At 71.7% G+C, this 56,951-nt stretch carries 53 protein-coding genes and 1 pseudogene (2 of these 54 running past the window's edge); 20 read left to right on the top strand and 34 right to left on the bottom strand.

The genetic code is table 11. From position 1 onward, the window contains the following. Positions 1-157, top strand: the final stretch of a protein-coding gene (gene nhaA / locus ITJ60_RS17535) for a Na+/H+ antiporter NhaA (protein ID WP_194648860.1). It extends 1,022 nt beyond the left edge of the window; only the last 157 of its 1,179 coding nucleotides appear in the window; the start codon falls outside the window, past its left edge; its stop codon occupies positions 155-157. A gap of 88 nt (positions 158-245) precedes the next feature. Here nhaA and mfd read toward each other — a convergent pair whose 3' ends face one another. The 13 genes from mfd to ITJ60_RS17470 all read right to left on the bottom strand — a co-directional run bounded on the left by mfd (position 246) and on the right by ITJ60_RS17470 (position 17,039). Beyond that, positions 246-3,854 (bottom strand): transcription-repair coupling factor, encoded by a 3,609-nt coding sequence (gene mfd / locus ITJ60_RS17530; RefSeq protein WP_194648859.1) that lies wholly within the window; start codon positions 3,852-3,854, stop codon positions 246-248. A gap of 70 nt (positions 3,855-3,924) precedes the next feature. Next, positions 3,925-4,509, bottom strand: coding sequence for an aminoacyl-tRNA hydrolase (pth, locus tag ITJ60_RS17525; RefSeq protein ID WP_123939048.1), 585 nt, complete (start codon positions 4,507-4,509; stop codon positions 3,925-3,927). Between the two features lie 30 nt (positions 4,510-4,539). Beyond that, positions 4,540-5,172 (bottom strand): 50S ribosomal protein L25/general stress protein Ctc, encoded by a 633-nt coding sequence (locus ITJ60_RS17520; protein WP_123294728.1) that lies wholly within the window; start codon positions 5,170-5,172, stop codon positions 4,540-4,542. A 199-nt stretch (positions 5,173-5,371) separates the two neighbouring features. Next, on the bottom strand, positions 5,372-6,739 hold the full coding sequence (locus ITJ60_RS17515) for an RbtT/DalT/CsbX family MFS transporter (protein WP_194648858.1): 1,368 nt from the start codon (positions 6,737-6,739) through the stop codon (positions 5,372-5,374). 401 nt (positions 6,740-7,140) lie between these two features. Beyond that, positions 7,141-8,052, bottom strand: coding sequence for a hypothetical protein (locus ITJ60_RS17510; protein ID WP_194648857.1), 912 nt, complete (start codon positions 8,050-8,052; stop codon positions 7,141-7,143). A 16-nt stretch (positions 8,053-8,068) separates the two neighbouring features. Beyond that, positions 8,069-9,421, bottom strand: coding sequence for a D-mannonate dehydratase ManD (gene manD, locus ITJ60_RS17505; protein WP_228510607.1), 1,353 nt, complete (start codon positions 9,419-9,421; stop codon positions 8,069-8,071). After that, on the bottom strand, positions 9,418-10,707 hold the full coding sequence (locus tag ITJ60_RS17500; RefSeq protein WP_194648856.1) for a mannitol dehydrogenase family protein: 1,290 nt from the start codon (positions 10,705-10,707) through the stop codon (positions 9,418-9,420). The genes manD and ITJ60_RS17500 overlap by 4 nt, the downstream gene beginning before the upstream one ends. After that, positions 10,704-11,591: a sugar phosphate isomerase/epimerase family protein gene (locus ITJ60_RS17495; protein WP_194648855.1), complete on the bottom strand. Its 888-nt coding sequence runs from the start codon at positions 11,589-11,591 to the stop codon at positions 10,704-10,706. The genes ITJ60_RS17500 and ITJ60_RS17495 overlap by 4 nt, the downstream gene beginning before the upstream one ends. Then, on the bottom strand, positions 11,588-12,790 hold the full coding sequence (locus tag ITJ60_RS17490; protein ID WP_194648854.1) for a Gfo/Idh/MocA family oxidoreductase: 1,203 nt from the start codon (positions 12,788-12,790) through the stop codon (positions 11,588-11,590). The genes ITJ60_RS17495 and ITJ60_RS17490 overlap by 4 nt, the downstream gene beginning before the upstream one ends. Then, entirely contained in the window at positions 12,787-13,626 is an 840-nt protein-coding gene (locus ITJ60_RS17485; protein WP_194648853.1) for a sugar phosphate isomerase/epimerase family protein, read from the bottom strand. The genes ITJ60_RS17490 and ITJ60_RS17485 overlap by 4 nt, the downstream gene beginning before the upstream one ends. A gap of 85 nt (positions 13,627-13,711) precedes the next feature. Continuing rightward, on the bottom strand, positions 13,712-14,671 hold the full coding sequence (locus tag ITJ60_RS17480; protein WP_165901164.1) for a carbohydrate ABC transporter permease: 960 nt from the start codon (positions 14,669-14,671) through the stop codon (positions 13,712-13,714). Then, positions 14,668-15,684 (bottom strand): carbohydrate ABC transporter permease, encoded by a 1,017-nt coding sequence (locus ITJ60_RS17475; protein WP_123340631.1) that lies wholly within the window; start codon positions 15,682-15,684, stop codon positions 14,668-14,670. The genes ITJ60_RS17480 and ITJ60_RS17475 overlap by 4 nt, the downstream gene beginning before the upstream one ends. Further along, positions 15,684-17,039 carry an ABC transporter substrate-binding protein gene (locus ITJ60_RS17470; protein ID WP_194648852.1) on the bottom strand — a complete coding sequence of 452 codons (1,356 nt, stop codon included), beginning with the start codon at positions 17,037-17,039 and terminating at the stop codon, positions 15,684-15,686. Before ITJ60_RS17470 ends, ITJ60_RS17475 begins: the two co-directional genes overlap by 1 nt. Before the next feature lie 122 nt (positions 17,040-17,161). Here ITJ60_RS17470 and ITJ60_RS17465 point away from each other — a divergent pair, with 122 nt between their 5' ends. After that, a complete protein-coding gene (locus ITJ60_RS17465; RefSeq protein ID WP_416371919.1) occupies positions 17,162-18,226 on the top strand; it encodes a LacI family DNA-binding transcriptional regulator in 1,065 nt (354 codons plus the stop codon). Between the two features lie 74 nt (positions 18,227-18,300). Continuing rightward, on the top strand, positions 18,301-19,740 hold the full coding sequence (uxaC, locus tag ITJ60_RS17460) for a glucuronate isomerase (RefSeq protein ID WP_194648851.1): 1,440 nt from the start codon (positions 18,301-18,303) through the stop codon (positions 19,738-19,740). A 198-nt stretch (positions 19,741-19,938) separates the two neighbouring features. Here the strand turns inward: uxaC and ITJ60_RS19470 are convergent. Continuing rightward, positions 19,939-20,532 (bottom strand): annotated as a pseudogene (locus tag ITJ60_RS19470) (sugar phosphate isomerase/epimerase family protein); the annotation flags it as partial. Between the two features lie 77 nt (positions 20,533-20,609). Between ITJ60_RS19470 and ITJ60_RS17450 the strand changes: the two are divergent. After that, positions 20,610-21,206 (top strand): class I SAM-dependent methyltransferase, encoded by a 597-nt coding sequence (locus tag ITJ60_RS17450; RefSeq protein WP_194648850.1) that lies wholly within the window; start codon positions 20,610-20,612, stop codon positions 21,204-21,206. Between the two features lie 6 nt (positions 21,207-21,212). On the opposite strand, the gene ITJ60_RS17445 is transcribed toward ITJ60_RS17450, so the two are convergent. Continuing rightward, positions 21,213-21,752, bottom strand: coding sequence for a gluconokinase (locus ITJ60_RS17445; RefSeq protein WP_123340625.1), 540 nt, complete (start codon positions 21,750-21,752; stop codon positions 21,213-21,215). A 109-nt stretch (positions 21,753-21,861) separates the two neighbouring features. Here ITJ60_RS17445 and gndA point away from each other — a divergent pair, with 109 nt between their 5' ends. Beyond that, positions 21,862-23,319 (top strand): NADP-dependent phosphogluconate dehydrogenase, encoded by a 1,458-nt coding sequence (gene gndA, locus ITJ60_RS17440; RefSeq protein WP_123672992.1) that lies wholly within the window; start codon positions 21,862-21,864, stop codon positions 23,317-23,319. A 117-nt stretch (positions 23,320-23,436) separates the two neighbouring features. Here the strand turns inward: gndA and ITJ60_RS17435 are convergent, their stop codons facing one another. Beyond that, a complete protein-coding gene (locus tag ITJ60_RS17435; RefSeq protein WP_194648849.1) occupies positions 23,437-24,081 on the bottom strand; it encodes a hypothetical protein in 645 nt (214 codons plus the stop codon). A gap of 170 nt (positions 24,082-24,251) precedes the next feature. Here ITJ60_RS17435 and ITJ60_RS17430 point away from each other — a divergent pair, with 170 nt between their 5' ends. Then, the gene (locus ITJ60_RS17430) at positions 24,252-25,877 is read left to right on the top strand and encodes a molybdopterin-dependent oxidoreductase (RefSeq protein WP_194648848.1); all 1,626 of its coding nucleotides are present in this window, start codon (positions 24,252-24,254) and stop codon (positions 25,875-25,877) included. Positions 25,878-26,102: 225 nt separating this feature from the next. On the opposite strand, the gene ITJ60_RS17425 is transcribed toward ITJ60_RS17430, so the two are convergent. The 10 genes from ITJ60_RS17425 to ITJ60_RS17380 form a co-directional block, all read right to left on the bottom strand. Beyond that, on the bottom strand, positions 26,103-26,882 hold the full coding sequence (locus ITJ60_RS17425; protein ID WP_323749211.1) for a putative protein N(5)-glutamine methyltransferase: 780 nt from the start codon (positions 26,880-26,882) through the stop codon (positions 26,103-26,105). A 74-nt stretch (positions 26,883-26,956) separates the two neighbouring features. Beyond that, on the bottom strand, positions 26,957-27,934 hold the full coding sequence (locus tag ITJ60_RS17420; protein ID WP_111084848.1) for a ribose-phosphate diphosphokinase: 978 nt from the start codon (positions 27,932-27,934) through the stop codon (positions 26,957-26,959). Between the two features lie 61 nt (positions 27,935-27,995). Continuing rightward, a complete protein-coding gene (gene glmU, locus ITJ60_RS17415; protein WP_194648846.1) occupies positions 27,996-29,423 on the bottom strand; it encodes a bifunctional UDP-N-acetylglucosamine diphosphorylase/glucosamine-1-phosphate N-acetyltransferase GlmU in 1,428 nt (475 codons plus the stop codon). A gap of 197 nt (positions 29,424-29,620) precedes the next feature. Beyond that, on the bottom strand, positions 29,621-31,003 hold the full coding sequence (locus ITJ60_RS17410) for an MFS transporter (protein WP_194648845.1): 1,383 nt from the start codon (positions 31,001-31,003) through the stop codon (positions 29,621-29,623). Between the two features lie 145 nt (positions 31,004-31,148). Beyond that, a complete protein-coding gene (locus ITJ60_RS17405) occupies positions 31,149-32,186 on the bottom strand; it encodes an NAD(P)-dependent alcohol dehydrogenase (protein WP_194648844.1) in 1,038 nt (345 codons plus the stop codon). Continuing rightward, positions 32,183-33,472, bottom strand: coding sequence for an ROK family transcriptional regulator (locus ITJ60_RS17400; protein WP_194648843.1), 1,290 nt, complete (start codon positions 33,470-33,472; stop codon positions 32,183-32,185). The genes ITJ60_RS17405 and ITJ60_RS17400 overlap by 4 nt, the downstream gene beginning before the upstream one ends. A gap of 129 nt (positions 33,473-33,601) precedes the next feature. Beyond that, a complete protein-coding gene (locus ITJ60_RS17395) occupies positions 33,602-34,654 on the bottom strand; it encodes a sugar phosphate isomerase/epimerase family protein (RefSeq protein ID WP_194648842.1) in 1,053 nt (350 codons plus the stop codon). Positions 34,655-34,724: 70 nt separating this feature from the next. Further along, positions 34,725-35,825, bottom strand: coding sequence for a Gfo/Idh/MocA family protein (locus ITJ60_RS17390; RefSeq protein WP_194648841.1), 1,101 nt, complete (start codon positions 35,823-35,825; stop codon positions 34,725-34,727). Then, entirely contained in the window at positions 35,822-36,529 is a 708-nt protein-coding gene (locus ITJ60_RS17385; protein ID WP_194648840.1) for a ThuA domain-containing protein, read from the bottom strand. Before ITJ60_RS17385 ends, ITJ60_RS17390 begins: the two co-directional genes overlap by 4 nt. Further along, on the bottom strand, positions 36,526-37,722 hold the full coding sequence (locus ITJ60_RS17380) for a Gfo/Idh/MocA family protein (protein WP_228510606.1): 1,197 nt from the start codon (positions 37,720-37,722) through the stop codon (positions 36,526-36,528). Before ITJ60_RS17380 ends, ITJ60_RS17385 begins: the two co-directional genes overlap by 4 nt. Positions 37,723-37,819: 97 nt before the next feature. On the opposite strand from ITJ60_RS17380, the gene xylA reads away from it, so the two are divergent. The 3 genes from xylA to ITJ60_RS17365 are packed head-to-tail and all read left to right on the top strand — an operon-like array spanning position 37,820 to position 41,533. Next, positions 37,820-39,010, top strand: coding sequence for a xylose isomerase (gene xylA / locus ITJ60_RS17375; protein ID WP_123672973.1), 1,191 nt, complete (start codon positions 37,820-37,822; stop codon positions 39,008-39,010). Between the two features lie 12 nt (positions 39,011-39,022). After that, on the top strand, positions 39,023-40,492 hold the full coding sequence (locus ITJ60_RS17370; RefSeq protein ID WP_194648839.1) for a xylulokinase: 1,470 nt from the start codon (positions 39,023-39,025) through the stop codon (positions 40,490-40,492). A gap of 12 nt (positions 40,493-40,504) precedes the next feature. Then, positions 40,505-41,533 (top strand): acetylxylan esterase, encoded by a 1,029-nt coding sequence (locus ITJ60_RS17365; protein ID WP_194648838.1) that lies wholly within the window; start codon positions 40,505-40,507, stop codon positions 41,531-41,533. Positions 41,534-41,582: 49 nt separating this feature from the next. Here ITJ60_RS17365 and ITJ60_RS17360 read toward each other — a convergent pair whose 3' ends face one another. Both ITJ60_RS17360 and ITJ60_RS17355 read right to left on the bottom strand, forming a co-directional pair. After that, entirely contained in the window at positions 41,583-42,557 is a 975-nt protein-coding gene (locus tag ITJ60_RS17360; protein ID WP_194648837.1) for an endonuclease/exonuclease/phosphatase family protein, read from the bottom strand. An 89-nt stretch (positions 42,558-42,646) separates the two neighbouring features. Beyond that, complete coding sequence (locus ITJ60_RS17355) at positions 42,647-43,597, bottom strand: AraC family transcriptional regulator (RefSeq protein WP_194648836.1); 951 nt, start codon at positions 43,595-43,597, stop codon at positions 42,647-42,649. Between the two features lie 254 nt (positions 43,598-43,851). Between ITJ60_RS17355 and ITJ60_RS17350 the strand changes: the two genes are divergently transcribed. The 9 genes from ITJ60_RS17350 to ITJ60_RS17310 all read left to right on the top strand — a co-directional run bounded on the left by ITJ60_RS17350 (position 43,852) and on the right by ITJ60_RS17310 (position 50,574). Then, positions 43,852-44,073, top strand: a complete 222-nt coding sequence (locus tag ITJ60_RS17350) for a hypothetical protein (protein WP_123672963.1) — start codon at positions 43,852-43,854, stop codon at positions 44,071-44,073. 81 nt (positions 44,074-44,154) lie between these two features. Further along, entirely contained in the window at positions 44,155-44,316 is a 162-nt protein-coding gene (locus tag ITJ60_RS17345) for a hypothetical protein (protein ID WP_194648835.1), read from the top strand. A 47-nt stretch (positions 44,317-44,363) separates the two neighbouring features. Further along, the gene (locus tag ITJ60_RS17340) at positions 44,364-44,960 is read left to right on the top strand and encodes a TetR/AcrR family transcriptional regulator (RefSeq protein ID WP_194648834.1); all 597 of its coding nucleotides are present in this window, start codon (positions 44,364-44,366) and stop codon (positions 44,958-44,960) included. Between the two features lie 49 nt (positions 44,961-45,009). Further along, on the top strand, positions 45,010-46,659 hold the full coding sequence (locus ITJ60_RS17335) for a long-chain-fatty-acid--CoA ligase (protein WP_194648833.1): 1,650 nt from the start codon (positions 45,010-45,012) through the stop codon (positions 46,657-46,659). 12 nt (positions 46,660-46,671) lie between these two features. After that, positions 46,672-47,712 (top strand): glycosyl hydrolase family 18 protein, encoded by a 1,041-nt coding sequence (locus ITJ60_RS17330; protein WP_323749210.1) that lies wholly within the window; start codon positions 46,672-46,674, stop codon positions 47,710-47,712. Positions 47,713-47,848: 136 nt separating this feature from the next. After that, the gene (locus ITJ60_RS17325; protein ID WP_228510605.1) at positions 47,849-48,712 is read left to right on the top strand and encodes an alpha/beta fold hydrolase; all 864 of its coding nucleotides are present in this window, start codon (positions 47,849-47,851) and stop codon (positions 48,710-48,712) included. Further along, the gene (locus ITJ60_RS17320) at positions 48,705-49,304 is read left to right on the top strand and encodes a TetR/AcrR family transcriptional regulator (RefSeq protein ID WP_194648832.1); all 600 of its coding nucleotides are present in this window, start codon (positions 48,705-48,707) and stop codon (positions 49,302-49,304) included. Before ITJ60_RS17325 ends, ITJ60_RS17320 begins: the two co-directional genes overlap by 8 nt. Before the next feature lie 38 nt (positions 49,305-49,342). Continuing rightward, positions 49,343-50,278: a TolB family protein gene (locus ITJ60_RS17315; protein ID WP_194648831.1), complete on the top strand. Its 936-nt coding sequence runs from the start codon at positions 49,343-49,345 to the stop codon at positions 50,276-50,278. Further along, positions 50,275-50,574, top strand: coding sequence for a Dabb family protein (locus ITJ60_RS17310; protein WP_123294686.1), 300 nt, complete (start codon positions 50,275-50,277; stop codon positions 50,572-50,574). The genes ITJ60_RS17315 and ITJ60_RS17310 overlap by 4 nt, the downstream gene beginning before the upstream one ends. 317 nt (positions 50,575-50,891) lie before the next feature. Here the strand turns inward: ITJ60_RS17310 and ITJ60_RS17305 are convergent, their stop codons facing one another. From ITJ60_RS17305 to ITJ60_RS17285, 5 genes are all read right to left on the bottom strand, one after another. Then, a complete protein-coding gene (locus ITJ60_RS17305) occupies positions 50,892-51,356 on the bottom strand; it encodes a heme-degrading domain-containing protein (protein ID WP_194648830.1) in 465 nt (154 codons plus the stop codon). A 13-nt stretch (positions 51,357-51,369) separates the two neighbouring features. Next, positions 51,370-52,329, bottom strand: a complete 960-nt coding sequence (locus ITJ60_RS17300; RefSeq protein ID WP_323749213.1) for a Gfo/Idh/MocA family oxidoreductase — start codon at positions 52,327-52,329, stop codon at positions 51,370-51,372. A 163-nt stretch (positions 52,330-52,492) separates the two neighbouring features. Then, on the bottom strand, positions 52,493-53,533 hold the full coding sequence (locus tag ITJ60_RS17295) for a LacI family DNA-binding transcriptional regulator (protein WP_323749209.1): 1,041 nt from the start codon (positions 53,531-53,533) through the stop codon (positions 52,493-52,495). A 52-nt stretch (positions 53,534-53,585) separates the two neighbouring features. Continuing rightward, positions 53,586-54,263, bottom strand: a complete 678-nt coding sequence (locus tag ITJ60_RS17290) for a flavodoxin (protein WP_194648829.1) — start codon at positions 54,261-54,263, stop codon at positions 53,586-53,588. Between the two features lie 5 nt (positions 54,264-54,268). Continuing rightward, positions 54,269-55,126: an aldo/keto reductase gene (locus ITJ60_RS17285; protein WP_194648828.1), complete on the bottom strand. Its 858-nt coding sequence runs from the start codon at positions 55,124-55,126 to the stop codon at positions 54,269-54,271. A 102-nt stretch (positions 55,127-55,228) separates the two neighbouring features. Between ITJ60_RS17285 and ITJ60_RS17280 the strand changes: the two genes are divergently transcribed. Together ITJ60_RS17280 and ITJ60_RS17275 are read left to right on the top strand one after the other, a co-directional pair. Then, on the top strand, positions 55,229-56,083 hold the full coding sequence (locus tag ITJ60_RS17280) for a helix-turn-helix transcriptional regulator (RefSeq protein ID WP_194648827.1): 855 nt from the start codon (positions 55,229-55,231) through the stop codon (positions 56,081-56,083). Between the two features lie 19 nt (positions 56,084-56,102). Then, the gene (locus ITJ60_RS17275; RefSeq protein ID WP_194648826.1) at positions 56,103-56,489 is read left to right on the top strand and encodes a VOC family protein; all 387 of its coding nucleotides are present in this window, start codon (positions 56,103-56,105) and stop codon (positions 56,487-56,489) included. A 27-nt stretch (positions 56,490-56,516) separates the two neighbouring features. Here the strand turns inward: ITJ60_RS17275 and ITJ60_RS17270 are convergent, their stop codons facing one another. Beyond that, a protein-coding gene (locus ITJ60_RS17270) for a MarR family winged helix-turn-helix transcriptional regulator (protein WP_194648825.1) crosses the window boundary here: on the bottom strand, positions 56,517-56,951 show its 3' portion. 57 nt of this gene lie beyond the right edge of the window; only the last 435 of its 492 coding nucleotides appear in the window; its start codon lies off the right edge, out of view; its stop codon occupies positions 56,517-56,519.

The following is a 56,951-nucleotide window of genomic DNA, read 5'->3' as shown; positions in this document are numbered from 1 at the left end:
CGCGTTCGCCCGGAACGAGGAGATCCTCGACGAGGGTGTGCTCGCCGTGCTCGTCGGCTCGGGCATCGCCATCGTCGCGTCGGCGGTCGTGGTCACGCTGCGGGCCCGGGCGTACCGCGCGCGGCGCGAGCTGTCCGAGTCCGAGGCGACCGAGTAGCGGGGCTCGGGCGCGGTCCGACTCGGAACGACGTTCTCGTTGTCGTACGACATCGAGAACGTCGTTCCGAGTCGAAGTTCGGCGCCCCCTACGCGGCCGGGGCCTCCGCCGGCGTCGTCGCGCCGTACACGGCGGTGAGGATGCTCTCCACCCACTGGATCAGGGCGTCGTCCGGCAGCGCCTGGTCGTGCGGCCGCGGCATCGGGATGCTCGCCGCGTTCTGCTGCGGGAACCACTTCGCGCCCGGGAACATCCGCTTGAGCCGCACCTGCGACGAGTCGGCGAGCTCCTTGCCCGCCACGCGCAGGTTCGAGCCCATGACCACCACGTCGGACAGCCCGACCTGCTGCGCCATCCGACGCAGGCGCGAGACCTCGACCAGCGTCTGCACGGCCTGCGGTGGCTGCCCGTACCGGTCGGTGAGCTCGTCGAGCACCATGTCGATGGCGTCCTGCTGCGCCGTCGGGGCCGAGGCCGCTGACAGCTTCTGGTAGGCCTCGAGCCGGAGCCGCTCCGACTCGACGTAGTCCTCGGGGATGTGCGCATCGACCGGGATCTCGAGTCGGAGCTCGGTCTGCCCCTCGGCCACGTCACCGCGGAACTGCGAGACGGCCTCGCCGATCATCCGGAGGTACAGGTCGAACCCGACGCCCGCGATGTGCCCGGACTGCTCGCCGCCGAGCAGGTTGCCGGCGCCGCGGATCTCGAGGTCCTTCATGGCGACCTGCATGCCCGCGCCGAGCTCGTTGTTCGCCGCGATGGTCTCGAGGCGGTCCTGTGCGGTCTCGGACAGGGGCTTCTCGGAGTCGTACAGGAAGTACGCGTACCCGCGCTCGCGCCCTCGGCCGACACGACCGCGCAGCTGGTGGAGCTGCGACAGCCCGTACTTGTCGGCCTTGTCGATGATGAGCGTGTTCGCGTTCGCGATGTCGAGGCCGGTCTCGATGATCGTCGTCGACACGAGGACGTCGAACCGGCGCTCCCAGAAGTCGACCATGACCTGCTCGAGGGTGCTCTCGGACATCTGCCCGTGTGCCACGGCGATGCGTGCGTCTGGAACGATCTCGGCCAGGTGCGCGGCGACGCCTTGGATGTCCCGCACACGGTTGTGCACGTAGAACACCTGGCCCTCGCGCAGCAGCTCGCGGCGGATCGCGGCGGCCACCTGCAGGTCGGACTGCGGCCCCACGAAGGTCAGGATGGGGTGGCGGTCCTCGGGTGGGGTGGCGAGGGTCGACATCTCGCGGATCCCGGTGACCGCCATCTCGAGCGAGCGTGGGATCGGGGTCGCCGACATCGCCAGGACATCGACGTTCGTCTTGAACTTCTTCAGCTGGTCCTTGTGCTCGACACCGAACCGCTGCTCCTCGTCGATGATGACGAGCCCGACGTCCTTGAAGGTGATGCCCTGCGACAGGATCCGGTGGGTCGCGATGACGATGTCGACGGTGCCGTCGGCGAGCCCGGCGATGGTCTCCTTCGACTCCTTCTCGGACTGGAACCGGCTCAGGGCGCGCAGGTGCACGGGGAACCCGGCGAAGCGCTCCTGGAACGTCTCCATGTGCTGGCGGACGAGCAGGGTCGTCGGCACGAGCATGACGACCTGCTTGCCGTCCTGCACCGCCTTGAACGCGGCACGGATCGCGACCTCGGTCTTGCCGTACCCGACGTCGCCCGACAGCAGGCGGTCCATCGGGATCGGCCGCTCCATGTCGCGCTTGATCTCGTCGATGGTGGTGAGCTGGTCGGCGGTCTCGGCGAACGGGAACGCCTCTTCCAGCTCGCGCTGCCACGGGGTGTCCGGGCCGAACGCGTGCCCCTTCGACGCCATCCGTGCCGAGTACAGCTTCACCAGGTCGACGGCGATGTCGCGGACGGCCTTGCGGGCCTTCGACTTGGCGGCGGACCAGTCCGAACCGCCCATCTTCGACAGGGTCGGGGACTCGCCACCGACGTACCGCGAGAGCTGGTCGAGCTGGTCGGTCGGGACGAAGAGCTTGTCGCCGGGGTAGTTCCGCTTCGACGGCGCGTACTCGAGCACGAGGTACTCGCGCTGCGTCTTCACCGCGTTGCGGCCGCCGGAGCTGACCTCGCGGCTCACCAGTTCCACGAACTTGCCGATGCCGTGGGTCGCGTGCACGACGACGTCGCCCGGCTTGAGCTGCAGTGGGTCGACCACGTTCTTGCGACGGCTCGCGAGCTTCTTGACGGTGCGCGCGCCCTGCTGGACGCTCCGGCCGTAGAACTCCGCTTCACTGAGGACGACGATGCGCGGATCCGGGATGGCGAAGCCGTGCTCGACGGTGGCGGTCGTGACGATGGCGACACCCGGTTCGGGAGGCGCGGGCAGGGCTTCGGCACGGGCTGCGACCCCGGCGTCGGCGAGGACCTGCACCGCCCGCTCGACCAGCCCCTGGCCCTGGGCGGTCACCACGACCGCCCACCCGTCGTCGGTGAGCGCCTTGACGTGCGCGATCGCGCCGTCGGCGCTGCCCGCGAAGCTCGGCACCGCCTCGGCGCGGACACGGATGTACTCCCCCGCCTCGGCTGCCGCCTCGGCGTCGGTGAGCACGCGCGCGGTGTCGCCTTCGTCGAGACCGGAGTCGAACGGCGACACCGTCCACCAGGTGCGCTGCCCACGGGTGTTCTTCAGCTGCTGCACCGTCAGGAAGTTGCCGGCGTCGAGGTCGATCGGCGCCTGGGCCCCGGCGACCGCGGCGCTCCACGCGGCCTGCAGGAACTCGGTGTTCGTCTCGGCCAGGCTGTTCGCGCGACCGTTCACCCGCTCGGGCGAGAACACCGCGATGGTGGCGTCCTCGGGCAGGTACGAGGTCATCGGCACGAGGTCCTGCACGAGCGCGGGGGCCAGGGACTCCATGCCCTCGACCGGGATCCCCTCGGCGATCTTCGCGAGCATCTGGGACAGGTTCGGGAACTCGTGGAGCATCTCGCGCGCCCGCTGCCGGACGTCGTCGCTGAGCAGGAGTTCGCGCGAGGCCGTGAGTTCGACCGAGCCGAGGTCGTCCTCGGTCGTGCGCTGGTCGGCGACCGAGAACGCCTTGACGGCCTCGATCTCGTCGCCGAAGAAGTCGACGCGGACGGGGTGGTCCGCGGTGGGCGGGAAGACGTCGAGGATGCCGCCGCGCACCGCGAACTCACCGCGCCGCGTGACGAGGTCGACGCGGGCGTAGGCCATGTCGACGAGCTTCGCGGCGATGGCGGCCAGGTCGTTGCCGCGCGAGTCGGTGCGCAGCACGACGGGCGCGAGCGAGGTCAGGTTGGCGGCGATCGGCTGCAGCGCTGCGCGGACGCTCGCCACGACGATGGTGGTGCGGCGATCGGTGGCGTCGGCAGCGGACCACGACGCGAGCCTGCGGAGCGTCGCGATGCGGGTGCCGACGGTCTGGGCACTCGGGCTGAGCCGCTCGTGCGGCAGGGTCTCCCACGCCGGGAACTCGAGGACGTCGGCGTCGGGGACGTAGCTGCCGAGGGCGTCGCGGACCGCTTCGGCTTCACGCCCCGTCGCCGTGATGACGAGCACGCACTGCGGCCCGTTCCGCTCGGCGAGCAGCGCCCCGAGCAGCGGGACCCGCAGGCCGTCGACGACCGAGAAGTCGGCGTCACGAGGCGCGGCGCGGAGCACGCGATCGAACGCGGAGGCGCGCGAGAGCGCAGGGATGATGCCCGAGATCGTCACTCAGGAGATGGTACCGGCCCCCACCGACACCGCCCGCGTGGTGCGCGACGGGCGAACACGGCCGGCGCGGTCAGGACGGTGCGTGCACCCGCTGCTGCGCGGCGACGAGTCCGACCTCGGCGATCGCCTCGACCGCGTCCGCGGCGTCGGCCAGCAGGATGGGCAGCGACTTCTTCTCGGCTGCGGAGAAGTCACGCAGCACGTAGTCGGCGGGGTCCTGACGACCGGGCGGACGACCGATGCCGACCCGCACGCGCGAGAACTCGTTCGTGCCGGTGGCCTTGATGATGTCGCGCAGGCCGTTGTGCCCGCCGTGACCCCCGCTGCCCTTCAGGCGGACGGTGTCGAACGGCAGGTCGAGCTCGTCGTGCACGACGACGAGGTCGGCCGGGGTGGCGCTGTAGAACCCGAGGACCGACGAGACCGGTCCACCCGAGGTGTTCATGAACGAGCCGGGCTTCGCGAGCACCAGGCGCGGACCGCCGGGCACCAGGCGCCCCTCGGCGACCTGGTTCGGCGTCTTGTGCTTCTTGAACCGCGCACCCATGCGGGACGCGAGTTCGTCGAGGACCATCTGGCCGACGTTGTGACGGTTGCCGGCGTAGTCGGGCCCGGGGTTCCCGAGTCCGACCACGACCAGCGTTCGATCCGCCACAGCGTCGACCAGATGCCTTCGAAGGGGGTGTTACTCGGAGTCGACCGGCTCGGAGCCGCCCTCAGCACCGGCTTCGGCACCGGCCTCGGCCGAGGCCTCGTCCGCAGCGTCGTCGTCAGCGGTGCCACGCGGGGTGACGATCTGCACGACGAGCGCCTCGCCGTCGGTCTCGAGCTCGGCGCCCTCGGGGAGGGTGAGCTCGGCGGCCGTGATCTGCTTGCCGTCCTCGAGGCCCTCGACGTCGACGACGACGTGCTCCGGGATGTCGGTCGCGAGGACCAGCAGGGAGACGGTGTTCAGGTCCTGCACGTGGATCGTGCCGGAGAAGGACTCGCCCTCGATGACGACGGGCACGTCGACCGTGACCTTCTCGCCGCGGCGCAGGACCACGAGGTCGATGTGCTCGATGATCTGGCGCACCGGGTCACGCTGGACGTCCTTGACGAGGGCGAGCTGGGCAGCACCCTCGATGTCGAGGTCGACGACCGCGTTGGCGGTACGGACGAGCAGCATGGTCTCGTGACCGGGCAGCGAGATGTGCTTCGGCTCGGTGCCGTGGCCGTAGACCACTGCCGGGATCTTGTCGGCGGCGCGGAGCTTGCGCGCTGCACCCTTGCCGAACTTGGTGCGGACGTCCGCTGCGAGCTTCGTGTAGTCGGCCATGGTGCCTCCTGGTCTCGGGGGTCGACACCGGCGGTCCGGCATCGTGGGGGTCTGTGGTGTTGCAACTCGAACGCGTGCACGCGTGAGGAACGTTCCCTGGGCTGGGCCGGGTCTCCCACCGCGTCGATCACGGCCGCTGTCGCGGCCCTCGCCGAAGTCAATCACCGACTCTACCAGCACCCGCCGGGCGTGTCGTGCCTCAGTGCCCCGCGGCCACCGCCTCCTTCGGCACCTTGAGGAACGACAGCACCACGAAGGCGAGGACGTAGAGGCCGACGAACGTCCAGACCACGCCACCGGGCCCACCCCACGGCAGGACGGCGCTGACCACGGCGTTGCCGAGGAAGGTCGCACCACCGGCCGCCGTGGCGTACATGGCCATCGCGGCACCCCGACGCTCCTCGCCGGCGAAGGCGGGGACGATCGCGCCCATGGGTGTGAACCCGGCGAGCATGATGCCGAACACCGTCCCCGCGGCGGTGGCGAGCCAGAAGCCCCACTCGGAACCGGCCGGCACCAGGTGCGGGACGTACCACCAGGCCAGCAGCCCGATCGCCGAGGCGCCGATGCCGAACCACTTGACGGTGCGGATCCAGCCGATGCGGTCGCCGAGGGCGCCGAAGAAGGCGTTGAACAGGATGTTGCCGGCGTAGACGATCACGGTCATCGTGAGCCACTTCGACTGGCCCCACCCGAGCTCGGTGCCGATGATCGCCGGCATGATCACGAACATGCCGAACTCGGGCGCCGTGTTGACGAGCCGGATCAGGACGGCGAGCAGGACCTTGGGGCGCGTGATGCAGACCTCGATGCCGCTGGCGATGACCCGTGCAGCGGAGTGCGCGCGCGGGGCGATGCGGCCGAGGCCGGTCTGCTCGTGCACGCCGAACCGGACGATCACCCAGCCGGCCACGACGAGGACGAGCGACAGGGCCATCGACCACGTCTCCCCCGTGTGACCGCCGCCGAACGCGGGGATGCTGCCGATCGCGATGAGCGAGCCGAGCGTCGGCAGGCCACCGGTGAAGACGACGTAGAACCAGCCGACGGCCGTGGCGTTCCGGTCGCGCGCCACGGTGTGGTTCACCCAGCAGAGGAACGAGAAGGCGAACAGCGGGAACCCGAGTCCGCGCAGGAAGTACGTCAGGGCGATCAGCCCGACCGACCCGGTGGGCAGCGCCGCGAGGAACGCGACCTGGAACACCACCCACAGGACGGCGCCGATCGTCATGACGCGGCGCGGACCCCACAACTCGGAGAGCACGCCGGCGAAGTAGGACGCCACCAGGACGGCGACGCCGTAGATGCCGATGACCATCGCGGCGCTGTCCGTGCCGCCCGAGCCGAGGGCCGCGGCGATGTGCGGAGCGATGAAGTTCGACTCGATGCCGTCGCCCGTCATGAAGACGAGGACACCGAGGAAGCCCCAGCGCAGCGGGTGCGGGATGCCGAGGCGGGCGATGAAGCCCTCGCGCCCGGCGGCCGGCGGAGCGGTGGCAGGTGGCGCGGTCGTCACGCCGTTCGGCGGGGTCAGGGTCGTGGTGCGGTTGGTGCGGGGTTCCGACATGTGTCGTCTCTCCTGGAGGGGCCCGGAGTGCTCGACCCGGCATCGCGGCATGTCTCCGGGGTGCGCCGCGCGCCACGCACCCGACCGCCCGCGCAGTGGCTGCGGGCGGTCGGGGCGTCGGCGATGATGCGAGTCCTGTACCCGGGGCGCCCCGTGCTGATGCGGAGACGGATCCCGGCGGACCATCGCCGGCCCGAAGCATGGTATCCGACGTTAGACCGCTCCAACACCGCTCGTCAAGAACGACAACTGTTGTGTAACGATCGACGGTCGTGCCGCGCGGAGGTGGTCGTTCCGGGCGTAGTGGGTCGTTCCGGGCGGAGGTGGTCGTTCCTTTCGGCCGAGGACGCCCGATTCGACCTTCCATCGCGCGCGTGATGGGACCGAACGCTCCGCGAGGATCAGCGACCGAGGTTGCGCCGGTGCTCCTGCGCCGCCGCCAGCAGCTCGCGGGCGTCGTTGCTCGTGGCCTCGGCGGCGTCGCGCGCCTGTTCCGACCGCGCGACCTCGGCGTCGGCCTGCTCGAGCTCCCGCTGCAGCTGGCTTCGGCGCACCTCGGCCCGCTCGAGGTCCGCCTCCGCGGCGTCGAGTGCGGCATCGGCGTCCCGCGACTCGCTCCGGGCGGCGGTCTCCGCCTGGCGTGCGGCCTTCCGCTCAGCGGCCGGGTCACGCTTCGGCTCAGGCTGGGCGTCCGGCTCCGGCCCGTCCTGGGGTTCCGTCTCCGTCGACCGGGAGGCACGGCTCGCCTTCCGCGCGCCCCTCGCCTGGGTGATCGGGATGGGTGGGGCATCGCTGCCGGACCAGGCGTCCGGCACCGCGTCCGGGTCCGCGAGCGCCCCGTCCAGGTCGACCGCGTCGAACCCCACGCTCTCCAGCGGCGTCACGAGCAGCCCCGAGCGCACGGCGGCACCGGCGTGCGGGTCGGCCATCGCCGCCTCGATCGTCGCGCGCACCTGGTCGAGCACGGCGGGCGTCGCGGGGTGTCCGGCGTCCGAGGCGAGGTCGGCGCCGGCCTGCGTCAACGCCTCGATCACCTCGGAGCGTTGCTGTCGGAGTGTCCGGATCGCTCCGGGGTCGGCGTCGGCCTGCGCCGTGCGGAGGGCGGGTCCGAGGTCGACCGCGTCGTCGAGGGCGCCGTCGTGCGCGAGCAGGTCCACGACCCACGCTGCCGGTGCCGGCTTCCGGAGCTTCCCGATCGCCGCCGCCAGGGCCCGGTCGTCCTTCCGGACCGCGCGCTGGCGGGCCGTCCGCTCGGCGACGAAGTCCCCCGGCGCGACGAGCAGCAGCTCCTTGGCGACGTCCGCGAACTCCATGCCCCCAGCCTGCCCGCTACCAGTCGTGGACGGTGCCGTCGGCCAGGCGGTTGAACGGCAGGTAGGCCTGCTCGTACGGGTACTTGCCGGCCTCGTCGACGTCGAGGCTGACCCCGAGGCCGGGCTCGTCACCGGGGTGCAGGTAGCCGTCCGTGAAGGTGAAGGTCTGCTGGAACACCTGGTTCGTCTGCGGCCCGTGCTGCATGTACTCCTGGATGCCGAAGTTGTGGATCGCCATCCCGAGGTGCATCTGTGCGGCCAGGCCGACGGGCGAGATGTCGGTCGGCCCGTGGAACCCGGACTTGATCTGGTACATCGCGGCGTAGTCCATCGTCTTCTTGAGCGGGGAGATGCCGCCCATGTGCGTGACGGCTCCGCGGACGTAGTCGATGAGCTGGTCGCGGATGATGTCCTTGAAGTCCCAGATCGTGTTGAAGACCTCGCCGATCGCGAGCGGCGTGGTGGTGTGCTGCCGGACGAGCTTCAGTGCCTCCTGGTTCTCGGCGGGGGTGCAGTCCTCGAGCCAGAACAGGTCGTACGGCTCGAGCGACTTGCCGAGCTTCGCGGCCTGCAGCGGGGTCATCCGGTGGTGGCCGTCGTGCAGGAGCGGCAGTTCGGGTCCGAACTCGTTGCGGACGGCCTCGAACACGGTGGGGACGTGGCGCAGGTAGGCGCGGGTGTCCCAGTCCTCCATGGCGGGGAAGGCTCCGCGCTGTGCCGGCTCGAAGTCGTACCGGACGCCCTCGTTGCCCTCGGTGGTCTTGTTCGAGGCGATGCCGTAGATGCTCTCGAGACCGGGGACGCCGGTCTGCACGCGGATCGAGCGGTAGCCCTCCTCCTGGTGCTCGCGGATCGAGTCGAACAGCTCGGGGAGCTCCTTGCCCGAGGCGTGTCCGTACGCCATCAGCCCGGTGCGCGAGGCACCCCCGAGCAGCTGGTACAGCGGCATGCCGGCGACCTTGGCCTTGATGTCCCAGAGCGCCATGTCGACCGACGCGATCGCCGCCATCGTGACCGGGCCGCGACGCCAGTACGACGAGCGGTACAAGAACTGCCAGGCATCCTCGATGCGGCTGGCGTCGCGGCCGATCAGCAGCGGCACGACGTGCTCGGCCAGGTACGCGGCGACACCGAGCTCGCGGCCGTTCAGCGTCGCGTCGCCGAGGCCCGTGACACCGTCGGCGGTCGTGATCTTCAGCGTGACGAAGTTCCGGTTCGGGCTGGTGACGATCACCTCGGCACGCTCGATGAGCTGGCCGCGGTCGGCCGACGCCCACGTGTCCGGACGCCCGGAGGTGTGCCCGGTCGCCGCGCCGGTGTCGGCGGCGCCCGGCACCGGGGCCGCGGGGTTCGTGGTGGTGTCGGTCATGCGTGGACTCCTTCGTCGGTGCTGGTGGTGGTGCGTGCGGCGGTGCTCGCCGCTCGGATGTCGTCGGCCGCCGCGGTGATCGCGTCGACCACGTCGGTGGTGTCGAGGTCGGGGGCGATGACGCGCAGCACGTCGCGCACGTCCGAGTCTGCCCCGGGGGCTCCGTCGTCGTCCACGAGGTCGGGCTGCGTCGTGACGTGGAGCCACCACGCGGCGATCGCGGTCGCGGCGCCGGGCCCGATGCCGGCGGACGGCTCACGCTCGAGTCGGTGCCGCACGACGTCGACGACCCGGACGGGCAGCTTCTGCGATCCACCGGAGGCGATCTGTCGCAGGGTGTGCCGGATGCGGGGGTTCTGGAACCGGTCCACCAGGGCGGCACGGGCGGCGGTGACCTCGTCGGCAGGGAGCGGCAGTTCGCGGGCGGCCTCGTCCCACAGCTGCTCGACGGCGGCACGGCACACCGGGTCGTCCACGGCCGCGGCGACGGTCTCGTGCCCGCGCTGGAGCCCGAGGTACGCGAGCAGCGAGTGCGAGCCGTTCAGCAGCCAGAGCTTCCGCTGCTCGTACGGGGTGACGTCGTCGACGACGCGCACGCCGGCGGTCTCCCACGCGGGGCGGTCGATCCCGTCGAAGGCGTCCTCGAGCACCCACTCCGCGAAGGGCTCGGTGACGACGGGCACCCGGTCCCCGGCGAGCGCTCCCGGCAGGGCGGCGAGGCCCTCGACGTCGGCGTCGGTGGTCGCGGGCGTGATCCGGTCGACCATCGACGACGGGAACGAGACGTTCGCCTCGATCCACGCGCGCAGTCCGGGGTCGGTGGTGGCACCCAGCACGGCATCGCGCAGCACCGCGCCGTTGTGCGTCAGGTTGTCGAGGCTGACCAGCGCGATGCGCCCGCCGCCTGCCGTCCGCCGGGCGTCGAGCCCCGCGAGCAACCGGGCGGGGACGTCGGAACCGGACCGGTAGCCCTGCTCGGTGACCGTCAGCGTGACGATGGTGGTCTCCGGGGACGCGACCACGTGCCTCCAGGCCGTGTCGTCGCTGCCCGGGTGGGCGGCCACGATCGTGTCGACCACCTCGGCGTCGTCGCCGGACGCAGCACGCGTGACCAGCGTGTACCGGCAGTCCTGCGCAGCCAACGCGTCCGCCGCCGCGGGCGAGCGGCCGGTGAAGGCCGTGATGCCCCACGGCTCCCCCGTGGTGTGGGCGGTGTACCAGGCGAGGTGGGCGCGCGCGAACGCACCCACCCCGAGGTGGACGATGCCGGGGCGGCGATCGGTCATGCCGACACCGGGACCAGGGACCGCAGGTACGCCAGGTTGTCGGCGGTGCGGGCCTCGAGGGGCAGGTCGGTGGAGAAGTCCTCGATGGTGACCCAGCCGTCGTAGCCGACCTGGCGGAGGGCGTCGAGGTACTCGGAGACGGACGCCTGCCCGGTGCGCAGCGGCGCCCACTCGTTCTGCCAGATCGTGCTGCCGTCGGCGCGGGTGTCGCCGGTGTCGACCCAGCGGGCGTTCTTCACGTGGGCGTGCGCGAGGTACGGGCCGAGGAGTTCGAACGCGGCGAGGTGGTCCTCCTGCCCCTCGATGACCAGGTTGCCGAGGTCGTGGATGACGCCGACGTGCTCCGGGTCGAGGCCGTCGACGAGCCGCAGCGCCGCCGAGGCCGAGGGCGTGATCGTCATGTGGTGCAGCTCGACGAGCGCCTTGACGCCGAGCTCGGTCGCCCGGGTCACCGCCCACTCGAGGTCGGCGCGGGTGCGGTCGAAGATCTGCCCGTACGTCTCGCCGGTGCGTTCCTTCTCCTGCCGGTACATCGGCATCGAGACCCGCACCTGGCGGGCGCCGAGCTCGCTCGTCACGCGGAGCATCGTCTCGACGCCCTCGTGGTCCGACGCCTGCTGGTACCCGCCGATGCCGGAGTACTCGAGCCCGGCGGCGTCGGTGATCCGGGCGATCTCGCCGACCTGGTCCTGGATGCCGGTGAACTGCCACGTGGAGTTGTTGCCGGCCCAGAACGAGCGACCGGCGGGCACGACGGCGCCGTCCGCGGGGCGGTCGTCGACGATGCGCCACTCGACGCCGTCCCAGCCTTGCTCGGCCAGCGTCGAGGCAGCCTGCGACGGGGTCCAGTCGGGGGTGGAGGCGGTGAACACGGAGAACTTCATCGGGTGGCTCCTTCGGTCGCGGTGGCGGTTGCGGGTGTGCCGACGACGGGCACCACGTCGTCGTACTTGCCGTCGATCACGTCGTCGATCCGGACGGGCTGCCCGAGCGTCGCACTGACGTACAGCCCGCGGACGGTGGCGAGCGACACGAGGGCCGCGTCGACGGTCACGCCGGGCTCACGGCCCTCGCGGATCGCGGCCACGATGTCGGTGTACTGCCGGCCGTGCCCCGCGGCGAAGTGGTCGGGCTCGGCTGGGCCGCCGACGACGTGCTCCGGCGGGACGACGTCGTCCTTCTGGTCGACCGCGCCCGCGACCGCCGAGGCGTTCGAGGTGGTCGACGCGGACTCGAGGGTCGCGGCGTCGGGTGCGATGTGGAAGTACGCCAGGCGGTCGTCGTCGACGATCGCCGACCCGTGCGTGCCGTACACGGCGTAGCGGGCGGACAGGCCCGGGTACGCGGCGGTCGTGCAGTGGATGACGCCGAGCGCGCCGCCGTCGAACCGGACGGTGGCGACGGCGGTGTCCTCGACCTCGATGCGGTCGTGCGCGAGCAGCCCGGTCTGGGCCGAGATCTCGACCGGACGGCCGAGTGCCCAGACGAGCAGGTCGACGGTGTGCACGCCCTGGTTCATCACGGCGCCGCCACCGTCGAGCGCCCAGGTGCCGCGCCAGTCGCCGGAGTCGTAGTAGCCCTGCGACCGGTACCAGGCGACGCTCGCCAGGCCGGAGGTCACGGTGCCGAACCCGCCGTCGTGGGCGGCTGCGGCGACGGCGGCCGAGGCCGGGTCGAAGCGGTGCTGGCTGATGACGCTCGTGACGAGTCCACGGTCGCGCGCCGCCGCGGCGAGCGCGGCGATCTGCCGGGCCCGGGGCATCGTGGTGTCGAGGGGCTTCTCGATGACGACGTGCTTGCCGGCGGCCAGGGCGGCCTCGGCGAGCTGCACGTGCATGCCGGAGGGCGAGCAGATCGCGACGACGTCGATGTCGGTCTGCGCGATCGCCTCCTCGATGGTGGACGTCGTGACGGGGCGGGTGACGCCCATCGCCTCGATCTCATCGGCGGCGCTCGTGGCAGCGGCGGGGATCGCGTCGACGAGGGCGACGACCTGCAGGTCCGGGTGGTGGACGGCGACCTTGGCGTGGTGGCGTCCGATGACGCCGGCGCCGACGACTGCCAACTTCAGTGGGGTGGTCATCGCAGGGTGACTCCGATCTGGTCGGTGAGGGTGCGGAGGGCACGACCGGCACGACCGAAGGCCGCGGGGCCGGAGAACCCGCCGAGGGAGGTGAAGTCGCTGAGGTGCGGCTCGAGCGAGGCGTAGCCGGAGTAGCCGGCGTCGCGCAGCGCGGTGAGGGTCTGGAGCAGTTCGCCGTCGCCTTCACCCGCGGGGACGACCGACGAGTCGGCGGCCAGGGCGTCCTTGACCTGCAGGTAGTCGACGTAGGGCGCGAGCTGCGCCCACCCATCGGTGAACGGCTTGACGCCGCACTGCACGTAGTTCGCGTTGTCCCAGGCAAGTCGGAGCGCCGGCGACCCGACGCTCTCGACGATGTCGAGCACGCGCGAGGGGACGTCGCCGTAGATGTCCTTCTCGTTCTCGTGCAGCAGGGTCACGCCCTCGCGTGCGGCGAGGTCGGCCAGGGCGCGCATCCGGACGAGGACGTCGTCGCGGACGTCCTCCGGCTGCCGGCCCTCGAAGTAGAACGAGAAGATCCGGATGTTCGTGGTGCCGAGGGCGTGCGCGGCGGCGATCGCGCGGCCGAGCCGTCCGACCTCGTGCTCGACGGGCTCGTCGACGGAGACCTTGCCGATCGGCGAGGCGATGGCGGACACGGACTGTCCGCGCTCCTCGAGCAGGCGGTGGAGTCCGGCGAGCTGGTCCTCGTCGAGGTCGACGACGTTCACGCCCCAGGCGCTGCGGACCTCGATGGCGCTCGCGCCGAGCGCCTGCAGGACCGCGACCTGGACGACGGGGTCGGCGTCGATCTCGTCGCCGAAGCCGGAGAGTTCCCACGTGGGCTGGTCGGTCATGGTGTCCTTTCGTGTCGGACGGGAGGCGCGTGGCGGGGCCGCCACGGGCCTCCAGTCCGGTTCTGGGTTGCGGTGACTGCCGCGCTCACTTGACGGAGCCGGCCGTCAGACCGCCCACGAGGTAGCGCTGGAAGATGAGGTACAGGGCGACGACCGGCACGGCGCAGACGATCGAGGCGGCCATCATCTGGCCGTAGATCGGGACAGCACCGCCTTCCTGCGCGGTGCCGAGCACCTGCAGGACCACGGCCACCGTCCGGGTGTTCGGGGTCGTCATGATCGTGGAGAACAGGACGTCGTTCCAGCCGAGCAGGAAGGCGAAGATCGCCGAGACGACGATGCCGGGCCACGACAGCGGCAGGACGATCTTCGTCAGGATCTTCGTGCTCGAGGCGCCGTCGATGCGGGCGGCCTCCTCGAGTTCCTTGGGCAGACCACGCAGGTAGGTGACCATCACCCAGGTCGAGAACGGCAGGGCGAACGTCAGGTAGGTGACGAACAGACCCCAGCGGGTGCCGATGATCTGCACGCCCGTGGCACTGGCGATGTTCGAGAACACCACGAACACGGGCAGCAGCAGGAGCGTGCCGGGGATCGACTGCAGCGCGAGGAGCCCACGCAGGATGGTCAGGCGACCGAGGAACCGGAACCGGACCAGCACGTACGCGGTGGACACGGCGAGCGCGGCACTCGCGATGGCGACCGCGCCGGCGGTGAGCATCGAGTTGACCAGCCCCTCGCCGAGGGCGACCGTCGACCAGATCTCGACGTAGTTCGACAGCGTGAACTCGGACGGGAAGTACTCGCCGCGGGCGACCGCGACGTCCGAGTTCACCGAGCCGAACAGGATGTACAGGACCGGGACGGCGATGAACGCGATGATGATCGCGATCACCACGATGAGCAGCCAGCGGGGCAGGAGCCGGGTGACGTCGGTGTCGTAGGGGCGCTTGTGGCGTCGACCGGGCGCGGTGATGCTCTCGGTCAGGGTCGACGTCGGGCGGGTCCGGGTGGTGCCGGCGAAGGATGTGCTCTGGGCGCTCATGCTCGTGCTCCGTCGATGTCGGCGGCGGTCGGGGCGGCGGCGAGCGTGGCGCGGTCGGCGCGGCGCTGCTTCCGGTTGGGGCCCGCGTCGTCACCGGTGTCGAGCTTGACGGCTCGCAGGTAGACGAACAACGGGATGGCGACGATCACGAGCGAGCAGATCGCCATGGCCGCGGACAGACCGAAGCGGAACGACTGGAAGCTCGCGATGTACGTCAGGACGGGCATGACCTCGACGCTCGACGGCAGCGGGATGCCGAACAGCACGAACGGCAGGGTGAAGTTGTTGATGTTGTGCAGGATCGCGATGATCACCGCCAGGCTGAGCGGCCCGCGCAGGTACGGGAAGATGATGTAGCGCAGCTTCGCCCACCAGGTCACCCCGTCGAGCGCGGCGGCCTCGTGCACCTCGTTGTCCACGGCCTGCAGCCCGGCGAGCGACAGCAGGTAGACGAACGGCCAGCTCGTCCAGATCATCACGCCGGCCAGCGCCCAGTAGGACGCGGAGCCGTTCAGCCAGAGCACGTCGGTGTGCAGGATCGAGTTCACGACGCCCTGCGGCTGCAGCATCGTGCGGAAGAACGTGCCGACGACGAACGCGGGCAGCACGTAGGGGATCAGGTAGATCGACCGGACGAGGCCGCGCCCCGGGAAGCGGTTCTGCGTCGAGATCGCGGCCGCGACGCCGATCGGGACGGTGACCGCGGTGACCAGGACGGACAGCGACACCGAGATCCAGATGGAGTGGAGCAGGGGCGAGTTCGTGAAGGCCTCGGTGAAGTTCGCGAAGCCGACGAAGGGGGCGCTGAACCACTGCCGCAGCGTGTACTGGTCCAGGTCGAGCATCGCGATGTAGAAGCCCACCAGGAGCGGCACCACGATGACGGCGAGCATGAGGACCCCGCCGGGGATGAGCATCCAGAGCGGACGCTCCTTCTTGTACAGCGGCGTCGTGCCGTGCGGGCGGACCGTCTGCTCCGTGCGCTGCGGCGGTCTGGTCTGGGTGCTGGTCATCACAGACCTCCGTTCTTCTGACGGTCGAGGGTGGACTGGGCGTCCTTCTGGGCGTCCTGCAGACGCTTGCGGAGCTGGTCGTCGGTGACCTCGCCGCTCTTGAGCGACGGGATCGACTGCACGACCACGTCGACCAGGGCGAGCTGGATGTCGGACCAGGCGCCGGTGAAGGCGGTGGGCTTCGACAGGCGGCCCGCGTCGATGATCGGCTTGAGCTGCGGGTTGTCGGCGGCCAGGTCGGCGGCGGCGGAGGCGTTGGTCGGCAGGTTGCCGAACAGGTCGTAGTACTCGAGCTGCGCCTTCGGTGCGCTGAGCTGCTTGACGAAGTCGAAGGACAGCTGCTGCTTCGTGCCGTAGTCGGCCACCACCCAGTTGTCGCCGGACAGGATGCTCGCGGCCTCGATGCCGTCGGCCGGACGCTCGCTGACCCCCGGCGGGACGGTGGGGAGCAGGGCGAACTCGTACTTGCCGTCGACCTTGGTGTCCTTGAACGAGTTGATCGCGGTGGTGGTCGTCATCGGGAAGAACGCGGCCTTGCCCTCGGTGAACTGTGCCAGGGCCTGCGCGTTGTTCCAGCCGATCGCGGCCTTGTCGACGACGCCGTCCTTCGTGACCCAGTCGAAGTAGGTCCGGTACGCGTTCTCGACGGCGTCGCTGTCGATCTCGGCCTTCGAGCCGTCGACGATGGTGTTGCCGGCGTTCTGCGCCATGCCCCACACGAACTTCCACGGGTCGAAGCCGTCGGCGTAGGCGATCGCCAGGCCGTGCCGACCGTCACCGGTGGTGGCCTTCGCGTCCTCGGTCAGCTCGTCCCACGTGGTCGGCATGTCGGTGATGCCGGCCTTCGCGAGGAGGTCCTTGTTGACGGCCATCACGAACGGACGGCTGGCGAACGGGATCCCGATCTGCTTCGAGTCGCTCGGCCCCGAGATGCCGAACGAGGCCGGGTCGAACTGGTCCTTGCCGCCGATGGCGTTCCACTCCTTCGATCCCATCTCGACGAAGGCACCGGTGGCGTAGGCGGTCGGGGTGAACGTGGTGCCGATGGCGTAGACGTCGGGGCCCTGGCCGGAGATGACGCTGGTCTGGATGGCGGTCAACTCCTCTTGCGCGGACGAGTAGGTCTCCCACTGGATGTCCGCACCGGTGGTGCGCTTGAACTCGGCAGCGGTGTCCTGCTGCCACTGCTTGCGCTCCTTGGGGTACGTGGTGTCCGCGCCCATCATCACGCGGAGGGTGTTCGGGTCGTCGCCGCTGCCGTTCACGACGGCGCAGCCCTGCAGGGAGAGAGCGGCGAGGGCGATCACCGCGACGGCACCGACGAGGGTGCGGGGCTTCAGCCGTGTTCTGTTCATCCGGGGGCTTCCTCCTCGAGACCTCCTCCGGGCGGCGCTGCCCGGTGGCACCACTGTTCCGCCGTTGGCAACATCCGGCAACCGGTTGCCACTTGTTGCCAGACGCGAATACGTTCGGCCTCGTGAGCGACACAGACATCGACGTCTCCGGCGCCGGCGCCGGCGCCGGCTTCAGCGCTGCCCGACGCGTGACCATCCGGGACATCGCCGACGCGACCGGCGTGGCCCCGTCGACCGTGTCCCGCGCGCTCTCGCTGCCCGACCGCGTGAACCACACCACGCAGGAGCGCATCCAACGCGCGGCCCGCGAACTCGGCTACGTCGCCAACTCGCAGGCACGCGCCCTGACGTCCGGCCGCACCCGGGCCGTCGCCGTGCTCGTCTCCGACATCACGAACCCGTTCTACTTCGACGTCATCCGTGGCACGCAGCACCAGCTCGCCGGCGCCGGGTGGACGCAGTTGCTCGTCGACACCGAGGAGTCCGCCGACGCCGAACTCGCCACCCTGAGCTCGATCGGTGCGAAGGCCGACGGCGTCGTCCTCACCGCCTCACGCCTGTCCGACGCGCAGATCGCCCGGTTCGCCGAACGGATCCCCCTCGTCGTCGTCAACCGTCGCCCCGCCGGGGTGCCCTCGGTGCTCATCGACACCCCCGGCGGCGTCGAGCAGGCCGTGCAGCACCTCGTCTCCCTGGGCCACCGCGACGTGCTCTACGTCGCCGGTCCGGACAGCTCGTGGTCGAACGAACGCCGGTGGAAGGCGCTCGTGCGCGTCGCGAAGCGCCTCGGGGTCCGCGTCGCCCGCATCGGGCCGCACGCGCCGTTCGTCGACTCCGGAGCCGCAGCCGCCGACGCCGCCGTGCACGCCGGGGCCACGGCCTGCATCGCCTTCAACGACCTGATCGCGATCGGCATGCTCGCGCGGCTGCGGGAACGGGGCGTCCGCGTCCCCGAGGACATGAGCATCGTCGGCTGCGACGACATCTTCGGTGCCGACTTCTGCAACCCGCCGCTCACCACCATGACCTCGCCGATCGAACGCGCCGGACGGGTCGCGATCCGGATGCTGCTCGGCCGCCTCGGTGCCATCCCCGCCGACGAGCTGCCCGGTGAGCACATGACCGGCGCCGTCGCACTGCCCACCCACCTGACCGTCCGGGAGTCGACGGGTCCTGCGCCCGCCTGACACTGGCGCACGCCCGCTGCACCCGCCGGCCCTGCCGCGCCCCGCCGTCCGTACCGTTCTCGAAGGAGTCGATGATGACCCAGACCAGCACCGCCACCCGTCTCGCCCCGCACCCCGACCGGCTGCTCCCCGCCGACCCCGGTGCACGCCAGGTGGCACGGACCGTCTACGACTCGGTCAAGGACGCACCGATCATCTCCCCGCACGGCCACGTCGACGCGGCACTCATCGCCGCAGACCAGCCGTTCAGCGACCCCGCGTCGCTGCTCATCACGCCCGACCACTACGTGCTCCGCCTGCTGCACGCGAACGGGGTGGACCTGGCCGCACTGGGACGCGCCGACCTGTCGGGGACCAGCCCCGTGCCTCCCGGTCGTGCCATCTGGCGGAACCTGGCGGACCACTGGGACGACTTCCTCGGCACCCCCGTCCGCTACTGGTTCGAGACCGAGCTGCACGACGTCTTCGGGCTGACGGAGCAGCCGTCGGCGGCGAACGCCGACGCCCAGTACGACCACATCGCCGGCCTGCTGGCGTCGCCCGCCTTCCGCCCGCGCGCGCTGTTCGACACCTTCGGCATCGAGGTCCTCGCCACCACCGACGGCCCCGCCGACGACCTCGCCGCGCACGCGCAGCTCGCCGCCGACCCCACGTTCACCGGCCGGGTGGTCCCCACGTTCCGCGCGGACGCCGTGTTCGACCCGTCGCGGTCGGACTGGAGGCCCGTGGTCGCGTCCGTCGGCGAGGCCGCCGGCATCGACACGGGCACCCACGCAGGGCTGTTGGCAGCACTGCGCGCACGTCGCCAGTACTTCATCGAGCACGGCGCGACCGCCACGGACACCGGGGTGCTCGACGCCGGGTCGTCGCCGTTGTCCGCCACGTCGCGCGAGCGTATCCACGCCGCGGCGCTCCGCGACCCGTCTTCCGTCTCCGAGGCGGACGCCACCGCGTACCGGCACGACATGCTCTACCGCTGGGCCGAGATGAGCGTCGAGGACGGCCTCGTCATGCAGCTGCACCCCGGCGTCGTCCGGAACCACCACGCGCCGACGCTCGAACGCTTCGGCCCGGACACCGGCCACGACCTGCCCGCCGTCGGGTCCTTCACCACGCCGCTGCGGCCGCTCCTGGAGTCCTTCGGCACCGCTCCGGGCTTCCACCTCGTGCTGTTCACCGTCGACGAGACCGTCTTCTCGCGCGAGATCGGCCCGCTCGCCGGCTTCTACCCCGCCGTGTACGCCGGAGCCCCGTGGTGGTTCATCGACACCCCGGCGGCGATCGGCCGCTACCGCTCCGCGATCACCGACTCGGCGTCGTTCACGAAGACCTCCGGGTTCATCGACGACACCCGGGCGTACTGCTCCATCCCCGCGCGGCACGACATGGCGCGGCGAGCGGACGCGGCGTACCTGGCGTCGCTCGTCGTCACGCACGAGATCTCGGAAGAGGACGCCGTCCGCACCGCGGGGCGCATCGTGTCCGACATCCCGCGGGCGACGTTCAAGCTGTAGCGGTGCGGGCCGGGGCCGGGACCGTGACGCTGCGGACGCGTTCCAGCGCGGAACGGATCTCGGCTTCGGCGGTCTCGGCGTCGGGCGCCCACCGGCACTCGAGCGAGACGGCGCCCCGGTACCCGCCGTCGTGCACGGCGGCGAGGAACTCGCGCCAGACGTCGTCGACCGTGCCGGGGGCCGACGGTCCGGATCGCTGAGGTGGACGTGCCCGATCCGGTCGCCGTGGCGCCGCAGGACCTCGAAGGACTCGCCCTCGTTCCGGATGTGGAACAGGTCGGCGACGACGCCGACGCCGTCGAGGGCTGCAGCGTCGAGGAACGCCACCGTCGCATCGACCGTGTGCAGGACGTTCGTCTCCGCGCGGCTCAGCGGCTCCACCACGATGCGCAGGTCGTTCGCCGCCGCCACGTCGCGCGCGGTCCGGACCACCTCGCCGAACCGGCGCAGGGCGTCGACGCCCGCCATGCCGTCGGGGGCGTTCCGAGCGGTTCCCGACCCGAAGACGATCGTCGCGCTCGGTTCCGCGACCGACCGCACGATCGGCAGGACCGACTCGAAGGAGGACCGGACCGTCCCGAGCTCCGTGGTCAGCAGCGGGAGGTCGCCGGGCACCAGGACGGCGAAGGACGGGAACCGCTGGCCGGCGTAGACCTCGTTCCGCCGCCACCCGGCTCCGTCGCGGACCGCGAGGTTGCCGGCGATCGTCGGCTCCACGTGGTCGGCGCCCGCGCGGCGGACCACCTCGGTCAGTTCTGCCCCGGCCACGACGCCGAGTCCCCTGGACGACATGCGGTCCATGCAACTCGTCCAAGGCGCCGACGGCGACTGTTGCCGTCCGTTGCCACCGGCGCCGGTACGGTCGGACGATGGACCTCGACGTCACCGCTGCGTACGGCGACCGTGCGGGCGAGTACGCGGATCTCCTCGGATCGATGACGGCCGTCCACGACGAGGACCGGACACAGGTCGAGGCCTGGGCGTCGGGATCCGGTGCTCGCATCCTCGACGCAGGGTGCGGGCCGGGGCACTGGGCCGCACACCTGGCGGATCGTGGGCACGCAGTGATCGGCATCGACGCGGTCGCATCCTTCGTCGAGCACGCACGACGCGCGCACGACGGCGTCGACTTCCGCCTGGGCGCGATCGAGTCCACCGGTCTCGACGACGGCAGCGTCGACGGGGTGCTCGCCTGGTACTCCGTGATCCACCACGATCCGTCCGGCGTCGGCGCGGTCTTCGCCGAGTTCCGCAGAGTGCTCCGGCCGGGCGGCGGCCTGCTGGTCGGGTTCTTCGAGGGGCCCTCGATCGAGTCCTTCGACCACGCGGTCGTCACGGCGTACCGGTGGCCGACGAGCGCGCTGGCGGAGGTCCTCGACGACCACGGGTTCGACGTGGTGGACGTCCGGTTCCGGGTCGATCCGGGACGACGGCCGCACGCTGCCGTCCGCGCGACGCGGCGGTGAGGTGCCTCAGCCGGAAGTGACCGACAGCGCCGCGAGGATCGTCGTCACCGTGTCGTCGACCGGCCCGTCGATGGAGACGTCGACGGCGGCCTCGTCGGGCTGCGGCCGTTCGAGCGTCGCGAACTGGGAGTCGAGCAGCGACGACGGCATGTACTCGTGGTGCCGGTGCGCCTGCCGCTCGGCGATGAGGTCGTGCGAGCCGTCCAGGAACGCGATGACGAGGCCCGGCGCCGACTGCCGGAGCCGATCGCGGTAGACGCGCTTGAGGGCGGAGTTGGCCATCACGCAGCGGCTCCCGGACGCCTCGACCGCGGCGATCCGCGCGGCGCAGGCGTCGAGCCACGGCCAGCGGTCGTCGTCGGTGAGCGGGATGCCCTGCCGCATCTTCTCCTTGTTCGCGGCCGGGTGCAGGTCGTCGGCATCGACGAACACGGTCGGTTGGCCCTGCTCGGCGAGCGCATCGGCGAGTGCCTGCCCGATCGTGGACTTGCCGGAACCGGAGACGCCCATGACGAGGACGGGCGGGAGGACAGCGGTGTCGGTCATCCCTCCACAGTATTGACGGGGTGAACAGTGGTCCCCAGTTGCCGTAACACCCGTGCGGTCCCAGGGCGCCGACCGTAGGTTGGTGTCACGTCCGGACAAAGGAGACGACGTGGCAGACAGCACTGGTCAGGCGAACATCGGGGTCATCGGCCTCGCCGTCATGGGGTCGAACCTCGCACGCAACCTCGCGTCGCGTGAGGGCAACACGGTCGCGGTGTACAACCGCACCTACGCCCGCACCGAAGAACTCATCAAGGAGCACGGCGATGCCGGCTTCATCGCGTCCGAGGACATCGACGGCTTCGTCGCCTCGCTCTCGAAGCCACGCACGGCGATCATCATGGTGCAGGCCGGCAAGGGCACCGACGCCGTGATCTCGCAGCTCGCCGAGAAGTTCGAGGAAGGCGACATCATCGTCGACGGCGGCAACGCCAACTTCCACGACACGATCCGGCGTGAGCACGACCTGCGCGAGAAGGGCCTCAACTTCGTCGGCACGGGCATCTCCGGTGGTGAAGAGGGCGCGCTCAAGGGTCCGTCGATCATGCCCGGCGGCTCGAAGGAAGCCTGGGAGACCCTCGGACCGATCCTGAAGTCGATCGCGGCGGTCGCCGAGGGCGAGCCCTGCGTGACCCACATCGGCACCGACGGCGCCGGCCACTTCGTCAAGATGGTGCACAACGGCATCGAGTACGCCGACATGCAGCTCATCGCCGAGTCCTACGACCTGCTCCGCCGCGTCGGCGGGCTCTCCGTCGAGGACCTGGTCAAGGTGTTCCAGGAGTGGAACGGCGGCGACCTCGAGTCCTACCTGATCGAGATCACGGTCGAGGTCCTGAAGCAGCGCGACGCCGACTCCGGCAAGCCCCTCGTCGACGTCATCCGCGACGAGGCGGGGTCCAAGGGCACCGGCGTGTGGACCGTGCAGAACGCGGTCGGGCTCGGCATCCCGGTCTCCGGCATCGGCGAAGCGGTGTTCGCCCGCGCGGTGTCGTCGAAGCCGTCGCAGCGTGCCGCGGTGCAGCAGGCGTTCCCGGACCGGCCCGACATCGCCGAGGTCCCCGACGGCTTCGAGGACGACGTCCGCGCGGCGCTCTACGCCTCGAAGGTCGTCGCCTACGCGCAGGGCTTCGACCTGATCATCGCCGGGGCCAAGGAGTACGGCTGGGACATCAACCTCGGCAACGTGGCGAAGATCTGGCGGGGCGGCTGCATCATCCGCGCCCAGTTCCTCAACCGCATCGTCGAGGCGTACGACAAGAACCCGGAGCTCGAGTCACTGCTCGTCGACCCGTACTTCGCGAACGCCGTGCAGGAGGGCGAAGCCGCCTGGCGCCGCATCGTCGGGATCGCCGCCGCGTCGGGGATCCCCGCGCCGGGCTTCTCGTCGGCGCTGTCCTACTTCGACTCGCTCGCCTCCGAGCGGCTGCCCGCCTCGCTCATCCAGGGGCAGCGCGACTTCTTCGGGGCGCACACCTACCAGCGCATCGACAAGGACGGCACCTTCCACACGCTGTGGTCCGACGACGACCGCCGAGAGGTCGACCAGGAACCGTCGACCCACTAGACCGCGGCACGACCGCACCCTCGAAGGGCCCTGCCGATCGGCGGGGCCCTTCCCACGTCCGACCGCTGGGTGCTCGGTTCAGGCGACGAAGTGCCCGGTCACGACGATGCGCTCGGTTCAGGCGACGATGCGCTCGCGCGCGAGGTCGGCGACGAGCCGGTCCAGGCGTGGCCCGCGGCCGAGCAGCCGACGGGAGCCGGGAGCCGTTCGCACGAAGAAGGTCGCGACCGCCGGAGTGTCGTCCGGTCGGACGTAGTGGATCGCGACCGCACAGGCCCGGCGTCCGTCCGCGCGGTCGCCGTCTCCGTGGACGTCCTCGATCCCGACGTGCACCACCCGGCTCCACCGGACCACGAGCAACCGTGTGGCCTTGCGGTCGTCGAGTTCCCACAGGGAGGCCTCGGTCGCCCCGAACGCCCAGGTCACGCGCGCACCGAGGCTGACCTCCGGCCGGACCTCGGCGATCGCGTCGCGCAGTTCGGTCGTCGGAGCCGCCGGCACGAGCCAGACCGTGGGGTCGATGCGGCGGATGGCGAGCGCGAGGGCCTCGTCGGCATGCCGGCGTCGGACCGCAGCGGCACGGAAGACCGCGACCACGATGACCGTGACGCCGACCGCGATGGCGCCGAACTCGACGATCCCGTACCAGGACAGGTCGGCATCGGGCGCCGTCGCGACGACGATGATGCGTGCGGTGAGGAGCGCCGCCCAGATGCCCACGATCACCCACCGCAACGTGGACAGGCGCTGCGCGGCCGACATCGGTGTGCGGTCGGAGCGGCGGCCGCGGCCGGGGCGCGGAACTGGATCTGGACGCCTCGGCACACCCCGATCCTCGCACGGCCCGATCGGCAGGTGCTGGCCGGGGTCGGTGAACGCCCGGGGAACCGCACGCACAGCCGACGAGCGGCCGGGCGACCTACGCTCGGGCGGTGACCACCGAACGCACCACGGACGTCCCGACGCCGGACGACCCATCGACGGACGAACGCCCCGCCGGAGCCCCGCTCCGCCGGCCCGCGGTCCTCGCTGCGGCCGTCGGTCTCGTGGCCGCCGCCGCCTTCCTCGGGATCGCCGAGTTCGGGGCGCTGCTCCTCGGTGGTGCCGGCAGCCCGTTGGTGGCCGTCGGGTCGGCCGTGATCGACCTCGCACCGGCCGGGGCCAAGAACCTGATGGTCGCCCTGTTCGGCACCGGCGACAAGGTCGCGCTCTTCGCGCTCATGACCGTCATCGTCGCCGCGATCAGCGCCGGGGCCGGGGTCCTCGAGCGCGCTCGGCCGCCCTTCGGGGCACTCGTCTTCGCCGTCGGCGGCGTACTCGCGCTCATCGCGGTGAGCACCCGTTCCGGCAGCGGCACGTTCGACGGCGCTCCCACCGTGTTCGGCGTGGCGGCCGCTGTGATCACCCTGCGGCTGCTGCTCCGCCGGCTCCGGCGCTGGGAGGCCGCAGCGGCCGTCCCGTCGGCGTCACCGCGACCTGCCTCGACCGAGCGCCGCGCGTTCCTGGTCTGGGGCGTCGGTACCGCAGCGGTCGCGGTCGTGGTGGGCACGGCCTCCCGGGTGGGGTCGTCCGCGATGCAGGCGGTCGCCGCTGCCCGACGAGCCGTGCGCCTGCCCGCGGCGGCGACACCCGCACCGGCCGTGCCGGGCGGCGCCTCGCTCGACGTCGACGGGATCACGCCGTACGTCACCCCGAACGCCGACTTCTACCGGATCGACACCGCGCTGCGCGTCCCGTCGATCGACCCGGCCGACTGGAGCCTGCGCATCCACGGCGCCGTCGAGAACGAGGTGACGCTGACGTGGGACGAGCTGCTCGCCCTGCCGCTCGAAGAGCACATGGCCACCCTGAGCTGCGTGTCCAACGAGGTCGGCGGCGACCTGATCGGCAACGCGCTCTGGCTCGGGTACCCGATCCGTGAGCTGCTGGCGCGCGCGAAGCCGACCGGGGACGCCGACATGGTGCTGTCCCGCAGCATCGACGGGTTCACCGCCGGGACGCCGCTCGACGTCCTGCAGGACGAGGGCACCGACGCGCTGCTCGCCATCGGCATGAACGGTGAACCGCTGCCGACCGAGCACGGGTTCCCGGCACGGATGGTCGTGCCCGGGCTGTTCGGCTACGTGTCGGCGACGAAGTGGGTGACCGAGATGGAGGTCACGCGCTTCGCCGATGCGCAGGGCTACTGGACACCGCGCGGATGGTCGGAGCGGGGGCCCGTGAAGCTCGAGTCGCGCATCGACACCCCACGGAACGGGACGACCGTGACCGTCGGTGAGCAGGTCGCCATCGCCGGGGTCGCCTGGCAGCCGCACACCGGGGTGAAGGCCGTGCAGGTCCGGGTCGGCTCGGGTGCGTGGCAGCAGGCGGAACTCGCCGAGTCGGTGTCCGCGGACACCTGGCGCCAGTGGGTGCTGCGGTGGACGCCGACCGCGGGGTCGCACCGGATCGAGGTCCGTGCCGTGAGCGCCGACGGCGAGGTGCAGACGAGCGTCGAGCGGCCGCCCGCGCCGAACGGTGCTTCGGGCTGGGCGTCCGTGACGGTCGACGCGAAGTAGCGCGGTCGGGGGTGGGGACGGGTCGTGGCGGCACGTGGCACGTGGCACGCCGTCCGCTGGTCGTCGAGGTTCCGAGATCTCGGCATGTCGAGCGCCCGAACGGCCCTCTGTGCGACCTCGGCGGAAGTGAGCGGCGTGTCGCGACCGGGCGGCGAACCAGGCACCGGCCGAACTGCGCGGGTCGAGCCCGTGCGGCTCGGGCTCGTCGGGTCGAACTCGTGCGGGTCAGGCGGGGAGCGTCGCGACGACGCAGGTTCCGTCGACCTCGTCGTCCTGCTCGACCATGGCCGTGAACCCGGCGGCCACGAACGCCGCGACCGACGCGTCCGCCTGCGCCACGGAGACCTCGATCACGACCGAACCACCGGGGCGCAGCCACTCCCCCGCTCCCGCGGCGATCCGCCGGTGCAGGTCGAGGCCGTCCGCCCCGCCGTCGAGGGCCACACGGTGCTCGTGCTCACGCGCTTCGACCGGCATCAGCGCGATCGATGCCGTCGGGACGTAGGGGGCGTTCACCGCGATGACGTCCACAGCGCCGCGGAACCGATCGGGCAGTGGCGCGAACAGGTCACCGGCGACGACGATCCCGCGGTCGCCGATGTTCTCGGCCGCGACGTCGACGGCGTCCGGGTCGATGTCCGTTGCCACGAGGTCGAGTGCACCGACCCGGCCGAACAACGCCACCGAGATCGCTCCAGCACCGCAGCACAGGTCGACCACGCGGTCGTAGCGCTGCAACCGACGGGCGGCCTGCTCGACGACGACGGTCGTCCGGGCACGGGGGACGAACACACCAGGGGCCACCCGGATGCGGTGTCCGTCGAAGGCGGCCCAGCCGAGGACGTACTCGAGTGGCTCACCGGCGAGGCGACGCTGGACCAGGGAACGCAGCCGGACGGGCTCACCGGTGCCGGCCTCGAGGAGCAGGTCGGCTTCGTCCTCGGCGAAGACGCTCCCCGCGACCCGGAGCCGGGCCGCGAGGGCGTCACGCGCGGGATGGGTCACCAACGTTCCGCAGACACGTCACGTCGACGAGACGGTGAGGCGCCGTCGGCTGTGCCCATGGTTCGACGGCTCCGCTACGCTGCGCCGTCGAACATCGACGTGACGGACCCGTCGTCGAAGACCTCGTGGATGGCGCGGGCCAGGAGCGGGGCGATCGGCAGGATCTCGAGGCGGTCCCAGCGCTTCTCGACCGGCACCGGCAGGGTGTCGGTGACGACGACGCGGTCGATGAACTCGCTCTGCAGCAGCTCGGTGGCCGGGTCGGAGAACACGGCGTGGGTCGCGGCGACGACGACGCCGATCGCGCCGGCCTCCTTCAGCGCCTCAGCTGCCTTGGCGATCGTGCGCCCGGTGTCGATCAGGTCGTCGACGAGTAGGCACCAACGGCCGGAGACGTCGCCGACGATCTCGTGGACCGTGACCTGGTTCGGGACCAGCGGGTCGCGACGCTTGTGGATGATGGCGAGGGGCGCGCCGAGCTTCTCGGACCAGATGTCGGCGACGCGGACGCGGCCCATGTCGGGCGACACGACCGTCAGCATCGACGGGTCGAGGATCTCGCGGAAGTGCTCGAGCAGCACCGGCATGGCGAAGAGGTGGTCCACCGGGCCGTCGAAGAAGCCCTGGATCTGGGCGGCGTGCAGGTCGACGCTCATGATGCGGTGCGCGCCCGCTGCCTTGAACAGGTCGGCGACCAGGCGGGCCGAGATCGGCTCGCGGCCGCGGCCCTTCTTGTCCTGACGGGCGTACGGGTAGAACGGCGCGACGACGGTGATGCGCTTGGCCGAGGCCCGCTTCAGCGCGTCGACGATGATGAGCTGCTCCATGAGCCACTCGTTGATCGGTGCCGTGTGCGACTGGATGACGAACGCGTCGCACCCGCGGACCGACTCGTCGAACCGGACGTACAGCTCACCGTTCGCGAAGGTCCGGGCATCGGTGGGGACCAGGTCGACACCGAGTTCCTCTGCGATCTCGGCGGAGAGCGCCGGGTGTGCTCGCCCCGAGACGAGGACGAGTCGTTTCTGGCCGGTTGTCTTGATTCCGGACAAGTGCGGTGCTCACTCCCTGACCCGTGTGGGGTCGATGTCGACGACCGGTGGTCGCCAGGATCTATTCGCCGTTCGCGTGCCGAGCAGCCTCGGCCGCCGGTGTGCCGGGTCGGTGTTCCTCGACCCATCCGTCGGTGTTGCGCTGTGGCGCGTAGCTGATCGCGAGCGATCCGGCCGGGACGTCCTTGCGGACCGTCGTTCCGGCACCCGTGTACGCACCGTCACCAATCCTAACCGGGGCGACGAACACGTTGTGCGAGCCTGTACGAACGTGCGAGCCGACCTCGGTGCGGTGCTTGTGCACGCCGTCGTAGTTCGCGGTGATCGTGTTCGCACCGATGTTCGAGTCCTCGCCCACCTCGGCGTCGCCGATGTACGACAGGTGCGGGACCTTGCTGCCGCGGCCGATCTTCGCGTTCTTCGTCTCGACGAAGGTGCCGATCTTGCCCTGGTCGCCCAGGATCGTGCCGGGGCGCAGGTACGCGAACGGCCCCACCGAGGCACCGTCACCGATGACCGCGAGGGTGGCGTCGACCCGGTTCACCGTCGCGCCGGCACCGACCTCGGTGTCGCGCAGTGTGGTGTCCGGCCCGACGACGGCACCCGCGGCGATCGCGGTCGCGCCGAGGAGCTGGGTGCCGGGCAGGACCTCGGCATCCGCTTCGATCGAGACGTCGAGGTCGATCCAGGTGGTGGCCGGGTCCTGCACGGTGACGCCGGCGAGCTGGTGCCGGCGGACGATGCGGGCGTTGAGCTCGCGGGCGGCGTCGGACAGCTGCGCGCGGTCGTTGATGCCGGCGACGAGCCACGGGTCGGTGAGCGTGACGACGTCGATGATCCCCCCGCGCCCGGCGATGAGCGTCGGGGCGTCGGTGATGTACTTCTCGCCCTGTGCGTTGGCGGTCGTCAGCGACGGCAGCACGGCACGCAGGTGGGCGGCGTCGAAGGCGTAGATGCCGGCGTTCGTCTCGGTGATCGCGAGCTGGTCGGCCGTCGCGTCCTTGTGCTCGACGACGCCGACGAACGCCCCGGAGCCGTCCCGCACCACGCGCCCGAGTCCGGTCGGGTCGGGCGCGATCGCACTGACGAGGGTGACGGCGTTGGCCGCGCCGAGGTGCGCGTCGACCAGCGTCCGGAGCGAGCCGGCGTCGAGCAACGGGACGTCGCCGGAGAGCACCACGACGGCACCGTCGAAGTCGGCGGGGAGTGCCTGGACCGCGACCTCGACCGCGCGGCCGGTGCCGGGGACGTCGTCCTGGTCGACGACGATGGCGTCGGGCGCACGCTCCGTGATCTCCGCTGCGACCAGGTCACGCTCGTGCCGCACGACCACGGCCACGTGCTCCGGCCCGAGGGACGACGCCGTCCGCAGCACGTGCGCGATGAGCGGCAGCCCGGCGAGCCGGTGCAGCACCTTGGGAGTGGACGACTTCATGCGCGTGCCCTGCCCGGCGGCGAGGACGACGACGGCGATGCGCTGGTCGGTCATGGGTCCATCCTGGCGCACCCGCGCTTCGGAGTCCGGTGGAACCGCGGCCCTGTGCAGAACCGTGCGCACAACCGCACGGGTGACGTTCCTTCCCATCACCGTCGGGATGGAAAGCGGGATCGGGCGTACCTGGCCGGAAGGAACGACCAGCTACGCCCGGAACGACCAGCTACGCCCACACCCCTACGCCCGAACACCTACGCGCGCAGCGCCCGTGGCTCGGCCTTCACGAACGCCATGAGCACCAGCCCCACGACGAGCACCACCACGATCCCGAGGATCCCGAAGCGCGTCGAGCCGCCGACCGTCACCGCGACACCGAACAGCGCCGGCGCCAGGAACGACGCCGCCCGGCCGGTGGTGGCGTAGAGGCCGAAGAGCTCGCCCTCGCGGCCGGGGGTCGCCAGCCGCGCCAGGTACGCCCGCGACGACGACTGCACGGGTCCGACGAACAGTGCCAGGGTCAGCCCCAGCACCCAGAACCACTCCGTCCGACTGCCGACCGCCAGCACACCGAGCCCGCAGGCCGCGAGGCCGATCAGCGAGACCATGATGAGCGCGCGCGAGCCGAAGCGGTCGTCGAGCCGTCCGGACACGAAGGTGGCGATGCCGGCGACGACGTTCGCGGCGATGGCGAACAGGATGACCTGCGAGGCGCTGAACCCGAACACCTGCGCCGCGATGATCCCGCCGAAGGTGAACACCGCGCCGACGCCGTCGCGGAACACCGCGCTGGCGACCAGGAACGCGAGCACGTTGCGTCGTTCGCGCCAGAGCCGGGCGATGTCCCGACCCAGGTCGCGGTAGGCACCGAGCACACCGCCGGTGTGCCGGTCGTCGGGAGCGGCCTCCGGCACGACGACGAAGAGCGGGATCGAGCTGACCGCGAGCCACACGGCGGCGATGCCGATCGCGACGCGGACGTCCCACTGCCCGGTCGCGACGGTGGCCGGCAGCTGCAGCAGTCCGCCGACGACGCCGTCGCCGCGGAAGTCCTGGATGCAGAGCACGAGCAGCAGCACGAGCAGCACGATGCCGCCGAAGTACCCGGCGGCCCACCCGATCGCGGACACCCGCCCGGTGCGCTCGCCCGACGAGATCTGCCCGATCATGGCGTTGTAGCCGACGCTCGCGATCTCGTACGCGACCGTGCCGATGCCGAGCAGCGCCGCCCCGAGCACCAGGTACGGCTGGCTCGGCGCGACGAAGACCATGCCGCCGATGGACAGCACGATGCCGATCGTGGCGATGAGCACGGACCGGCGGCGGTGCCCGGACGAGTCCGCCAGGCGCCCGATCGCGGGGGCCACGAGCGCGACGACGATGCCGGCGATCGTCAGGGCCGTGGAGACCACCGCGGCGTTGTGGGCGAGTTCACGTTCCACCAACGCCGTGCCCGCGGCGGACGTGTCGGCCACCTTCGCCGGGTCGACGAACGCCCGGCTGGCCAGGTACGTGCTGAACACGAACGTGGTGACGACGGCGTTGAACGCCGCGGACCCCCAATCCCACAGCGCCCAGGACACGAGCGCGCGCCGGTCGGTGCGCTGCGGCACGACGGCGGCCGGTGAAGCGGTCATGCGCGAACCGTAGCGCGTCCCGGTGACGCACCGGTGGCCCCGTTCCGGGTCACGTGCCGGACGGGAGGCCCGTGGCGGCCTGGCCACGGGCCTCCCGTCCGCCCTGTGCGGTGTCCAGCACCCGGCGCGCGTCGCGCACGCCGGCTCAGGCGGGCACGCCGCCGGGGTAGACGACCGACTTGAGGGACTCCGGGTCGGTGTCGCTCTCGAGTGCCTCGCGGACCTCGTCGAGGCCGAACCGACCCGTCACGAGCGAGTCGAGGTCGATCTGCCCGGACGCGACCAGGCCGATCGCGACGGGCCACGTGCCGGTGTAGCGGAAGATCCCGGTGACCGTGACCTCGAGGTTCTGGATGTGCTCGACGGGCAGGGTCATCTCGGAGTTACCGAGCCCGACGAGCACCGCGGCGCCGGCCGGTCCGACGGCCTTGATGCCGTCGGACACGGCACGGGGAGCACCGCTGGCGTCGATGAACGCGTCGACCGGGGCGATGTCCGAGGCGACGGACACCACGGTCGGGTCGACGACCTCGGTGGCGCCGTACTGCAGCGCACGCTCCCGGCGCTCGGGGACCAGGTCGCTGATGACGATCCGGGTGGCGCCGAAGGCCCGCGCGGCCTGGGCGCAGATGATCCCGATCGGACCGGCACCGGCGATGAGCACCGAGGACCCGGGGACGATGCCGGCCTTGCGGACCGCGGCGATCCCGACGGACAGCGGTTCGAGCAGGGCACCGGCCTCGAACGAGACGGAGTCGGGCAGGACGTGGGCGAACTCGGCCTCGATCGTGACGAACTCGGCGAAGGCGCCGTCGACCGGCGGGGTCGCGTAGAAGCGCATGTGGGGGCAGAGGTTGTAGCGGCCGGCCAGGCACTGCGCACAGCGGTGGCACGGGCGCTGCGGTTCGACGGCGACGCGCTCCCCGACGCGGGCGGGGTCGACGCCAGCGCCGACGGCGGTGATCGTGCCGGACAGCTCGTGACCGAGGACGAGGGGCTCCTCGACGACGAAGTCCCCGATGCGGCCGTGGCGGTAGTAGTGCACGTCGGAGCCGCACACCCCGACGGCGGCGACCCGGACGAGCACGTCGCCTTGTTCGACCTCGGGCACGGGGCGGTCCTCGACGGTCAGGTCCTGGGTCCCGAGCAGCACGCTGGCGCGCTGGCGCTGGATGGAGGTCATGGGGTTCTCGCTTCCTCGGCCGCGGCGGTGCGGTCGGACGTGGGGGTGGTGGAGTGGTCGGGCGTGTGGGCGGTCGTGGAGTCGGCTGGAGCGGGCCTCGGGACGAGCCCGGCTGCCGTCGGGTCGCGCAGCAGGTCGCGGAACCCGAGCTCGGCGGCGCCGCGGAGCAGGACGTCCCGCCCGAGGGCTGCCGGCACGACGCGCAGCCGGTCAGTCATCGCGGCCATCGTCTGCGCCCGGACGTCGTTCTCGACGCGGTCCCCGACGTGTCCGAGCAACGTGCTGAGGAACCCGCCGAGCACCACGACCTCGGGATCGACGGTGTGGATCGCGTTGCGGAGCGCGGTGGCGAGCGCCGTCACCTGACGGTCGACCACTTGCTCGACCTCGGGCCGGTGCTCGGCGAGCGCTGCGGCGAGCGCGTCGAGGTCGTCGGGCGGTGTCCCGGTGACGTCGGTGAGCGCCGACCGCGACGCCTCGGTCTCGAGGCACCCGACGGCGCCGCAGTGGCACCGGATGCCGTTCGCCGCCACGAAGGTGTGGCCGAGTTCCCCCGCGTACCCGTCGGCGCCGCTGAAGGGCCGCCCGGCGCTGACGATCCCGCCGCCGATGCCGCTCGCGCCGCCGTTCAGGTACACGAGGGCGTCGACTCCGCGGGCGCTGCCGTACAGGCGTTCGGCCCAGGCACCGAGGTTGGCGTCGTTCGCAGCCCGGACGGGCAGGCCGAGACGTTCGGCGAGCGGCACCGCGAGCGGTTCGTCGCGCCAGCCGAGGTGCGGGGCGTTGCGGACGGTGCCGTCCTCGACGCGCACGATGCCGGGGACGGCGACGCCGACGCCGACGATCCGGGTGCCTGGGGCTGTCCGTGCCCGCGCGGTGGTCCGGGTGCTCAGCACGCCGAAGATCCGTTCGACCGCGTCGATCGCCCGGGCTGCTGTCGGCACGGTGGTCTGCGGCTCGACGAGCCGGTCGCGCACGGTGCCGTCGAGGGCGACGAGGGTCACCCCGACCGCGTCGATCTCGACCGTGACGGCGGCGGCGAGCACGTCGCCCGACGCCCGCACGACACCGCTCGGCCGTCCGACCCCGACGCCGGGGGCACCGGCGGAGGGCATCTCCTCGAGCACGAGTCCGGCCTCGACGAGTTCGCCGACGAGCGCCAGTACCGTCGAGCGGTTCAGGCCGGTGCGCCGGGTGAGTTCGGCGCGGGTGACCGGGCCTTCCTCGTGCACCAGGCGGAGGACGCGCGCGGCGTTGCCGGGTGTCGCGGTCGGTTGCCGGACCATGGGCCTCCTCGTCGGTTGGTTGGTTGGTGGTGGGTCGGTGGGTGGGGCTGCGCCGAGTCTCGGGCTGAGCGACAGTCCTCGCGCTCGCGGGCCCGCGAAGTGTCGCTCAGCCCGGGTCTCGGCCCCGGCTCACGCCCGCGACTGCGAGAACGCGGCGTCGAACGAGGCCTCCGGCGGCGCGATCGTGCCGAGCTGCCGCACGAACGCCAGCGCTTCGGGTCCTCCGACGAGTCGGTCCATGCCGGCGTCCTCCCACTCGACGCTGGTCGGTCCGGTGTACCCGATGTGGTTCAGCACGCGGAACACCCGCTCCCACGGCACGTCGCCGTGTCCGGCGGTCACGAAGTCCCAGCCGCGGCGCGGGTCGCCCCACGGCAGGTGCGAGCCGAGCCGGCCGTTGCGCCCGTCGAGCTGCTTCACCGACTCCTTGCAGTGCACGTGGTACACCCGGTCGGCGAAGTCGAGCAGGAACGCGGCGGGGTCGAGGTCCTGCCAGACGAAGTGCGAGGGGTCGAAGTTGAACCCGAACGCCGGCCGGTCCGCGAACAGCTCGAGCGTGCGCTTGGCGGTCCAGTAGTCGTAGGCGATCTCGGACGGGTGCACCTCGAGCGCGAAGCGGACCCCGACTTCCTCGAACACGTCGATGATCGGCGACCACCGGTCGTGGAAGTCCTGGTACCCGGCGTCGATCATGCTCGGCGGGACCGGCGGGAAACCCGCGACGGTCTTCCAGATCGACGACCCGGAGAACCCGGTGACGGTGTCGACCCCGAGTGCCGCTGCGGCGCGGGCGGTCCACTGCAGTTCCTCGGCGGCACGCTGCCGGACGCCCTCGGGCTCGCCGTCGCCCCAGACGTGCGGCGGCAGGATGTCCTCGTGCCGCTGGTCGATGGGGTCGTCGCACACGGCCTGGCCGACCAGGTGGTTCGCGATCGTCCAGACGCGCAGCCCGTTGCGTTCCAGGATCGCCTGCCGCTCGGCGACGTACGAGGGGTCCGTCGCGGCGCGCCGGACGTCCAGGTGGTCGCCCCAGCAGGCGATCTCGAGTCCGTCGTACCCCCAGTCGCCGGCGAGCCGGGCGACCTCCTCGAAGGGCAGGTCGGCCCACTGTCCGGTGAACAGCGTGACCGGCCGGGAGGCCCGGGTCAGCTCCGCCTGGTCGCTCGCGTCCGTCGTCGTCATCGTCGTCGTCCTTCCGTGCGGTGGTCGGGGTCCGTGCTGTGGTCGAGGTGCGTGCTGTGGTCGAGGTCCGTCACCACGATCCGGGTGCAGACCCGGCGGGGACGGTGGCGGGTCGCTCGACGCGCGAGCGCACGTCGACGACCGCGTGGTCGCGGGCCGCGGCCGAGACGGCCTCCATGACCTCGAGCACGTGGAACGCGAGGTCTCCCGAGGCCCGGTGCGGACGGTCGGTGGCGATCGCGTGCGCCAGGTCGGCGAGCCCGTACCCACGGCCGGCGTCGGCGTACCCGGCGGAGACCGGCAGCTCGCGCCACTCGCGGTCGTCCGCCGTGGCGATCGACACCGGGTCCGAGAACCGGTTCGGGTCCGGGACGCCGAGGGTGCCGGCCGTGCCGTAGACCTCGAAGAGCGGTGCGCGGGTGGCCCAGACCTCGAACGAGACGGTGACGGTCGAGACGACGCCGTTCTCGTGCTCGAGGATCGCGACCACGTGGGTGTCGATGTCGACCGGGATCGCGGTGCCGGCGTTCGGTCCGGTCGCGACGGTCCGCTCACGGGTGGAGCGGGTGGCACTGCCGCTCACCCGGACGACCGGTCCGAAGAACGTGACGAGGCTGGTCAGGTAGTAGGGGCCCATGTCGAGCAGCGGGCCGCCCCCGGGCTGGTAGTAGAAGGCGGGTGCCGGGTGCCAGAGCTCGTGACCGGGGGCGCTCCAGGCGACGGCCGCGCCGACCGGGGTGCCGATCAGGCCGTCGTCGAGGGCGGCCCGAGCGGTCTGGATGCCGGTACCGAGCACGGTGTCCGGAGCACTGCCGACCCGGAGGCCCGCGGCCCGGGCTGCCTCGAGCACCGGTTCGGCCTCGGCCGTGGACATCGCCAGGGGCTTCTCGCCGTAGACGTGCTTGCCCGCGGCGAGCGCCCGGGTCGCGACGTCGGCGTGGGCGGCGGGGATCGTGAGGTTGAGCACCACGTCGACGTCGTCGGCCGCGAGCAGCTCGTCGACGCTCGTCCCGCGCACGCCCTGTGCGGCGCCGACCGTCTGCGCCCGGTCGACGTCGAGGTCGGCGACCGCGACGAGCGACAGGCCGGGCAGTGCCGGGAAGTGTTCGAAGTACTGCTGGCTGATCACGCCGACGCCCACCACCCCGACGCGGAGGACGGGTTCGTTCACCGTGCTGCCCACAGGAGGCCCCTCTCGATGATGGTGCGGAGTGGCTGCGACTCGACGACCTCGAGGCGGTGCCCGGGCGCGGAGACGAACACGCGGCCCTCGCCCCACTGCCGTGTCCAGATCGCCGGTGCGGTGACCGGTCGGTTCCAGGCGTCGAAGTCGCGCGCTTCCTGCGTGGTGGTCGCGAGGACGTCGTTGTGCTCGTCGGACAGCACCCAGTACTGCTCGGTGACGAGGTCGAAGTCCTCGATGCCCTGCGTGATCGGGTGCGACCGTCCGAGGTCGGTGAGGTGCACCGTGTACGGGATGTAGTTGTCGGACTGTTCCCCGACGCGCTCGTCGGGGTGCTTGCCGGCGTGGTGGGCGAACTGGCCCCCGACCATGTGCAGGTAGTCGGCGGTGTTCCGGAACGCGTCCGCGATCCCGCCGTGCCAGCCGGCCAGTCCGGCGCCGTTCAGCACCGCGCGCTGCAGCCCGGCGAACTCGTCGTCGGCGATGGTCGACATGGTGACGACCTGCACGATCAGGTCGACCTCGGCCATGACGGACTCGTCGGCGTAGACGGCCGTCGAGTCCGACACCCGGACCGCGAACCCGTTGTCGCGCAGGAACGGGACGAACAGGTCGGTGGTCTCGACGGGCTGGTGGCCGTCCCAGCCCCCGCGGACGACGAGCGCCTGGCGTGTGCCGTCGGCGGCGGTCACGCGGTCACCGTCCAGCTGCTGCCGTCGGCGGCGCTGCGTTCGACGGCGTCGAGCACCCGCTGCACGTGCAGGCCGTCCTCGAACGAGGGCGACGGGTCGGTGCCGGCGACGATCGCCTCGACGAAGTCCTTCACCTGGTGGCTGAAGGTGTGCTCGTACCCGATGAGGTGTCCGGTGGGCCACCACGCCGCCATGTAGGGGTGCTCGGGTTCGGTGACCAGGATGCGGCGGAAGCCCTGCTCCCCCGCGGGTGCCGACGACTCGTACAGCCGCAGTTCGTTCATGGACTCGAGGTCGAACTGGATCGCTCCCTCGGACCCGCTGATCTCGAGCGTCAGGCCGTTCTTCCGGCCGGTGGCGTAGCGCGTGGCCTCGAACGTGCCGATCGCGCCGTCGGCCGCACCGCCGCCGAGTCGGGCGGTGAAGAACGCGGCGTCGTCGACGGTGACCTGCCCGCGCTCGCTCGACGCCGTGCCGGAGAGTCCGACGCCGTCGGCGAGCAGGGGGCGCTCGGTCACGAAGGTCTCGAGCAGCCCGGACACCCGGGTGAGCTCGGCGCCGGTGACGTGCTCGACGAGGTCGATCGCGTGCGCGCCGATGTCGCCGAGCGCACCGGAACCGGCGAGCTCCTTGTCGAGGCGCCAGGTCATCGGGCCGTCCTCGTCGGCGAGCCAGTCCTGCAGGTAGAGCGCGCGGACCTGGCGCACGGTGCCGATCCGGCCGTCCTGCACGAGCTGTCGGGCGAAGGCGATGGCCGGCACCCGGCGGTAGCTGAACCCGACCATGGCGCGGACCCCGTGCGCCCGGGCTGCAGCGGCAGCGGCGGTCATCGCCTCGGCCTGTTCGACGGTGTTGGCGAGCGGCTTCTCGCACAGGACGTGCTTGCCGGCCTCGAGCGCGGCGATCGCGATCTCGACGTGCGACGAACCGGGCGACACGATGTCGACGACGTCGATGTCCGGATCGGCCACGACGGCGCGCCAGTCGGTGGACGCCGACTGCCAGCCGTACTGCACGCGAGCCGCCTCGGTGCGTTCCGGGTCGCGCCCGACGATCACCGCCATCTCGGGCTCGACCCCGAGGTCGAAGAACCTGGGGGCGGTCCGCCACGCCTGTGAGTGTGCGGCTCCCATGAAGCCGTGCCCCACCATGGCGATCCGCAGTCGTTGCTGCGCCGTCGAAACACTTGCCATCCGCTCGCTCCTTTGCGATCACGTCCTTGCCACAGCCAACACTACCGCTTATGTTGGGCGCGGCAACATTTTGTTTCGACGACGAACGGTGACCACCATGGCAACGACGCCCACCCGTGCAGACAAGTTCTCCTTCGGTCTCTGGACCATCGGCTACAACGGCTCCGACCCCTTCGGCGGGCCGACCCGTCCGGCCCTCGACGTGGTCGAGGCGGTCGAGAAGCTCGACGAGCTCGGCGCCTACGGCCTGACCTTCCACGACGACGACCTGTTCGCGTTCGGCTCGACCGACGCCGAGCGGCAGACGCAGATCGACCGCCTCAAGGGTGCGCTCGACTCCACCGGCCTCATCGTGCCGATGGTGACGACGAACCTGTTCTCGGCGCCCGTGTTCAAGGACGGCGGCTTCACCTCGAACGACCGCCAGGTCCGCCGCTTCGCACTCCGCAAGGTCCTGCGCAACATCGACCTCGCCGCCGAGCTCGGTGCGTCGACGTTCGTGATGTGGGGCGGCCGCGAAGGCTCCGAGTACGACAGCGCGAAGGACGTGCAGGCCGCACTCGAGCGCTACCGCGAGGCCGTCAACCTGCTCGCCGACTACGTCACCGACAAGGGCTACGGCATCCGCTTCGCCATCGAGCCGAAGCCGAACGAGCCCCGCGGCGACATCCTGCTGCCGACCCTCGGCCACGCGATCGCCTTCACCGAGACCCTCGAGCGCCCCGAGCTGTTCGGCATCAACCCCGAGGTCGGCCACGAGCAGATGGCGGGCCTGAACTTCACGGCCGGCATCGCCCAGGCGCTCTACCAGGGCAAGCTCTTCCACATCGACCTCAACGGTCAGCGTGGCATCAAGTACGACCAGGACCTGGTGTTCGGCCACGGGGACCTGCAGAACGCGTTCTCGCTCGTCGACCTGCTCGAGCACGGTTCGCCGCAGGGTGGCCAGGCCTACGACGGTCCGCGCCACTTCGACTACAAGCCGAGCCGCACCGAGGACATCACGGGCGTCTGGGACTCGGCGGCCGCGAACATGCGCATGTACCTGCTCCTCAAGGAGCGCGCGCAGGCCTTCCGCGCCGATCCCGAGGTGCAGGCCGCGCTCGAGGCCTCGAAGGTCGGGGAGCTCAGCACGCCGACCCTGCACGACGGCGAGTCCTACGACGCCTTCCTGTCCGACCGCTCCGCCTACGAGGACTTCGACGCCGACGCGTACTTCGGCGGCAAGGGCTTCGGGTTCGTCCGACTGCAGCAGCTCGCCATCGAGCACCTGCTCGGCGCGCGCTGACAGGCTGCGGGGATGACACAGCTCGTCGCCGGCGTCGACTCGTCGACCCAGTCCTGCAAGGTCACGATCCGCGACGCGGCGACGGGTGCCGTCGTCCGTGAGGGACGTGCCGCCCACCCGGACGGCACGTCCGTCGATCCCCGCCACTGGTGGGACGCCCTCGGCACCGCGATCGCGGACGCCGGCGGGCTCACCGACGTCGGCGCCGTCGCGATCGCCGGGCAGCAGCACGGCATGGTCGCGCTCGACGCCGACGGTCACGTGGTCCGCGACGCCCTGCTCTGGAACGACGTGCGCAGTGCGGATGCGGCCGCGCAGATGGTCGAGGAGATCGGACGGGAATCCTGGGTCGCCCGGACGGGACTGGTCCCGGTGGCATCGTTCACCGGTACCAAGCTGCGGTGGCTCCGCGACGCCGAGCCGGACGACGCCGGCCGCGTCGCAGCCGTCGCGCTCCCCCACGACTGGTTGTCGTGGCGGCTGCGCGGGTACGGTCCGGCCGACGAGAGTCCGCTCGGCCCCGACCTCGACGCACTCGCCACCGACGCCTCGGACGCCAGCGGCACGGCCTACTGGGACCCGGTACGCCGGGAGTACGACCCGGAGCTGTTCGAACTCGCGCTCGGTCGCCCGATGCGCGTCGCCGGCTCCGAGCCGACCGCGGACACGGTCGTCGTGCCACGTGTCGTCGCCCACGACGAGGCGATGGGGACGCTCGACGTCGACGTGACACTGCCGAACGGCGCGGTCGCACCGTCCGGACTGGTCGTGGCGGCCGGACTCGGCGACAACGCCGGCGCGGCGCTCGGACTCGGGCTCGCCCCCGGCGACATCGCGGTGTCCCTGGGGACCAGCGGGACCGTCTTCGGCGTCACCGCGACCGAGGTCCTGGACCCGAGCGGGACCGTGGCGGGCTTCGCCGACGGGACCGGGTCGCGCCTCCCGATCGTCACGACGCTCAACGCAGCCCGCGTGCTCGAGGTGATCGGCGGCCTGCTCGGCGTCGACCACGACGCGCTCGGCGAGCTGGCGCTGCAGGCGCCGGCCGGGGCCGACGGCCTCGTGCTGGTGCCGTACTTCGTCGGCGAGCGCACGCCCAACCGGCCGGACGCGACCGCGTCACTGCGCGGGATGACCCCGGGCACGACCGACCGACCGCACCTGGCGCGCGCCGCGGTGGAGGGCATGCTCTGTGCCCTGGCCGACGGACTCGCCGCGGTCGAGGGGGCCGGCGTGACCGTGTCACGGCTGCTGCTCATCGGCGGGGCAGCGCGGAACGAGGCCGTCCGGACCGTCGCCGCGCAGGTGTTCGGGCGCGACGTGCTCATCCCGGAACCGGGCGAGTACGTGGCCTCCGGGGCCGCGCGTCAGGCAGCCTGGGCGTTGACCGGCGCGCTGCCGTCGTGGGACATCGCGACGACGACCGTGCCGGCGGACCCGCACCCCGAGGTGCTCGAGCAGTACCGCGCCGCGGCGCGCTGACCGAGGAGACCCATGGCACGCACCGACCTCCCGCTCGACGAACTCCGTCGGCACCGACCCGAGGTCCGGCGACCGGCCGACTTCGACGCGTTCTGGGCGGACACGATCACCGCGGCCCGGGCGGCCGGAGCGGGGACGGCTCCCGTCCTCGCTCCGGCCGACACCCCGGTGACCGGACTCGTCGTCGAGGACCTGACGTTCCCGGGGTTCGCCGGCGATCCGGTGCGCGCCTGGGTCTCGCGACCGCTGGCCGGTCGTGAGACGGCGCTGCCCGTCGTGGTCGAGTTCCTCGGCTACGGCGGCGGCCGCGGGCGCCCCGGCGAACGCGTGCACTGGGCCCTCGCCGGGTACGTGCACGTCGTCATGGACACCCGTGGCCAGGGCAGCGGGTGGGCCGGTGGCGACACCCCCGACCCGCACGGCTCCGGACCGCACGCGAGCGGGTGGATGACGAGCGGCATCGGCTCCCCCGCCGACCACTACTACCGCCGCGTGTACACCGACGCCGTCCGCCTGGTGGACGCCGTGCGGACGCTGCCCGGTGTCGACCCGTCACGCATCGCCCTGACCGGCGGCAGCCAGGGCGGCGGCATCGCCATCGCCGCAGCTGCCCTGGTCGAGGCCCACGTCGGACCGATCACCGCGGTCCTGCCCGACGTCGCGTTCCTGTGCGACTGGGAGGGCGGCACCGACATCGCCGTCGGCGGCCCGTACCTGGAGCTCGCGACCTACCTGTCCGTGCACCGCGACGCAGCCGACACGGTGTGGGACACCGCGGCGTACTTCGACGGGGTGAACCACGCCGCCGGCATCACCGCCCCGGCGCTGTTCTCCGTGGCCCTGATGGACGACGTCGTGCCGCCGCGCACCACCTTCGCGGCCTTCAACGCGCTGGGGTCGGACGACACGCACGCGTCGGCCGACCGCCAGATCGAGGTCTACCCGTACAACGGGCACGAGGGCGGCGGGTTCCGGCACTGGGAACGACAGGTGGCGTTCCTGCGGTCACGGGGTGTGGTCCGACCCGTGCAGCGCTCCTGAAGCGTCTCCGATCCCACCGTCGCGCCCGGCCGCGGCGCGAACGAGCGGCTCACCAGGTCCGCACACCGATGACCGTGATGGTCGGTCGGTGCCGAGCTCGTGACCCGTCCTCGGTCCTGACGACCGTCCACGACCTGATCACGCCCACCGCCGGGCTCACCAGGGTGTGGTCGAGCGGCATGGCGAGTGCCGGGACGACCGAGGTCGGCCAGGTCCCGAGGCTCGCGGCGTGCACGGTCGACGCGGCGTCCTGACACGCTCCGAGTCCGCCGCCCCCGAATGCGTCCACCGATGCGTTGAAGTCCCCTGCGACGACGACCTCGGCATCGTCCGCGCAGGTCCGGCGCACCCAGTCGAGGTCCGCGCGCCAGCCCGCGAGTCCGCGCAGGAGGGGCTGCGGCGCATGCACCGCGACGATCGTCGGGGCACCCGGAACCGACACGACCAGGGTCTTCACGGGGTCGATGCCCGGGCGCCTCGTGGCGTGCGCGGCGAGGTCGTCCCGGACGAGCACGGCGACCTGCGCACCGGGCTCGGCGAACACGTGCACCGGTCGGCCGCCCTGTCGCATGGCGTCGGCGACGTCCTCGGCAGCGGCGAGCGAACCGGCGTCGGGCAGCACGACCACGTCGGCGCGGGCTGCCGAGGCAGCGCGCCCGATCGTCGTGGGCGCGACCAGACCGCCGTTCGTGTTCCACTCGAACACACGGAGGCCCGCCGCGCGCGGTGGCTCGACGTCGAAGCCCCTCGCCTCGAGGACCACACCGTTCGTTCCCGCGAGGGCGACGAGCACGGCACCGACCGCGAACGCGACGACCCGCACCCGGCGCCGCGCGATGCCGAGGACGATCAGCGCCACGGCCACGACGACGCAGCCGACCGACACCACCGCGCGCGCGGGCAGCACCGCGGCGAGCACCGGCGCCCGGGCGATCCCGAGCCACGGGGCGGAGACGAACGCGCCGCCGAGCACCACCACCACGGAGACGACGACGGTGGACGCGACGGCTCGGCGGGTCAGCACCGCCCCACGGTGCCGTGTCGGGGTGACAGAACACCCACGGATCGTGTGTCGGTGCTCTCAGGGACGCATCCGCGAGAGCCGTCGGGGTGTCACGCCCGCCGCATCGTGTCCCGGGGGTACTCGCCGTGGCGCTCGAGGTAGGCGGCCGAGAACCGACCAGCGTGGGCGAACCCCCACTGGCGGGCGACGTCGGCGATGCTCGTCCCCGCCGGGTCGGCGTGCAGGAGCTCGTCGCGCACCCGGTCGAGACGGACCCCGCGCAGGTAGCCGTTCGGGCTCACCCCGAGCTGCCGCTGGAACGCCTGCTGCAGTGCACGCAGGCTCAGGGAGGCCACCTCGGCCAGGTCGGTGCTCGTGATCGGCAGGTGGGCGTGCTCGTGCACGTACTCGACGGCCCGGCGGATGTGCGCGTTGCGCGGGAGCAGCAGTTCGTCCGGCAGCGTGGCCGACACGACCGGGTACAGCTCGAGCAGCGCCAGTGCCCCCAGCCGGCCCATCTCCGCCTGCAACAGCGGCGAGACCTGCCGATCCAGCACCGTGTGCGAGATGAGCTTGACGGTGTTCCGCCACATCGTCACGGCCCGGTCGTCGGGTTGCACGGTGTGGTCGAGCTGCACGCCGCCCGACGCCGCGCCGCGCTCGCCGGCGACCTCCTCGAGCGACGCCCGGTTGATCTGGACGAGACGCTGGTCGTAGTCCTGGTACGTGAACGCGGCGCCGTCCTGCGGCCACAGCTGCGGCCGGCCCACGGCGCTCACGAGGCGGTCGTCACCCTCGCCGATGAAGCCGGTACCCCGGGTGATCCACTGCACGACGAAGTCGTCCGACGGCGTCATGACGCCGTCGAGGTGTCCGTCGAACCGGATCGCGCGCAGCGTCATCGTCGAGTCGCCGACCGCCGAGTACCGGAAGGTGAAGGGCTGCGCGGTCGTCTCGGCGCACCATTCGGAGGCGTCGTACGCCCCGACCAGGAAGTCGCGTGCTTCGTCGACGTCGGCAGACCGGACGTCGTCCTGCACGCGAGCTCGTTCGTCTGTCATCGGTTCACCGAGAGCAGTGTGACCGAACGGACACGCGTCGTCCGTGTCGCTGTCCGAGAAGCGCTACCGACGATCGTCGGCGCGTGGAACGGACGCTCGTGGCGACGGGACGATGTCCGGATTTCGACCGCCGGGCCGCTCCCGACATCCGCGATCCGTCGAGTCTCCGGTCCTGGCGCGCACCGACGACCCCGCTGCTCGTACGGTCGTGTCATCCAGCGGCAACGGGCCGCTCAGGAGAACACGAGGACGACATGACCGCCGTGACCGCAACTCCGGTCCACCCGATCAGCGCACCCAAGCACGCCTTCGAAGCGACGTCGGTGTCCGGCCGGCGCAACCGCCACCGCGGCGGCTTCAGCGAACTGCGGGATGCCCAGCGACAGCGCACGCTGCAGATCGCCGCGGTGAGCACCGGGATCGTCTCGGTGAGCGTCCTCGCGTCCGCCGCCGCCGTGCTCGGACTCTCCGCGTGATCCGCGACGGATCCGCGGTCGAGGACGTCCGCACCCAGGCCATCGACATGACCGCGCTCTTCGCAGAACAGGAACGGCACGATGCCTGACCAGACCACGCTCGAGCAGCTCCGCCAGAGCCCCGTCGAGTGGCGACGACGCGGTCTGACGCCGCCCGCCGACCTCCACGAGATCGTCCAGGCCCGCCTCAGTGCGCACATGGGTCACGCCGACCCGTCCTACGCGGACTTCTTCGTGTCCTGACACCTGCCGCCGTCCGCACCGATCGATAGGGTGATCCCCACTTCCCCATGACGCTCCTCACACTCACGCCCCCGGCCGTCGAGACGACCGCGCAGCGCACCGCATCCAAGGCCGCCGACGACCTCTTCACGGCGCACGGCGTGATCCCGGTGCGCTTCGAGGACGTCGCCGCGCACGCGGGCATGAGCGTGGACGAGCTGACGGCGGCCTACCCGTCCAAGCAGGCGCTCGTGGTGGCGGTCCTGCGACGCTGGCACGGCGCGTGGCGTCGCGCCCTGGACCACATCGCCACCACCTCGGCGGATCCCCGCGACGAGATCCTCGGCATCTTCAGCTACCTCGAGGAGTGCTTCGCGGACGAGGGGTGGCGCGGCTGCGCGTTCATCAACGGACACGCCGAGCTCGGACGGCAGGACCCGGAGATCGCCGCGCTCGCAGCCGAGCACTTCCGCGACGTCGCGAGCCACCTCACGTTGCTCTGCACCCGTGCGGACATGCCGGCGCACATCGCCGAGACCCTGTCGCTGCTGGTCGAGGGCGCCCGGGTGGAGTCAGCCGTGCAGGGATCGGCGAAGCCGGCCCGGAGCGCGCGACTCGGAGCGGCCATGATCATGTCGGTGTTCGAGGAGCGCACGACGTTCTGACCGCACGTATGATCCGGGGAACCACTCGTCACCGAAGACGGAGACCGGAATGACGCGCACCGAGCCCACCACCGCCGCTCACCACGGCACCCCCAGACCGACCCGGGCCACCGCCTCGGTCGCCGCGATCCTGGCCGAGTCCGCCGCGCGGTACCCGGACGACGTCGCCGTGATCGTCGGTGACCACCGCACCACCTACGCCGAGCTGTGGTCCGAGACCCTCGCCTACGCCGGAGCACTCCGGGCCCGCGGGGTCACCGAGGGATCGCGCGTGGCGATGCTCGTGCCGAACGTCGCGGACTTCGCCCGCGTCTACTACGCCACGCTCGCACTCGGCGCCGTCGTCGTCCCCGTGCACGCGCTGCTCAAGCGGCGCGAGATCGAGTACCTGCTGCAGGACAGCGGCGCCATGCTGCTCGTCTGCGCTGCCCCGCTGCTGGCCGAGGGCGCAGCCGGTGCCGAGCTCGCCGGCGTCGACGTCATCACGGTCCTCGCACCGGCCGACCACGACGACCACGACGACCGCGACGACCGCGACGGCCACGACGGCCCGGACCGCCTCGAGGCCCTGGCCGCGGCAGCCGAACCCCTCGACACCTACGTCCCCCGCGACCCCTTCGACACCGCGACGATCCTGTACACGAGCGGGACCACCGGCAAGCCGAAGGGTGCAGAGGGCTCGCACTTCGCCCTGCTCGAACAGGTCAACACGAACCTGATGAGCACCTTCGACATGCACCGCGGCGACGTCCTGCTCGGGGCGCTCCCGCTGTTCCACACGTTCGGTCAGACCTGCACGATGAACACCGGGTTCCGCGCCGGCGCCACCATCGTGATGCTGCCGAAGTTCGACGGCGACGCAGCACTGTCGGCGATGGTCGAACACGGCTGCGAGATCTTCATGGGGGTGCCGACGATGTACATGGCACTGCTCGACGCCGCGACCCGCAACGACGCGAGACCGGACCTGCGCTACGCGATCTCGGGCGGAGCGTCGTTGCCGTTGGCCGTCCTCGAGCGGTTCCAGACGGTGTTCGACGCGCCGATCCACGAGGGCTACGGCCTGACCGAGACGTCGCCCGTGGCCACCTTCAACCACGTCGGCCGAGCGCCGCGACCGGGGACGATCGGGACGCCCGTGTGGGGTGTCGACGTCGAGATCGCCGACCCGGCCACGCCCGACGCGATCGTGCTGCTGCCGCACGGCGAGATCGGTGAGCTCGTCATCCGCGGGCACAACCTGATGAACGGGTACCTGGACCGGCCGGAGGACACCGACGCGGCGATCGTCGACGGGTGGTTCCGCACCGGCGACCTCGGCACGAAGGACGACGACGGCTTCCTGACGATCGTCGACCGCACCAAGGACATGATCATCCGCAACGGCTACAACGTGTACCCGCGGCAGGTCGAAGAAGTACTGGCGACGCACCCGGACGTCACCATGGCGGCGGTCTTCGGCGTCCCGCACGAGCTGCACGGCCAGGAGATCGAGGCCGCCGTGGTGCTCCGAGCCGGCGCGACCGTCAGTCCGGACGAGCTCGTCCACTTCGTGTCCGACGAGATCGCGGCGTACAAGTTCCCGCGCGTCGTGCACGTGGTCGACGCCCTGCCCCTCGGACCGAGCGGCAAGGTCCTGAAGCGGACGCTGGTCGAGCAGTTCAGCACACCGGTCGACGCGGCGGCTGCTCCGGCCTGACACACTCGGGGCGTGATCACCAGGCCGCGTTCCGCATGCTTCGCCGTCGCCCTGACCGCGGGCCTCGTCCTGTCCGGGTGCGCCGGCCCCGCGGGCGTGGGCGCCGGCCCCACGGGCGCGGACGCCAGCACGCCCGCCTGGTTCGACGTGACGGGCTTCCAGCCGGAGGGAGCGGACCCCGGGCTGATCGACGCCAGCGCATCGGCGTTGGACGTCGTCGGCGTCGACGGGCTGCTGCTGAGCCGGACCGGCGAACGCGTCACCGCACCGTCTCCCGAGGCCAGGACACAGCGCGACCGGGCGCACGCCCGCGGGCTCGAGGCGCAGCTGCTCGTCAGCAACTACGCCGACGGCGACTTCAGCGAGCCGATCGCCCGGAGGATGCTCCGGTCCCCCGCCAACCGGTCCCACGTCGTCCGCGCGCTCGCGACCGACGTGGGATCCGGCGGGTGGGACTCGGTCATGATCGACCTCGAGGCGTTGACCGCGGCCGACACGGCGGGTTTGACGGCCTTCGCGCGGGAGCTCCGTGCGGCGGTCGGCGACGACGTCCGGCTCGACATCGCCCTGTCGGCGTCGACGACCGCGGCCGGGTACGCGCGCATGGGGTACGACGTCCGGGCACTCCGCGCTCCGCTGGACCACCTCACACTGATGGCCTACGACCAGCACGGCCCGTGGGAGCCGGACGCACCGGGGCCGGTCGGGTCGTTGCCCTGGGCGGCGGAGTCCGCCAGGGCGCTCGCCACCCTCGCACCCGCCGACCAGATCGTGCTCGGCGTCGCCGGGTACGGCTACCACTGGAAGGGGCCGCGACCGGCGGGGCAGCTGTCCGACGACCAGGCCCGTCGTCGCGTCCGGAAGGCCGGCGTCACCCCGACATGGAACGCGACAGCGGGCGAGTGGACGGCGGCCCTGCCCAGCGGCGAGGTGCTCTGGTGGTCCGACGCGCGGTCGCTGCGCGAGCGCGTGGCCCTCGCCGAGCGGCTCGGCCTGACCGGGGTCGCCGTCTGGTCCCTGGACCTGTCCGACACGCTGGTCACGGTGCACTGACGGCGACCAACGAGCGGACGGGAGGCCCGGTGCGGGCCCGCCACGGGCCTCCCGTCCGCCGCCGCGCGACGCAACCGCCGTGGCGGGCTTGACAGCGTCGGCTAATGGTCTTAGCTTTTAGCTAACACACTTAGCCATGGAGGCAGTCATGCTCGAACACCTGCGCACCGACGACGGCACCATCGCGTACGACGTCAGCGGCGACGGACCGCTCGTCGTCCTCGCACACGGCATGGGCGACAGCCGGCACGCGTACCGGTTCCTGGTCCCCGAGCTCGTCGCCGCCGGCTACCGGGTGGCGAACGTCGACATCCGCGGGTGCGGCGACTCGAGCACGGGATGGGCGTCGTACCAGCGCGCCGACATCGCTCGCGACCTGGTCGCCGTCGTCCGGCACCTCGGCGGCCCCGCGGTCATCGTCGGACAGTCGATCAGCGGTGGGGCGGCCACCATCGCCGCCGCCGATGCCCCCGACGTCGTCGCCGGCATCGTCGAGCTCGCGCCGTTCACGCGCAAGCAGTCGTTCGACCTCGGCGGCCTGCTCCGGAACCGCCACCACCGCGCCGGCACGTTCCAGCTCGCCAAGGTGATGACGACCGGGAGCCTGGCCGGCTGGCTGGCCTACCTGGACCTCGCCGTGCCGACGAAGCCGGCCGACTGGACCGAGGAACTGGGCCGCATCGAGTCGACGCTGCAGCAGCCGGAACGGATGGCGGTGCTGCGCGCGATGACGAAGACCTCGCCCGCCGACGCCGGTGCACGGCTGGCGGACGTGCAGTGCCCGGTCCTGGTGATCGAGGGCAGCGCCGACCCCGACTGGGCCGTCCCGCGGGCCGAGGGCGAGCGGGTCCTGGCCGACCTGCCCGACGGGCTCGGCGAGCTGGCCGTCATCGACGGTGCCGGCCACTACCCGCACACCGAGACCCCGACCGAGGTCCTCGCGCTCGTGCTCCCCTTCCTCGGCCGCACGCTCGCGCCGGTCGGTGGCCACCGTGGCTAGGGCAGGACTCGACCCCGCCGCCGTCACCACCGCCGCGGCGGGGCTGGCCGACGAGATCGGGCTCGCACGGCTGAGCATGAGCGTCGTCGCCGAACGGCTCGGCGTGAAGTCGCCGTCGCTCTACAAGCACGTCGACGGGCTCACCGACCTGACCCGCCGGATCGCGATCCTCGCCGCGAACGAACTCGGCGACGACCTGCGCGACGCGATGCAGGGGCTCGCCGGGCGCGATGCCGTCGAGGCGGCCGCGCAGACCGTCCGCCGGTACGTGCAGCGGCACCCCGGTCGGTACGAGGCGACGGTCGGGATCCGTCCCACCGGGCCGGACGACCCCTTGGCCGTCGCCCTGGAGCGCACCCTCGCCTCGTTCGCAGCGGCCCTGCGCGGCTACGGGCTCGACCCCGCCGACGAGGTGCACGCGCTCCGCCTGCTGCGCAGTGTCCTGCACGGCTTCGCGACCATCGAGACGTCCGGCGGGTTCCAGATGCGCACCGACGTCGACACGAGCTTCGAGTGGATCATCGCGTTCCTCGACCGGGGGTTCCGCGCGACGACCGCTCCTGACCACGATCCGGACTCCCTGAACCGGTAGGGTTGTCACGAGCCAACATTCACTGCGGAAGGTGTGCCATGCCCCTCGACGATGAAGCCCCTGGTCGTGTGCTCGCACCGGGCCAGACCTGCCGGATCCGGATCTGGCACCGAGCCGATCGCAGTGTGACGACCGTGCACGAGTCCGCCGAGCGGCTCTACGAAGCGCCGAACTGGACCGCCGACGGCCGCCTCGTGCTGAACGGCGACGGGGCGCTCTGGACGATGCCGGCCGACGGCGCCGCAGCTCCGGAGCACGTCGCGATCGAGGGCGTCCCGCCCCTGAACAACGACCACGTGCTCGATCCCGACGGCGTCACCGTGCACGTCAGCGCGAACGACTTCCACATCTGGAGCGCCCCGCTCGCCGGCGGCGCAGCGACCCGGGTCACCGCGGACGACGGCGGCCTGCACTTCCTGCACGGCGTCAGCCCCGACGGCTCCGAGCTCGCCTACGTCCGGCTCGACCCGTCCGGTGACGCCGTCTGGTCCTCGGGGACGATCCGGGTGATGGGCGTCGACGGCGGCGCGGACCGCGCCGTGACGACGGACCCCTCCGCCGCCGACGGCCCGGAGTGGACGCCGGACGGCGCGTGGATCCTGTTCAACACCGAGCAGTTCGAGTCCGCACCGGGGCACGCGCAGATCGCCCGGATCCGACCGGACGGCACCGGGATCGAGCAGCTCACCGTCGACGAGCACGTCAACTGGTTCCCGCACCCCGCCCCGACCGACGACGCCGCCGTCTACCTGTCGTTCCCGCCCGGCACCGAGGGGCACCCGGCCGACGAGCGCGTGCGGTTGCGCCTCGTCACCGGTGACGGATCCGTCAGCACCTGGGGACCCGAGGTCTGGCAGGCAGCCGAGACCGTCGTCGAGCTCGACGGCGGGCAGGGCACCCTCAACGTCAACGGGTGGGCTCCCGACGGGTCCGGCTTCGCCTTCGTCGACTACCCCACCGGAGACCCCGCATGATCGTCCACACCGTCTGCTTCACGCTCGTCCACGCCGCCGGCTCCCCGCACGAGGCCGCGTTCCTCGAGACCGCCCGCGACACCCTGCCGGCGATCCCCGGCGTGCAGGACTTCACGGTGTCGCGCCAGGTGTCCACGCAGAGCGACTTCCGGTTCCAGTTCTCGATGGCGTTCGCCGACCAGGACACCTACTCGGCGTACGACGCGCACCCCGCGCACCAGCGCTTCGTCGCCACCCGCTGGGCGGACGAGGTCGCGTCGTTCCAGGAGTTCGACTTCGTGCCGCTGCCCGCCTGAGGGGGCGTCCGCTGGGCGTCCGCCGGGCCCCCCAGGTTCCGAAATCGTCGCATCTCGGGGCGCCCTGGGGCCGTCCGCGGAACCTCGGGGAACGTGAGCGGCAAGTCGTGGAACCTCGCGGATCGCGGACGCGGGCTGCGAAGGCGACCCCCAGGTTCCGAAATCCTCGCATCTCGGGGCGCTCTAGGGCCGTCCGCGGAACCTCGGGGAACGTGAGCGGCAAGTCGTGGAACCTCACGGGTCGCGGACGGGACCGGGTGACGGACGGGAGGCACGGTGCCAGCTGGCACCGGGCCTCCCGTCCGCATCTGGTCGCGTCAGGGACGCAAGGCGAGGAACGCGCGCAGGCCAGCGACGACCAGGTCGTGGTCCTCCATCGAGGACAGGCCGGAGGCCGTCGCCGCGGCGACCACTCCGGCGCCGCGGACCCGGATCGGGAACGACCCTCCGGTCACGGCGTACTCGGCGCCGAGCCACCCGATCGCGGCGGGATCGACCCCGGCGGCGGACAGCCGGGCGTCGACGAGGGCACTCGACTGCTCCATCCGGAGCACCACCGCGGCCTTGCGGTCGATCCAGACGTGCTGGTCCGGGGTGATGCCCGGGGTCGCCGCGCGGAACAGCCCGAGGCCAGGACGCCGGATGTCGATGCCGACGGCGTGGCCGGCCTCGCGGGCGATGCCGCGGATCAGGGAGCCCAGCTCCCAGGCGTCGTCGTGGGTGAAGGCGTCGAGCACGAGGTCGCGCTCCTGCTGTTCGAGGGTGGTGATGCGGTCGGACATCGTCGTCTCCTGCTCAACCCGCGGCGATCTGCGCGCGGGCGGTGTCGATGGTCTCGAGGATCGAGATCGTCTCGTCGAGGGTGTGGAACGGGGACTCCGTCCGCCCCTCGCCGACGAAGCGTGCCAGGGCGGTGGCTTCCCAGGCCAGGGCGGCAAAGCCCCGCAGGGGTGTCGGGTCCTGCCAGTGCAGGGCGGGCGAACCGTGTGCTGCTGCCGAGATCGTGAAGGTCGTCGGGTTGTAGAACGGTCCGGCGAAGTCGATCGTGCCCTCGGTGCCGGCGATCGACGCGGTCGTCGGCGTCCGCGCGGCGATGGTCGTGTGCAGGACGGCCTGGGCGGCGCCGTGTCCGAGGACGAGTGAGCCGGAGGCGTCGACGCCGGACTCGGTCATCCGGCCCCGTGCCGTGACGCGGTCCGGGGACCCGAGCACCATCGAGGCGAACTGCACGGTGTAGATGCCGAGGTCGAGCAGCGCTCCCCCGCCGAGCTCCGGACGGAACAGCCGGTGGTCCGGGCCGAACGGGATCGCCTGGCCGTGATCGGCGAGCACGCTGCGCACCTCGCCGAGCGCACCGTCCGCCAGCAGGGTGCGGAGCACCGAGGCCTGCGGCAGGTAGCGGCTCCACATCGCCTCCATGACGAACACGCCGGCTGCGCGGGCGGCATCGGCGACCGCACGGGCTTCGGCAGCGGTCACCGTGAAGGGCTTCTCGACCAGGACGTGCTTGCCGGCGGCGATCGCGGCGAGGGCGGTCGGCGCGTGGTCGCTCTGCGGGGTCGCGATGTACACGACGTCGACATCGGACCGTGCCAGCAGTGCGTCGACGCTGCCGAGCGCGTTCTCGATCCCCCGTTCCGCGGCGAACCGTTCGGCCCGGTCGAGCGAACGTGAGGCCACCGCGACGACGCGTTGGGCGGTGTGGGCACCGAGCGCGTCGGCGAACTCACCGGCGATCCAGCCGGGGCCGACGATGCCCCAACGCAGGGGCGGGCTCGCCGGAATCGGCGGTGAAGACGTCGGGTTCAGGCAGGGCGCTCGGGATCATGGTGGCGAGGTTAGCACGAGCCAAAACGACGTGTGGGCGATGCGGAACGACATGGTGGACGTCGTGCGCCGACCACGATGTCGTTCCGGGTCAGCGCGCGACGGGACCCGTCGACTCGCGCACCACGAGGCCGGTCGGTGTCGCGACCCGACGTCGCTCACCACCGTCACCCGAGGTCCGGTCGAGGACCGCAGCGAGGGCCGCCTCGACCGTCGCCTCGACGTCCTGGTGCACCGACGTCAGGCGGTGGTAGCTGAGCGACGCGAGGTAGCTGTCGTCGAAGCCGACCACCGACACCCGCCCCGGCACGTCGACCCCGTGCTGCGCGAAGACGGCGAGCAGGCCGGTGGCGCACTGGTCACCGCAACAGACCACGGCGGTGGGCAGGGCGTCGCGGGCGACGAGCGTGCGGGCGGCTGCGGCGCCATCCTCTTCGCTGAAGCCGCTGGGGACGACGTCGGTCTCGGCTGCGAGTCCGGCGCCCTGCATCGCGTCGCGGTAGGCGGTCGCACGATCGCGGCCGACCAGTCCGTCCTCGCCACCGACGTACGCGATGCGGCGGTGACCCAGGTCGACCAGGTGCTCGACCGCCGCGCGGAGCCCACCGACCTCGTCCACGTGCACGTTGTCGGCGTACGGGGCATCCGTCCACTCACCGAGGAGCACGACCGGCACGAGACGGCTCGCCTCCTCGAGCGCGGTCGCGTCGGGGTCGGGGTTGAACACGACGAGGGCCTCGACGCGTTCGCCGAGCAGGTCGGCCACCACCTGGTCCGTGGAGCGCTCGGCGCCGGCGGGCCCGAGGGCGACGCCGAAGCCCTGCTCGGCCGCACGCGCGAAGAGCCGTTCGACGAACCGCACCTGGAACGGGTTGCGCATGCTGAAGACCGCGCCGATGAGCCGCGTGCGGCCCTCGCGGAGCAGCCGGGCCGAGGTGTGCGGCCGGTAGCCGAGTTCAGCGGCCGCCGCGAGGATCCGGTTGCGGGACGCCGCGCTGGGACCGGGCGCACCGCGGAGCACGAGCGAGACGAGCTGCCGGGACATCCCGACGTGCTCGGCGACGTCGCGCATCGTCGGCAGGCGGCCACCGGTGGGGCGCCGCTCCGGCAGGTCGTCGGTCCCCGTCGTCACCCGGCCAGTCTGGCACGTGCGAAGGACGCGCCGACCAGGCGGCCCGTGACGGTCAGGTGAGCCCGACGTTCCGCAACCACCGGTCGAGGTCGTCTCCGGCAGCGCGCTCGCGGACGTCTTCGCCGCGCACTGCGAGCCCCTCGCCGAGCGTCGCCCCGGTGTCGAGGTCGCGGTAGAAGGACTCGGTGGAGCCCAGACCGCTCACCGCGTACGTGACGATCGGCAGCAGCCGCTTGCCGGACAGGTCGACGGCCTCGACGAAGGTCGCCATGATCATGGGCGGCTGGACGTTCCAGATCGGGCTCCCGAGCAGCACCGTGTCGTAGGCGCGCAGATCGGGCAGTTCGCTCGCGATCTCCGGACGGGCGTCGTCGTCCTGCTCCGTGCTGTTGCGCGCCACGGTGGCGTCGTAGCGGTCGGAGTAGGGGTCGGCGGCCTCGATGCGGACGACGTCGCAGTCGATCCGGTCACCGATCAGACGGGCGAGGACCTCGGTGTTGCCGATGTCGATGGTGCGCCGGCCGCCGTTCCAGTAGTTCTCGCCGGGTCGGGAGAAGTACGCCAGCAGGACGCGGTCGTCGCGCGCGGTCGGGGACACGGTGCTCCTCGGGGTGGTGGACGGAGTGGGCGCGGTGGTGCACGCGGCCAACAGCCCACCCACGGCGACACTGAGCGTGCTCGCTGTGGCGGTCCGCAGCACCTGGCGGCGGGTGGACTGCCGGCCGGGCACGCAGATCAGGCTTCGGCGCGACCGGTGAGCCAGCGGACCATGTCGGGGTCGACGTGGGAGAAGAACTGCGACTCACCCGCCTCGAGCTCGGCGATCGTCGCCATCTGCTCGTCGGTGAGCTCGAAGTCGACGACGTCGAGGTTCTGCCGCATGCGCTCGGGCTTGACGGACTTCGACACGACCACGACGCCGCGCTGCACGAGCCACCGGAGCACGACCTGCGCGACCGACTTGTCGTGCGCCGCACCGATCTCGGACAGGACCGGGTTGGCGAACAGGTCGTTCTTGCCCTCGGCGAACGGCGCCCAGGCCTCGAGCTGCACGCCCTCGCCCCGCAAGAGTTCCTGGTAGTCGGCCTGCTGGTGGAACGGGTTCGTCTCCATCTGGTTCACCGCGGGCACGACGTCGGCGAACGCGATCAGGTCCACGAGTCGGTCGGCGGCGAAGTTGGACACGCCGATCGCGCGGAGCCGGCCGTCTCGGTGCGCCGTTTCGAGGGCACGCCACTCGCCGTAGTAGTCACCGAACGGCTGGTGGATCAGGTACAGGTCGAGGTAGTCCAGGCCGAGCTTCTGCAACGACGTGGTGATCGCATCACGGGCGCCGTCCTCGCCGCGGCGCTGGATCCACAGCTTCGAGGTGATGAACAGCTCCTCGCGGGGCACACCGCTGGCGGCGATGCCACGGCCGACGGCTTCCTCGTTGCCGTACGAGGCGGCGGTGTCGATCAGGCGGTAGCCGGCCGTGATCGCAGCGGTGACGGCCTGCTCGGTCTCGTCGGCGGGGATCTGGTACACACCGAAGCCGAGCTGCGGCATCGTCGTACCGGTGTTGAGGGTCACTGTGGGAGTCGTCTTCGCCATGACTCCCATGAGACTCCCGCGGCGGCGTCCGTGGGAGGGCGGGCTCTTCCGTGTACCAGCAGTCACTCCTTCGCGACAGCGCGTCGTCGTACGGTGAGGGGCATGGACAACCAGGCCGAGGTCAGTGACTTCCTCCGCACCCGGCGTGCTCGCATCACGCCCGAGCAGGCCGGCCTCATCAGCGGCGGTCGGCGACGCGTCCCCGGGCTCCGTCGCGAGGAGGTCGCGATGCTCGCGGGGACGAGCATCGACTACTACGCAAAGATCGAGCGCGGGAACCTCTCCGGGGTGTCGACCGAGATCCTCGAGGCGATCGCCCGTGCGCTGCAACTGGACGACGCCGAGACCGAGCACCTGCACGACCTCGCCCGCGGCGCGGCTCCGGCCCCGATCCGTCGGCGGACCACCACGCCGGAGCCGGTCGTGCGTCCGAGCCTCCAACGCTTCCTCGACACGGTCACCGGGACACCGACGTGGGTGCGGAACCGGCAGATGGACATCGTCGCGACGAACCCGCTCGGGCGGGCGCTCCTGGCACCGGTCCTCGACGCCCCGGGCGCGCAGGGCAACAACGCACGCTTCACGTTCCTCGACCCTGCGGCCCGGACCTTCTACCCGGACTGGGTGGCGGGCGCGAACAGCATCGTCGCGACGCTCCGACAGACTGCCGGACAACACCCGCACGACAAGGAACTCACCGGACTCATCGGGGAGCTCGTGACCCGGTCCGACGAGTTCCGGGCCCGCTGGGCTGCCCACGACGTGCGGTTCCACCGCACCGGTGCGAAGCGGATCCACCACCCCGACGTCGGCGACCTCGAGTTCACGTACGAGGCGTTCGACCTGCCTGACAGTCCCGGGTGGACCATGTACGCCTGCACGGCGACAGCCGGGTCGCCCACCGGAGAACGCCTCACCCTGCTCGGCAGCCTGTCGGCGACCTCGGCAACGAGCTGACGTGGGTACCGTCACTCCCGTGCCCGGTCCTCGCCTCATCCACCACCTCGGGGTCTTCGCCAGCGACTTCGCCGCGAGCGAGGCGTTCTACACGGCAGCACTCGCGCCACTGGGGGTCGAGGCGGGCTACCGCACCGAATCCGTCGCCGAGTACTGGACCACCGGCCAGGACACCCCGAGCGTCTCGCTCGAGACCGCACCCACGACGGCGACGGTGACCCGTGGTCTGCACCTGGCGTTCGAGGCGTCGAGCCGCACCGAGGTCGATGCGTTCCACCGGGCGGCCGTCGCGTCCGGCGGGCTCTCGCGCCACGAGCCTCGGTACTGGCCCGAGTACCGCGCCTACACGGCGTTCGTGAGCGACCCCGACGGCAACAACGTCGAGGCGCTCGTCAAGGAGCACTGAGCGCGGCGACGCCGCCCGTCGGTTCCCTCAGCGTGCCTGCAGGCGACCGTTCGCCGACGCGGCGGCGTCGGTCATGCGTCGCAGGAACGCCAGGACGACCCGCGTCTCCACAGGATCGGTGTCCCGCACCGTGGCGGCGATCTCGGCACCGGAGAACGCGAGGAACCGCCCGCTCTCGGCTCGCGCGGACTCGGTCGGCCGCAGGGTGACCCGCCGTCGGTCGGCGCTCTCGCGGTGCCGGGTGACGTGCCCGGCCCCTTCGAGGCGGTCGAGCAGTACCGACGTGGCGCCCGACGTCATGCCGATCCGCCGGGCCAACTGCGCCGGGGAGAGTGGCTCGCCGGCCTGGTCCGCCCACACGATCTGCCCGAGGGCGTTCGCGTCGGAACCGGGCAGACCGATCCACGACGACAGGTGGCGCTGGAGTTCGTCGAAGGTGACGGCCCAGTCGCGCAGCGCGTG

It is taken from the genome of Curtobacterium sp. VKM Ac-2884 (genome assembly GCF_015350945.1).
Classification (GTDB): Bacteria; Actinomycetota; Actinomycetes; order Actinomycetales; family Microbacteriaceae; genus Curtobacterium.
The sequence above is the reverse complement of the archived record's forward strand: the minus strand, read 5'-3'. Positions and strand labels throughout refer to the sequence as shown.

Excerpts from the sequence above, each read along its gene's own strand:
- ITJ60_RS17520 (WP_123294728.1), bottom strand. The coding sequence starts at position 5,172 with ATGGCCGACTACACGAAGCTCGCAGCGGACGTCCGCACCAAGTTCGGC.
- ITJ60_RS17515 (WP_194648858.1), bottom strand. The coding sequence starts at position 6,739 with ATGTCGGAACCCCGCACCAACCGCACCACGACCCTGACCCCGCCGAAC.
- ITJ60_RS17510 (WP_194648857.1), bottom strand. The coding sequence starts at position 8,052 with ATGGAGTTCGCGGACGTCGCCAAGGAGCTGCTGCTCGTCGCGCCGGGG.
- manD (WP_228510607.1), bottom strand. The coding sequence starts at position 9,421 with ATGACCGACACCACCACGAACCCCGCGGCCCCGGTGCCGGGCGCCGCC.
- ITJ60_RS17500 (WP_194648856.1), bottom strand. The coding sequence starts at position 10,707 with ATGACCGATCGCCGCCCCGGCATCGTCCACCTCGGGGTGGGTGCGTTC.
- ITJ60_RS17495 (WP_194648855.1), bottom strand. The coding sequence starts at position 11,591 with ATGAAGTTCTCCGTGTTCACCGCCTCCACCCCCGACTGGACCCCGTCG.
- ITJ60_RS17490 (WP_194648854.1), bottom strand. The coding sequence starts at position 12,790 with ATGACCACCCCACTGAAGTTGGCAGTCGTCGGCGCCGGCGTCATCGGA.
- ITJ60_RS17485 (WP_194648853.1), bottom strand. The coding sequence starts at position 13,626 with ATGACCGACCAGCCCACGTGGGAACTCTCCGGCTTCGGCGACGAGATC.
- ITJ60_RS17480 (WP_165901164.1), bottom strand. The coding sequence starts at position 14,671 with ATGAGCGCCCAGAGCACATCCTTCGCCGGCACCACCCGGACCCGCCCG.
- ITJ60_RS17475 (WP_123340631.1), bottom strand. The coding sequence starts at position 15,684 with ATGACCAGCACCCAGACCAGACCGCCGCAGCGCACGGAGCAGACGGTC.
- ITJ60_RS17470 (WP_194648852.1), bottom strand. The coding sequence starts at position 17,039 with ATGAACAGAACACGGCTGAAGCCCCGCACCCTCGTCGGTGCCGTCGCG.
- uxaC (WP_194648851.1), top strand. The coding sequence starts at position 18,301 with ATGACCCAGACCAGCACCGCCACCCGTCTCGCCCCGCACCCCGACCGG.
- ITJ60_RS17450 (WP_194648850.1), top strand. The coding sequence starts at position 20,610 with ATGGACCTCGACGTCACCGCTGCGTACGGCGACCGTGCGGGCGAGTAC.
- ITJ60_RS17445 (WP_123340625.1), bottom strand. The coding sequence starts at position 21,752 with ATGACCGACACCGCTGTCCTCCCGCCCGTCCTCGTCATGGGCGTCTCC.
- ITJ60_RS17435 (WP_194648849.1), bottom strand. The coding sequence starts at position 24,081 with ATGTCGGCCGCGCAGCGCCTGTCCACGTTGCGGTGGGTGATCGTGGGC.
- glmU (WP_194648846.1), bottom strand. The coding sequence starts at position 29,423 with ATGACCGACCAGCGCATCGCCGTCGTCGTCCTCGCCGCCGGGCAGGGC.
- ITJ60_RS17410 (WP_194648845.1), bottom strand. The coding sequence starts at position 31,003 with ATGACCGCTTCACCGGCCGCCGTCGTGCCGCAGCGCACCGACCGGCGC.
- ITJ60_RS17405 (WP_194648844.1), bottom strand. The coding sequence starts at position 32,186 with ATGACCTCCATCCAGCGCCAGCGCGCCAGCGTGCTGCTCGGGACCCAG.
- ITJ60_RS17400 (WP_194648843.1), bottom strand. The coding sequence starts at position 33,472 with ATGGTCCGGCAACCGACCGCGACACCCGGCAACGCCGCGCGCGTCCTC.
- ITJ60_RS17395 (WP_194648842.1), bottom strand. The coding sequence starts at position 34,654 with ATGACGACGACGGACGCGAGCGACCAGGCGGAGCTGACCCGGGCCTCC.
- ITJ60_RS17380 (WP_228510606.1), bottom strand. The coding sequence starts at position 37,722 with ATGGCAAGTGTTTCGACGGCGCAGCAACGACTGCGGATCGCCATGGTG.
- xylA (WP_123672973.1), top strand. The coding sequence starts at position 37,820 with ATGGCAACGACGCCCACCCGTGCAGACAAGTTCTCCTTCGGTCTCTGG.
- ITJ60_RS17370 (WP_194648839.1), top strand. The coding sequence starts at position 39,023 with ATGACACAGCTCGTCGCCGGCGTCGACTCGTCGACCCAGTCCTGCAAG.
- ITJ60_RS17365 (WP_194648838.1), top strand. The coding sequence starts at position 40,505 with ATGGCACGCACCGACCTCCCGCTCGACGAACTCCGTCGGCACCGACCC.
- ITJ60_RS17355 (WP_194648836.1), bottom strand. The coding sequence starts at position 43,597 with ATGACAGACGAACGAGCTCGCGTGCAGGACGACGTCCGGTCTGCCGAC.
- ITJ60_RS17350 (WP_123672963.1), top strand. The coding sequence starts at position 43,852 with ATGACCGCCGTGACCGCAACTCCGGTCCACCCGATCAGCGCACCCAAG.
- ITJ60_RS17345 (WP_194648835.1), top strand. The coding sequence starts at position 44,155 with ATGCCTGACCAGACCACGCTCGAGCAGCTCCGCCAGAGCCCCGTCGAG.
- ITJ60_RS17340 (WP_194648834.1), top strand. The coding sequence starts at position 44,364 with ATGACGCTCCTCACACTCACGCCCCCGGCCGTCGAGACGACCGCGCAG.
- ITJ60_RS17335 (WP_194648833.1), top strand. The coding sequence starts at position 45,010 with ATGACGCGCACCGAGCCCACCACCGCCGCTCACCACGGCACCCCCAGA.
- ITJ60_RS17325 (WP_228510605.1), top strand. The coding sequence starts at position 47,849 with ATGGAGGCAGTCATGCTCGAACACCTGCGCACCGACGACGGCACCATC.
- ITJ60_RS17315 (WP_194648831.1), top strand. The coding sequence starts at position 49,343 with ATGCCCCTCGACGATGAAGCCCCTGGTCGTGTGCTCGCACCGGGCCAG.
- ITJ60_RS17310 (WP_123294686.1), top strand. The coding sequence starts at position 50,275 with ATGATCGTCCACACCGTCTGCTTCACGCTCGTCCACGCCGCCGGCTCC.
- ITJ60_RS17305 (WP_194648830.1), bottom strand. The coding sequence starts at position 51,356 with ATGTCCGACCGCATCACCACCCTCGAACAGCAGGAGCGCGACCTCGTG.
- ITJ60_RS17285 (WP_194648828.1), bottom strand. The coding sequence starts at position 55,126 with ATGGCGAAGACGACTCCCACAGTGACCCTCAACACCGGTACGACGATG.
- ITJ60_RS17280 (WP_194648827.1), top strand. The coding sequence starts at position 55,229 with ATGGACAACCAGGCCGAGGTCAGTGACTTCCTCCGCACCCGGCGTGCT.